At 60.9% G+C, this 45,574-nt stretch carries 37 protein-coding genes and 1 pseudogene; 16 read left to right on the top strand and 22 right to left on the bottom strand.

From position 1 onward, the window contains the following. Positions 1–263, top strand: a 263-nt coding sequence (locus GM909_RS24105) for an ATP-binding protein (protein ID WP_235912055.1), incomplete at its 5' end; no start/stop codon positions are given. Here the strand turns inward: GM909_RS24105 and GM909_RS24100 are convergent. The 3 genes from GM909_RS24100 to GM909_RS24090 all read right to left on the bottom strand — a co-directional run bounded on the left by GM909_RS24100 (position 254) and on the right by GM909_RS24090 (position 5,313). Further along, complete coding sequence (locus GM909_RS24100; protein WP_235912054.1) at positions 254–907, bottom strand: TetR/AcrR family transcriptional regulator; 654 nt, start codon at positions 905–907, stop codon at positions 254–256. The genes GM909_RS24105 and GM909_RS24100 overlap by 10 nt on opposite strands. A 186-nt stretch (positions 908–1,093) precedes the next feature. Beyond that, the gene (locus tag GM909_RS24095; protein ID WP_157020003.1) at positions 1,094–4,204 is read right to left on the bottom strand and encodes an efflux RND transporter permease subunit; all 3,111 of its coding nucleotides are present in this window, start codon (positions 4,202–4,204) and stop codon (positions 1,094–1,096) included. Next, complete coding sequence (locus GM909_RS24090; protein ID WP_235912056.1) at positions 4,204–5,313, bottom strand: efflux RND transporter periplasmic adaptor subunit; 1,110 nt, start codon at positions 5,311–5,313, stop codon at positions 4,204–4,206. Before GM909_RS24090 ends, GM909_RS24095 begins: the two co-directional genes overlap by 1 nt. 85 nt (positions 5,314–5,398) lie before the next feature. Here GM909_RS24090 and GM909_RS24085 point away from each other — a divergent pair, with 85 nt between their 5' ends. The 5 genes from GM909_RS24085 (at position 5,399) to GM909_RS24065 (ending at position 10,451) form a co-directional block, all read left to right on the top strand. After that, the gene (locus tag GM909_RS24085) at positions 5,399–5,977 is read left to right on the top strand and encodes a TetR/AcrR family transcriptional regulator (protein ID WP_157019999.1); all 579 of its coding nucleotides are present in this window, start codon (positions 5,399–5,401) and stop codon (positions 5,975–5,977) included. Between the two features lie 45 nt (positions 5,978–6,022). Beyond that, positions 6,023–7,327: a beta-ketoacyl-ACP synthase II gene (gene fabF, locus GM909_RS24080; protein ID WP_157019997.1), complete on the top strand. Its 1,305-nt coding sequence runs from the start codon at positions 6,023–6,025 to the stop codon at positions 7,325–7,327. Positions 7,328–7,393: 66 nt separating this feature from the next. Beyond that, positions 7,394–8,209 carry an oxidoreductase gene (locus tag GM909_RS24075; protein WP_157019995.1) on the top strand — a complete coding sequence of 272 codons (816 nt, stop codon included), beginning with the start codon at positions 7,394–7,396 and terminating at the stop codon, positions 8,207–8,209. Between the two features lie 438 nt (positions 8,210–8,647). Beyond that, positions 8,648–9,721 carry a protein kinase domain-containing protein gene (locus GM909_RS24070; protein WP_198174387.1) on the top strand — a complete coding sequence of 358 codons (1,074 nt, stop codon included), beginning with the start codon at positions 8,648–8,650 and terminating at the stop codon, positions 9,719–9,721. Positions 9,722–9,950: 229 nt separating this feature from the next. Then, positions 9,951–10,451 (top strand): hypothetical protein, encoded by a 501-nt coding sequence (locus GM909_RS24065; RefSeq protein WP_157019991.1) that lies wholly within the window; start codon positions 9,951–9,953, stop codon positions 10,449–10,451. A 68-nt stretch (positions 10,452–10,519) separates the two neighbouring features. Here GM909_RS24065 and GM909_RS24060 read toward each other — a convergent pair whose 3' ends face one another. The 6 genes from GM909_RS24060 to GM909_RS24035 all read right to left on the bottom strand — a co-directional run bounded on the left by GM909_RS24060 (position 10,520) and on the right by GM909_RS24035 (position 22,868). Further along, the gene (locus GM909_RS24060) at positions 10,520–13,135 is read right to left on the bottom strand and encodes a phospholipase D-like domain-containing protein (protein ID WP_157019989.1); all 2,616 of its coding nucleotides are present in this window, start codon (positions 13,133–13,135) and stop codon (positions 10,520–10,522) included. After that, positions 13,132–14,742: a hypothetical protein gene (locus GM909_RS24055; RefSeq protein WP_157019987.1), complete on the bottom strand. Its 1,611-nt coding sequence runs from the start codon at positions 14,740–14,742 to the stop codon at positions 13,132–13,134. The genes GM909_RS24060 and GM909_RS24055 overlap by 4 nt, the downstream gene beginning before the upstream one ends. A gap of 141 nt (positions 14,743–14,883) precedes the next feature. After that, positions 14,884–16,812 (bottom strand): hypothetical protein, encoded by a 1,929-nt coding sequence (locus GM909_RS24050; RefSeq protein ID WP_157019985.1) that lies wholly within the window; start codon positions 16,810–16,812, stop codon positions 14,884–14,886. Beyond that, a complete protein-coding gene (locus GM909_RS24045) occupies positions 16,799–21,037 on the bottom strand; it encodes an HTH domain-containing protein (protein WP_157019982.1) in 4,239 nt (1,412 codons plus the stop codon). The genes GM909_RS24050 and GM909_RS24045 overlap by 14 nt, the downstream gene beginning before the upstream one ends. Positions 21,038–21,237: 200 nt before the next feature. Continuing rightward, the gene (locus tag GM909_RS24040) at positions 21,238–22,155 is read right to left on the bottom strand and encodes a nucleotidyl transferase AbiEii/AbiGii toxin family protein (protein ID WP_157019980.1); all 918 of its coding nucleotides are present in this window, start codon (positions 22,153–22,155) and stop codon (positions 21,238–21,240) included. Positions 22,156–22,157: 2 nt separating this feature from the next. After that, complete coding sequence (locus tag GM909_RS24035; protein WP_157019978.1) at positions 22,158–22,868, bottom strand: type IV toxin-antitoxin system AbiEi family antitoxin domain-containing protein; 711 nt, start codon at positions 22,866–22,868, stop codon at positions 22,158–22,160. 689 nt (positions 22,869–23,557) lie between these two features. Between GM909_RS24035 and GM909_RS24030 the strand changes: the two genes are divergently transcribed. Genes GM909_RS24030 through GM909_RS24020 form a run of 3 tightly spaced genes read left to right on the top strand, consistent with a single transcriptional unit; the run spans position 23,558 to position 25,414 of the window. Further along, positions 23,558–23,809 carry a hypothetical protein gene (locus GM909_RS24030; protein WP_235912053.1) on the top strand — a complete coding sequence of 84 codons (252 nt, stop codon included), beginning with the start codon at positions 23,558–23,560 and terminating at the stop codon, positions 23,807–23,809. After that, positions 23,806–24,567 (top strand): ADP-ribosylglycohydrolase family protein, encoded by a 762-nt coding sequence (locus GM909_RS24025; RefSeq protein ID WP_157019976.1) that lies wholly within the window; start codon positions 23,806–23,808, stop codon positions 24,565–24,567. Before GM909_RS24030 ends, GM909_RS24025 begins: the two co-directional genes overlap by 4 nt. Next, the gene (locus tag GM909_RS24020; RefSeq protein ID WP_328600480.1) at positions 24,539–25,414 is read left to right on the top strand and encodes a dihydrodipicolinate synthase family protein; all 876 of its coding nucleotides are present in this window, start codon (positions 24,539–24,541) and stop codon (positions 25,412–25,414) included. The genes GM909_RS24025 and GM909_RS24020 overlap by 29 nt, the downstream gene beginning before the upstream one ends. A gap of 596 nt (positions 25,415–26,010) precedes the next feature. Here GM909_RS24020 and GM909_RS24010 read toward each other — a convergent pair. The 7 genes from GM909_RS24010 to GM909_RS23980 are packed head-to-tail and all read right to left on the bottom strand — an operon-like array spanning position 26,011 to position 32,676. Then, complete coding sequence (locus tag GM909_RS24010) at positions 26,011–26,841, bottom strand: 3-methyl-2-oxobutanoate hydroxymethyltransferase (RefSeq protein ID WP_157019972.1); 831 nt, start codon at positions 26,839–26,841, stop codon at positions 26,011–26,013. Between the two features lies 1 nt (position 26,842). After that, the gene (rbsD, locus tag GM909_RS24005) at positions 26,843–27,304 is read right to left on the bottom strand and encodes a D-ribose pyranase (protein ID WP_157019970.1); all 462 of its coding nucleotides are present in this window, start codon (positions 27,302–27,304) and stop codon (positions 26,843–26,845) included. Position 27,305: 1 nt separating this feature from the next. Continuing rightward, complete coding sequence (locus GM909_RS24000; protein WP_235912052.1) at positions 27,306–28,250, bottom strand: ribokinase; 945 nt, start codon at positions 28,248–28,250, stop codon at positions 27,306–27,308. An 11-nt stretch (positions 28,251–28,261) separates the two neighbouring features. Beyond that, positions 28,262–29,776, bottom strand: a complete 1,515-nt coding sequence (locus tag GM909_RS23995) for a sugar ABC transporter ATP-binding protein (protein ID WP_157019966.1) — start codon at positions 29,774–29,776, stop codon at positions 28,262–28,264. Positions 29,777–29,831: 55 nt separating this feature from the next. Then, positions 29,832–30,803 carry a sugar ABC transporter substrate-binding protein gene (locus GM909_RS23990; protein ID WP_157019964.1) on the bottom strand — a complete coding sequence of 324 codons (972 nt, stop codon included), beginning with the start codon at positions 30,801–30,803 and terminating at the stop codon, positions 29,832–29,834. Between the two features lie 40 nt (positions 30,804–30,843). Further along, on the bottom strand, positions 30,844–31,866 hold the full coding sequence (locus GM909_RS23985) for an ABC transporter permease (RefSeq protein ID WP_157019962.1): 1,023 nt from the start codon (positions 31,864–31,866) through the stop codon (positions 30,844–30,846). 45 nt (positions 31,867–31,911) lie between these two features. After that, positions 31,912–32,676 (bottom strand): phytanoyl-CoA dioxygenase family protein, encoded by a 765-nt coding sequence (locus GM909_RS23980; protein WP_157019960.1) that lies wholly within the window; start codon positions 32,674–32,676, stop codon positions 31,912–31,914. 193 nt (positions 32,677–32,869) lie between these two features. On the opposite strand from GM909_RS23980, the gene GM909_RS23975 reads away from it, so the two are divergent. Continuing rightward, complete coding sequence (locus GM909_RS23975) at positions 32,870–33,718, top strand: AraC family transcriptional regulator (RefSeq protein WP_157019958.1); 849 nt, start codon at positions 32,870–32,872, stop codon at positions 33,716–33,718. A 168-nt stretch (positions 33,719–33,886) separates the two neighbouring features. Continuing rightward, a pseudogene (locus tag GM909_RS23970) lies at positions 33,887–34,217 on the top strand (transposase); the annotation flags it as partial. 138 nt (positions 34,218–34,355) lie between these two features. Here GM909_RS23970 and GM909_RS26345 read toward each other — a convergent pair. Genes GM909_RS26345 through GM909_RS25950 form a run of 3 tightly spaced genes read right to left on the bottom strand, consistent with a single transcriptional unit; the run spans position 34,356 to position 38,138 of the window. Further along, positions 34,356–34,913 carry an autotransporter outer membrane beta-barrel domain-containing protein gene (locus GM909_RS26345; protein ID WP_268890793.1) on the bottom strand — a complete coding sequence of 186 codons (558 nt, stop codon included), beginning with the start codon at positions 34,911–34,913 and terminating at the stop codon, positions 34,356–34,358. Continuing rightward, positions 34,906–37,917 carry an autotransporter outer membrane beta-barrel domain-containing protein gene (locus GM909_RS26340; protein WP_268890792.1) on the bottom strand — a complete coding sequence of 1,004 codons (3,012 nt, stop codon included), beginning with the start codon at positions 37,915–37,917 and terminating at the stop codon, positions 34,906–34,908. The genes GM909_RS26345 and GM909_RS26340 overlap by 8 nt, the downstream gene beginning before the upstream one ends. Continuing rightward, the gene (locus GM909_RS25950; protein WP_210252590.1) at positions 37,914–38,138 is read right to left on the bottom strand and encodes a hypothetical protein; all 225 of its coding nucleotides are present in this window, start codon (positions 38,136–38,138) and stop codon (positions 37,914–37,916) included. The genes GM909_RS26340 and GM909_RS25950 overlap by 4 nt, the downstream gene beginning before the upstream one ends. 381 nt (positions 38,139–38,519) lie before the next feature. On the opposite strand from GM909_RS25950, the gene GM909_RS23955 reads away from it, so the two are divergent. Continuing rightward, the gene (locus GM909_RS23955; RefSeq protein WP_157019954.1) at positions 38,520–39,533 is read left to right on the top strand and encodes a helix-turn-helix domain-containing protein; all 1,014 of its coding nucleotides are present in this window, start codon (positions 38,520–38,522) and stop codon (positions 39,531–39,533) included. Positions 39,534–39,718: 185 nt separating this feature from the next. Here GM909_RS23955 and GM909_RS23950 read toward each other — a convergent pair whose 3' ends face one another. Continuing rightward, entirely contained in the window at positions 39,719–39,988 is a 270-nt protein-coding gene (locus tag GM909_RS23950; RefSeq protein WP_157019952.1) for a hypothetical protein, read from the bottom strand. A gap of 347 nt (positions 39,989–40,335) precedes the next feature. On the opposite strand from GM909_RS23950, the gene GM909_RS23945 reads away from it, so the two are divergent. Further along, positions 40,336–40,722, top strand: coding sequence for an ester cyclase (locus GM909_RS23945; protein ID WP_157019950.1), 387 nt, complete (start codon positions 40,336–40,338; stop codon positions 40,720–40,722). Between the two features lie 479 nt (positions 40,723–41,201). On the opposite strand, the gene GM909_RS23940 is transcribed toward GM909_RS23945, so the two are convergent. Beyond that, complete coding sequence (locus GM909_RS23940) at positions 41,202–42,095, bottom strand: LysR family transcriptional regulator (protein WP_157020007.1); 894 nt, start codon at positions 42,093–42,095, stop codon at positions 41,202–41,204. Positions 42,096–42,191: 96 nt separating this feature from the next. On the opposite strand from GM909_RS23940, the gene GM909_RS23935 reads away from it, so the two are divergent. From GM909_RS23935 to GM909_RS23925, 3 genes are read left to right on the top strand one after another with little or no spacing between them, the layout of a single operon-like run. Continuing rightward, positions 42,192–42,929, top strand: coding sequence for an SDR family oxidoreductase (locus tag GM909_RS23935; protein WP_157019948.1), 738 nt, complete (start codon positions 42,192–42,194; stop codon positions 42,927–42,929). Positions 42,930–42,958: 29 nt separating this feature from the next. Continuing rightward, on the top strand, positions 42,959–43,171 hold the full coding sequence (locus GM909_RS23930; RefSeq protein WP_157019946.1) for a tautomerase family protein: 213 nt from the start codon (positions 42,959–42,961) through the stop codon (positions 43,169–43,171). Positions 43,172–43,213: 42 nt separating this feature from the next. Then, on the top strand, positions 43,214–44,209 hold the full coding sequence (locus GM909_RS23925; RefSeq protein WP_157019944.1) for an MBL fold metallo-hydrolase: 996 nt from the start codon (positions 43,214–43,216) through the stop codon (positions 44,207–44,209). 395 nt (positions 44,210–44,604) lie between these two features. Here GM909_RS23925 and GM909_RS23920 read toward each other — a convergent pair whose 3' ends face one another. After that, on the bottom strand, positions 44,605–45,522 hold the full coding sequence (locus GM909_RS23920; protein WP_198174386.1) for a LysR substrate-binding domain-containing protein: 918 nt from the start codon (positions 45,520–45,522) through the stop codon (positions 44,605–44,607). Between the last annotated feature and the right edge of the window lie 52 nt (positions 45,523–45,574).

Genomic DNA, 45,574 nt, shown 5'->3' with positions numbered 1-45,574 from the left:
AACGACGGAGCGACTGGCGGCGTAAAACGAACCCGATCCACCTTAGCCAAGCCGCCAAACTGTCTCATCAGACGGGTCCACCTCTCTCGACCATCGTCACCAGCCAGGTGCCCGTCGACCATTGGTATGAGATCATCGGAAATCCCACCATCGCCGACGCCATTCTCGACCGCCTCGTGCATAACGCCTACCGCATCGAACTGACCGGCGACAGCATGCGAAAACGGCGCGCGCCCGAAAACCCAGAAACAGCTCAGGCTTGACCAGAAACGAAACTCGAACCAAACCTCAACAACGACCCAGGTGATCCAAAAAGGTGGCCGGTTTCAAATTGGAATTCCGGCCGGAATGAAATTGGAAAGGGTGGCCGGCGATTGTTCGGAATCACTGGCCGGTTTCGTCGGAATGCGCATTGAACGCAGTGCTCGATCAGAATCGGATGGAAGAACGGCATAAACGCGATCTTGACCGCCCGCGCCGCCTCGGCGGGATCTTCGGCCTCAAACTCACCCGCCTCGACGCCCTCACGGATGATCGCCTCGAAGATCGTCACCATGCGATCGAGATGCGCCTTGATGATCGTCCGGTTCTCCCGCATGGCAGCGACGATCATGTCGTGCAGCCGCTTTTCCTTGAGCAGTTTCGTCTTGTTGTGCTGGTGAACGGCGGTCAGGAGCCGGTCGAGTTTCTCCGAAGCCGGCGCGTTCGTGCATGCGATCGCAAAGGCGATGTCAGCGACCTCGTTTATCACTTTCTCGCAGATGGCCTCGTTGATCGCATCTCTGGAGGGAAAGAATCGGTAGACGTTCGCCCGGCTCATGCCGAGTTCGGAGGCGATGTCGACCATCGAGGTCTTATGGTAGCCGATGCGGCGAAAGTGCTCCTCCGCCACCTCCAGGATGCGCATGCGCACCTCGTCGGGATCAGTTCGCGTTCCGATTGGTTGATACATGGTGTCTCCAGAACGGATGAATTGGATCTGCCGGGCTCGCCTTCAACGATCATCTGCAAGTGGCAAGATCGTGCGGCCCTGTGCATGTTCAGGCAAAGCCAGCGGGCGGGAACTTGACCCGTCTCCTCCGACAACAGGCCGCTACTCGGCAGCCATTGCTACTTGCAGTTCCCGTTCCTCCGTCCAAGCCTCATGGATCTCATCCGCAGCCGGCGTGATCCGGAACCACGTGGCATAGAGCGCGGGAAGGAACAGCAGGATCAGCACCGTGCCGACCGCCGTGCCGCCGATCAGCGTATAGGCCATCGATCCCCAGAAGACGGAACTCGTGAGAGGGACGAAGGCCAGCACCGCAGCAAGTGCGGTCAGGATCACGGGCCTCGTGCGTTGCACCGTGGCCTCGATGACGGCGTGATAATCGTCCAGGCCGGCTGCTTGGTTCTCCTTGATCTGTTCGGTCAGGATCAGCGTATTGCGCATCAGGATGCCGGCCAGTCCTATCATACCCAGAATGGCGTTGAATCCGAAGGGCTGGTTGAAGGCGAGCAGCATCGGCACGACGCCCACAAGGCCGAGCGGTGCCGTCAGCATGACCATGGACATCGTCGAGAAGGATCGCACCTGCAGCATGATGACGATCAGCATGGCAGCTATCATGACCGGGAAGACTTTGGCCAGCGCGGTGTTGGCCTTTTCAGCCTCCTCGATTGATCCGCCCAGTTCGATGCGATAACCGGCCGGAAGAGATGCGATCAGCGGCTGAAGGGCCTTCATGATCTCCTTGGAAACCTCTGGGGGCTGAGTCGCTTCGTTGATGTCGGAGCGGATCGTGATGACGGGCAGGCGATCTCGACGCTTCAGGATCGGCTCTTCCATACGGATCTCCGAATGGCCGATCTGGTCGAGCGGAATCGAGCGGCCATCCCGGCTCATGAGCGAGAAATCCGCCAAACGTGTCGGATCCAACCGCTCGCCGCCTGCGCTGCGTGCCACGACGGGGACATTGCGGATATCCTCGCGAACCTGGGTAACGGGGATGCCGGTGAGCAGGAACTGCAGTTGCTGGGCCACTTCAGCCGGCGAGAGTCCGATAAGGCTCAGTCGATCCTGATCCGGGATGAAGCGGAGCACGGGCGTGCGGCTGCCCCAATCGCGGTTGGCCTGCCGCACATCCGGGACGCTTCGCATGATGTCGAGGGCGTCGTCGGAAATACTGTAGAGTTGCACGGGATCAGGCCCCATGACCCGAAACTCGACTGGAAATGGCGTGTAGGGGCCGAACACGAGCTGCGTGACGCGGACATAGGCCTCGGGCGCAAGCCCCTGGGACACCGCCTCCCGGAGCCGGTCCTTCAAGGCATCGCGCGCCTCCGCGTCCGGTGTCAGCACGACGATCTTGGCAAAGGCGGGGTCAGGCAGTTCCGGCGCCATTGCGAAGAAGAAGCGCGGAGCGCCCTGACCGACATAGCTCGTGACAATCTCGGCCTCGGGCTGATCGTCCAGCCAATCTTCGAGCTTCTCGACCGTGGCGGTCGTCGTCTCAATGCTGGTCCCTTCCGGCAGGCGAATCTCCACCAGCACTTCGGGGCGGTCGGATGTCGGGAAGAACTGCTGTTTGAGAGAACCCATGCCGACAACTGACAGCGCGAAGGCGATGCCGACGATACCGCAGGTCACGAATTTGTGGCGCACGGCAAAGGTGATGAGTCGCCGCAGGCGCCGATAGTTCGGTGTGCCGTAAATCGCGTGGTGACCGCCTTCGACCGGTTTGATCTCGGGCAGCATCTTCACGCCAAGATAGGGCGTGAAGATCACCGCGACAATCCAGGAGGCGATGAGGGCGAACCCCACGACCCAGAAGATGTTGCCGGCGTATTCGCCGGCCGTCGAGCGGGCGAAGCCCACCGGCAGGAACCCGGCGACCGTCACGATCGTTCCCGACAGCATCGGTGCGGCCGTATGGCTCCACGCATAGGCGGCCGCCTTGATACGGTCCATGCCCTCTTCCATCTTCACAACCATCACCTCGATGGCGATGATGGCGTCGTCCACGAGAAGACCGAGCGCCAGGATGAGGGCGCCCAGCGTGATGCGGTCGAAGAACCGACCGGTTTCCAGCATGATGAGGAACACAACGGCGAGCGTCAGAGGGACGGCGGCCGCCACGACGATGCCGACACGCCAACCCATGCTAATCAGGGCGATCAGCAGGACAACGCCAAGTGCCATCGCGAACTTCATCATGAATTCGTCGACCGCCGAGGTGATGTTGACGGCCTGGTCGCTCACCTTGTCGAGCGTCATCCCGAGCGGCAGTGTCTGTGCGATGGCCGCAGTCCTGTCCTCCAGCGCCTTGCCGAGCGCGAGACCGTCCCAGCCCTCTTGCATAACCGCCGCGAGCATGATGGTGGGCTCGCCCTGGCGTCGGATGAGGTAGGTGGGAGGATCCTCATAGCCGCGGCGGACATCGGCGATATCGGAGAGCTTCAACGTCCGCCCGGCAGTGACAATCGGCGTGTCGGCGATCGCCTGTACACCGTCATAAGCGCCGTCGATCCGGATGAAGACCCGCGGCCCCTGGGTGTCGATCGAGCCCGCCGGCGTAACGGTGTTCTGCCGCTGCAAGGCGGCAACGATGTCCTGTGCCGACACGCCGAGGGTAGTCAGCTTGGCATAGGAAAACTCGACGAATATCTGTTCGGGACGTTCACCTAGAATGTTGATCTTTTTGACGCCGGGTACATGCAGGAGGTTCTGGCGGATCACCTCGGCTTGCCTCGCCAGTTCACGCATCGGCATGCCTTTGGCCTGCAGCGCATAGAGGGCGAAGCTCACGTCTGAATATTCGTCGTTGACGAACGGGCCATAGACACCGGACGGCAGATTGCGGGCTTCATCCCCGAGCTTCTTGCGGGCCTGGTAGAATTCCTCCTGGACGACAGATGGCGGTGTGCTGTCCTTGAGCGTGACCGTCATATACGCATAACCTGGCCGTGTGGTTGTCTCCACCCGGTCGTACCAGGTCAGCTCCTGAAGCCGCTTCTCCAACGGTTCGGCGACGAGGTCCTGCATCTCGCGCGCCGTCGCGCCCGGCCAGGCCGTGGTGACCGTCAGGGTCTTGATGGTGAAGTTGGGGTCCTCCGCCCTTCCGAGCATGAGGAACGCATAGGCGCCGGCGGCGACCAGCAGGAGGATGAAGAACAGGGTGACGGCGCGTTCGCGAACGGCGATCGCGGAAAGATTGAGGTTCATCACTTACCCCTGCTTTCAGACGCAATCCTGACGCGAGCGCCCTCCTGTAGAAGATGGGCGCCGAGCGAAACGATCGGGTCGTTTGAGTTCAGTCCGGAGACCACGGCGGTTTCGCTGGTCACCCGAACAAGCTGGACGGGCTGAAACTGTACAGTGGAGGTGGCGCTGTCCAGGACCCAAACGCCGGTCTTCTCGCCGTCATCGAGCACGGCTCCCAGCGGCACCTGGACTTGCGGCTGGCGTGCCTGGCTTGCGAGCCGAATGGTTACCGTCGCGCCAAGCGGTGCTGCAGCGGCCTCTCCGTCGAGCACATAACGGGCCTCATAGGTACGGGTCTGGGCATCGGCGGAGTTCGACAATTGCCGCAGATGTGCTGTGTAAAGACGCCCATCGCGCCCATACACGCTGGCCTCGGCCACCGAGCCGATCGCCGGCCGGATCGTTTCGGGCAGCGCGACCACCGCTTCGCGGGGGCCGGCCTGGGCGATCCGGACCACCGTCTGGCCAGCGGAGACAACCTGCCCCGGCTCGCCAAGCGTTTCAACCACCGTTCCATCCGCGTCCGCCAACAGGACCGCGTAGGTCACCTCATTCTCGGCAACCCGTGCTTCGGCTTCGGCGGCGGCGAGTTGCGCCTCGGCTGTATCCAACGCAGCCTTGGCCTGCTCGTAGCGCTGTCGGGGAACCCATCCATCTTTGAGCAAACTGGCGTATCGCCGCTCATCCGGCTCCATCTGAGCGACTACTGCACGCGCTGCGGCAACTGCGTTGCGCTTCGCCGTGAGAGCGAGGCGAAGGTCGGTGTCGTCGATCCGCATCAGCGGCTGGCCGGCTTTGACCTCCTGGCCGACATCCACGAGCCGTTCCACGATCTTGCCCGGGACGCGAAAACCGAGATTACCCTCCACCCTCGCCCCTATGGTGCCCGTGAAGCCGCGTTCGGACCCGGCCACCGGCGCTGCCTTCGCTAATCTGACGATCGGCGGTTCCTGCCTCTGGTCGTTCACGGCAGAGGCTTCCTGCGTGGGAATGGCAAGTGTGGCGAATGCCGCCGCCCCTGACATCGCGATCAGGATGCCCCCCAGCACAATTGCGGGTCTCTTTTTCACGCTCATTGCCTCATGCCAAAATAGATTGCGTTCGCACTCTATATAGGTTATAGATTACGAATGCAATCTAAAAAGAGGATGGACGATGCGCGTGAGTCGCAAGCAGGCCGCAGAAAACCGCGAAACCGTAATCAATGTGGCAAGCCGCCTTTTTCGGGAGCGTGGCTTTGACGGCATCGGCCTTAAGGATCTCATGAAGGGCGCCGGGCTGACCCAAGGCGCTTTCTACAAGCAATTCGCATCAAAGGAGGATCTCGCGGCGCAAGCGTCCAGGCGGGCAATGGAGAGCGCCACCCACCGATGGTCGGCTGCGACCGCGGCACAGCCCGAGGATCCACTTGGCGCGGTGATCGCGTTCTACCTCAGTATGGACCATCGCGGAGAAAGGATGGACGGCTGTCCGATCGCAGCGCTCGGCTCGGACGCCGCCAGACAGGGCGACGATGTGAAGGCATCGTTCGAAGCCGGGATCAAGGAGTATCTCGAAATCCTCGGCCGTTTGATTGGCGAAACCGACGGCGAAGAGCTCAATGGCAAGGCCATGGCCGTTCTCTCGATGATGGTCGGCGCGATGGTGCTATCGCGCGTCGTCAACAACCCCGACCTCGCCCAGGCCTTTCTGGATGCAGCGACCAAACAAGTTCGCGAAGCCGTCGCCGCTTGAATGGCGGGCAGCGCTGGCGACGCATCCAAATTGATAGGAGAATAGATGCGACGGATTGTTGTTACAGGCGTGGGAGCGGTCACGCCCCTTGCTGCAGATGTCGAAGCGTCCTGGTCGCGCCTCCTGGCCGGTCGCTCGGGCATCCAGAGGCTTCCGGACGATGTGGTGGGAGACCTGCCGGCAAAGGTCGGTGGCGTGGTTCCCTCCCTGGAGGAAGACCCCGAAGCCGGCTTCGATCCGAGTACCGTCTTTGCGCCGAAAGACCAGCGCAAGGTAGACCGATTCATCCTCTTCGGGCTCGCGGCCGCACAAGAGGCACTCGACCAAGCGAAGTGGGCGCCCATCTCGGAAGCGGATCGCTTGCGCACGGCCACCATCATCGCTTCGGGCATCGGCGGATTCCCCGCCATCACCGAGGCGGTGCGCACGGTGGACACGCGCGGTGTCCGCCGCCTGTCACCTTTCACGGTGCCGTCCTTCCTGGTGAACCTCGCGGCGGGCCACATCTCGATCCGCTACGGTTTCAAGGGGCCGCTGGGCGCGCCGGTGACGGCGTGCGCGGCCGGCATCCAGGCGATCGGCGATGCGGCTCGTCTTATTCGCGCTAACGAGGCCGATATCGCCGTGTGCGGCGGAACAGAAGCATGCATGAATATCGTCAGCCTCGGTGGTTTTGCCGCAGCTCGTTCCCTTTCCACCGGCTTCAATGAGACACCGGCTCAGGCCTCGCGCCCTTTCGACATGTCGCGGGACGGCTTCGTCATGGGCGAAGGCGCCGGTGTCCTGGTCATCGAGGAACTGGGCCACGCGCTTGCGCGCGGTGCGAAACCGCTCGCCGAGCTCGTTGGCTACGGCACGACGGCGGATGCTCATCACGTCACCTCCGGTCCCGAGGACGGCGACGGGGCGCGCCGAGCCATGAAGATCGCGATTGCCCAAGCCGGCATTTCGCCGCGCGAGATCCGTCATGTCAATGCGCATGCGACCTCCACGCCAGTAGGCGACCTGGGCGAGATCGAAGCTATCAAGAGCGTGTTCGGACGCGATTTCGCGATAGCCGTGAGCGCAACGAAATCGGCGACCGGACACCTGCTCGGAGCCGCCGGCGGGCTTGGTGCCATCTTCGCAATCCTGGCGCTCAGGGACCAGGTGGCGCCGCCGACGCTCAATCTGAACGTGCCCGATCCGTCCGGCGGCGGGATCGACTTCGTCGCAAACCAGGCCCGGCCGATGGCGATGGACTACGCGATCTCCAATGGCTTCGGCTTCGGAGGAGTCAATGCCAGCGCGCTATTCCGACGTTGGTCGGACGAACGGGCCGGCGGGAGCGCCGGAGGCGCTCATGATTGACGCCCTTCGCTCCGACCTTTCGTGCTTCTCCCACGCCAATCCAACACAAAGAAAGAAGTGACTTCCATGAACAAGACCAATCCTGGCGTCGCACTGGTGACGGGGGCATCCTCCGGCATCGGGCGCGCGACGGCCAAAGCCTTGCAGAGCGCGGGCTTCCGCGTATTCGGAACCAGCCGTCGTGCAGCCGCCGAAAGCTCCGACGGCATTACCATGCTGGCCTGTGACGTGACGGATGATGAGTCCGTGGCGACGATGGTCGAGGAGGTGCTGGCCAAGGCCGGGCGCATAGACCTGCTCGTCAACAATGCCGGCATGGGTCTGCTTGGTGGCGCGGAAGAGTCCTCGATGGCCCAGGCTCAGGCGTTGTTCGACGTGAACGTCTTCGGCGTTTTCCGCGTGACCAACGCGGTGTTGCCGACAATGCGCCGTCAAGGGAAGGGCAGGATCGTCAATTTGAGCTCGGTGCAGGGGTTCATCCCAGCTCCCTATTTCGCGCTTTACTCGTCGACCAAGCATGCCGTTGAAGGCTATTCCGAATCGCTCGACCATGAACTGCGTCCGTTCGGAATTCGCGTAGCATTGGTCGAGCCGGCCTATACCCGCACGTCATTCGAGGAGAATCTCGCAAAACCGGATCAATTGCTCGATATCTATGACTCTGCGCGCGCTGGCATGACTGCAGCCGTGCGGAAAGCGATGGAAAAAGGCGATGCTCCCGAAGTCGTAGCCGAGACCGTCTTGAAAGCCGCGACCGCTTCGGTTCCAAGGAGGCGCTATGCGGCGGGAAAAATGGCGAGCCAGGTCAGTTTGCTGCGCCGTTTCGTCCCCGCATCCGCATTCGACAAGAGCCTGCGAAAGCAGCTCGGCCTGCCGATCTGAGATCTACATCAACGAGATGTTGTTTCGCCCGAGGCGACGGGAACTGACACTCTTGACGCTGTGTGAGGAAGGCGCACATCGAGGCGCAAAGCTGCCTCCCGGATATTGCAAGACGAGAATCTGCTTCACATTCGCAGCCTTCGTTAGGCAACTTGCCGGACGCGGAACAGCAGTAACACATTCAGCCCTAGGGGTGTCGTGGAGCCATACGGACAGCATACCTACGCCGCCAGAATCCGAGAGGACAATCGGAGCCTGTAGCGTATATCCGGTAGGTGTGGGGATCGACGGTAGCGGTCCCTAGACTCGATGCCCTATCGTTGCATCTCCTACGCTGGAGCACGCCAAATCGAGCCGCCGGCGTGCGCTTTGTTAGCGCGCTTGACCAATATTTGGCTGCCGAGGTGTTGTCTCAAAAAGTGCCTGAAGGAGGCCGATTTGTGTTCACTACTCGAGGGAGAACTGACCGAAGACGAGATTCAGCTCATTATTGAGGCCGCACTATCCAAGCACGGCCGTATCGCCAAGCGCGGTGGCGGGATGTGTGGTTCTGTCTATTTCTTCGACCAAGGCGAGAGTGTTCATCCCCGATGGGTGGTCGCCAAGGTACCTAGAATCCCACGTGGAGATCCGTTCGAGCGAAACCGACGTTTTCTGCGTGAAATTGAGATCCAGCATCGCACCTTCTATCATCGATTCGTATGCTGGCCGTTCGATTACCGAATGGTCCTTGACACTCCCGTGGCGCTCTATCGAGCTTGGGACGACGACCTCGCACAATGGATCCCACGTTCAGAGTTCTCGGCCGTAAGCCGGCTCGCCGTCCTGTTTTACCTGTGCTCGGCACTCCGCCACTGCCGAAGCCGAGGCGTCGAGTGCCACCAAGACTTGAAACCGCAGAACATCCTCATGCGGAATGTTGGTGATACTCTCCGGGAAGCTCCCGGTTCCGACGTTTTCAATTTTCCGCTGCTCGCTGACTTCGGCCTAGCTAACGCTGGGATAGAGTTTCAGAACGCCGAGGGTGCAAGGCCGTACATGGCGCCCGAGCAATGGATCGAGAAGATAGCTAACGGTTTGTCCGATGTGTTCGCGCTGGGAGTGATCATCTTCGAGGTCATGACTCTGGGATCGCACCCCTATGGCGGCAAAACGCGCGAGTGGTGGCCACACCCCATTGAAGGCGCATCCAAGAAGTGGCTGCGACCGGAAACTTGGGAGAAGTGGGCCAAGGCTGGCAATCCGATCGCTCCCGCGACATTCCTCGCCAACGGCGTCGAGGAGATCGCGCGCAGGTGCATGGCACCCGACCCCGCTGACCGGCCACCGTTGGACCTGATCCAAGCCGAGCTACTTACCGCCCTTGCCGCGCTCGATACCGAAGCTGGCAGCCAGGCCTCATTCCAAGCGTCCCATGCCGACAATCATCCTATTGATAGTGAGTGGCCATACCGCGACATGCAACTGGAAAGGCTACGCAGGTCAGTTTCGGATCTATCCACGGCACCGTGAGAAGCCCTAGCGTTTGTCAGCGGGTTTCGCTGCGGCCATCCGATAGGAGACATTCCCGACACAGCCCACATACAATGCTAGGCAGCTTTGCGCCCCCATTGACGGTCGCCAAGACGTGTTAGCCAACCCTCCATAAGCAGACACCGCCTGCGCCACACCTAGCTGTCGTCCAGCAGCGATAACATGGTTATCGTGCTACTCTTGAATCTAGCTACCTGGGGAGGGCTAGATGCACGATTACCGAGAGGCTCTCAGGGGATATGTGGATCAAGATGCAGTTCTATTTTTCTGCCTATTCTCACGCCTTGAATTCGCGTTGAAGAGGGGCGGATTTTTGAAAGGCCAGGTAGGCGGCAAGGCTGAACCGCACTGGGAGAGCTTCGCAAACGCATTGGGAAATGATCTGTTCATTGCGCTGGCCAAAGCCCCTCAGGCGAGCATCTTCTTCAGCCAGCAACCAAAGCGCCTAGTCGTTGCAGCCGCAAACGAGATCGAGTTCGTTAAGCCAGCCGACATCAAGAATCTCCAAATGCTGTTCGAAGCCGTCAAGTTGGTCCGCAACAATTTGTTTCACGGCGAGAAAGTCTATGTCAGCCAGCGCGATCGGGACCTAATGGGGCATCGGTATTCGTTCTCAACACCGCGATTAACGCCTGTACTAAAAACGATCAATGTAAGGCAGTGCCCATCGCCTTCATGTTTGCGGCGGTGGCGGGATACCCGTAGCTGATCGTTCAGCCAACTTGTTGACAAATCTTGGCGCTTGCCGGCCAATGACACAGAATGATCGGAAGGGAACTATACCGCCCGTTGGCCAGTTCCGCGGGCAATATGCTCCAGGTCCAGGAGCTTGATCGAGCTTGTAAGAACCTTCTTCTCGGCGGCCGGCGCACCGGCGGGTTCCAGCAGGATGGCCTTCTTGTCGTTAGCGGATGCTAACACAAAAGGCAGATCGCGCTCTCCCAACCACTGAACCAACTCACCGGGAACCGGCAACCTTCCCGTCGGTAAATCGACACTTCTTAACCCGTGTAGCAACCGCCCAAAGGCAATATGTTTTTCAGTCCAATCGAGGTCGACTGGAAGCGAGTCATCCCACACCGACAAACACGGATCTCGGTATTCAGCCCAAGGTTCTAGCTTCGAATAGGCCGCGGCGGAGAGCGCGACCGGAACCACATCTGCTCGGGCTTGTAGTCTCGAAATGTCAATCTTCTGGCCGGGAACGGAAGCACAGTCCGCTCCAATCTCTCGCGCAAACCACAGCAGAAGATTGTCGATCAACAGGCGCTCTTCGGCAGCTCTTGTGTTCGCGGCAGCTTCGAGCTTTTGCGCAATCCTTCCTGATCCGTAGAGCGCGCGAACTGCGATATCAAAAGCCTTTTTTAGTTGCTCCGTGCTCACGAGGCTCGTGGGTCGAATGCGCCCGCTGATCGGGCCATTGACCTGGGGCGGGTGCTTTCGCAGTTGCTGTAGCAGCGAAAGGACAACGACCATGCGCCCTAGCGCCCACGCCGGGGTGTGAGTGCCGGCCGCCGCCTCCTCTAACCTAGCCTCAAGGCGGTTGATCATGTGGCTCAGTCGCTTCCGGCAGGCGGTGACCAATCGCGGCCAGTCGACCTCTGCTATATCGGGATCAGCATCCAAGTTCTGCGCAAGTTGATCCGACGACGGCTCGTCCTGGGTATCTCCCTCATCCAGATCAGGCGCATCCCCGTCCTTCGAGGGCGCCGGGGTCGGCGCAGCGAGGGAACGAATTAGGGCTGAGATGATGTCCGCGATGAACCCATCATTCAGGCGAGGTCGTCGCGACGCGCCCTCTTGTGGTAAAGGCAGACTCACACCACGCGGGCCGAATGGCACCTCGGAATTCACCTCGTGCGCTCCGCCGGTCTCCTCTTTTTGTGGCCGACTTGATGCGGGCAATACCGGGTCCGGCTTGTCAAGGACATGTCTGTCAAGCAGATCCAGAAGCTCCGTGAACCCGGCCGTATTGTCGAGTGCGCCTAGGTGATCAAGAATCCGCAAACTCTCCCGTGGAAGGGATGCTGCTCGAAGCGCCTTCTCGTCGTTTAAAAGCACGAACGCCAGTATCCCGTCGCCGGCACTTAGGCGATGTATCCCTCCAACGAGCCGGGCATTGCGAAGTTCGATCGAGATACCATCCGCCGTGCTTGCAACCGTTGCAGAGATTTCCCCGCCATCCGGCGCCTGAAGGATCACCTCCGAACCTTCTGGAATTTGTAGACCAGCGATGAGGAGCCGATCATCAGCGAGTTTGCCAACTAGAACCGGCGGGTGCGACAAGTCGGAACTCTCTCGTTCTCGGTGCCGAAGTTCCCGACTACGAGCGGCGATTTCTTCGAGTGCCAGTTGTTCAACGGGAGCGGCTTCGGCGAGCTTCTCGAGACCTAGCGCATCAAATGCTGCCAATCCGCTCTCGCCAACCAGGCACAGGTTCGCTTCAATGTTCCAGATGCGTTGCGACAGCCAGCCAGCGCCGGTTGGATTTGCACTCCCAAGACTAACGATCAGGCCATCAGTGGTCTCAATGGCGAACGCCTTGCCGTGCACGAAGCCGATTTCCGCAGGTTCGGGCCAGAACCTTTCCATTGCCGCCGCGTCCACAAACTTGGTGGAAGGCGGAGCCAAATCGGGCTGCGGCAACACCGCCGTCTCTGGTTGAATACCAACCACGATCTCCTCAGGGGCGAGCGATTGGTGAATGGTACGAAGAAGAGAGAGATCCGAGTCGAAAAATGGGCCGACTAGCCACACGCGCTTCGCAACACCCGTAATCCGCTCTCGAATTTGATCCCAAAGTGAGGATTCGCTGCGCGACCCTAGGAAACTGATTTCCCGACTGGCCGGCTGGTCATTCTTTGGGAGCAAGGCATCCAAGCGCCCGCGGATCTCCGAGAGAAGTTTTGGATTAATCGCCTCCGAAGCTTGCAGCCAACTGGCTGCATAATCCACCGCGTCGCGTAAAACGTCGGATGGCGGAATGCGTCCAATTCCCCAGTAGGCAGTCAATTCTTCATTGTGCGAGTAACCCGCGTCGGTTGCGTTGTGACTCCCAATCGCAAGCAACGGCTGCTTTTCTGAAAGAAGTGCGATGATCTTGGGATGGAACGCCCCGACGTGGGAAATCGGGGCAAGGAGGTAGTCAACGCCTGCCCGTGCCGGTCGCCGAAGTGGGTCAGCCATTGCTTCGGAAAGCTGCCCTACATCGGCGAGAACGATGTTCAAGCGTGAGCCAGCGCGCTCAAAGGCGCGCAACAGAACTTCTTCATAAAACAAGCCGTTGAATGCGTAGGTTGTGACGATCGATACGTCCAGCTTCGCGCCGGACTTCGCCATGTCCTTGATGCTCTTGAGGAGTGGGAGCCTCTCCGCATCACCAGAACCACTCACGTCTCCATCTCCTCAAGGATTGAGAGGCCCAGCGGCGTAAGTCTTGGAAGATGACCTGCTTCCGATGTTGTAAGTCCGAGATCTCGCAATATTTGCAGCGCCTGCCGAAGCCGCGGCTGAGTTTCAACGATCCGTTCCATCTCGCGATGCACAAAGTAGCCGAGGTCGCTGGAACGGAACATCAGCGTGTCCTCGCCGGATTGTCCCATCTTGCGGATCGCGATCCGCTGATGCGTCACGAGTACCTCGGAGACGAGTGCTTCTAGCCACGCATCGGCATCCAGGCGTGCCCAGCATTTTTCCGCGAGGGACCGCAAACTATTCAAGTTCAAGGGATATCCGGACAGACTTCCGGGCGGCAGATCAAGCTCACGATAGCTGTCGCCCTCCTCTTCTTGGAGTCGCGATGCCAAACGAACGAGCAACTTGATCGCGCGCTTCACGGGCGGAGGGTTTGATGCGAGCAACTCACGCCAAAAGGCGAGTTCGTGGTCCGGGTGTGCGGCATCTACGAGGGCGGGCGCCTCGATCGTGTCATTTCGGAGGAGCGTTTCAAAACCGGCAGCTGGACGGTAAGCGAATGCGGGCGTTGAGACGAGCCACCGGGACAAGCCTTGGATATTCCCCAACGCCTTGGGATGCCCGTCTAGGGCGTCGAGTGCGTTCTTGAAGAGGGTTGACCAAGCTAAGCTGAGCATTTCGTTGCGAGCATAGAGCGCCCAGCCGCGGCGCACAGCCTCCAATTGTTCACTGAGCACCCACGGTTGGTCGCCAAGCATCCCCGAATAGCAGTTGGCCAGGAACTCCTTGACAGAGTCCTCGGCTGGTGCTCCGTCTCGATGAAGCAAGAACTGTAGGATGAGGGCAAATGTGGTGCGGCGGGCAACCCCACTGGCCGAATTGTCCCTCAGGAACAATGAGATTAGTGCCGTCTGTGCCGAATCTCGCCCATCAGCGTGTAGATTACACGGGCAGAAGGTCGCTAGATGATCAAGATCACTGGCAGTGACGGAGCCCGCTTCCACGGCAGCAAAGAACAGGTCTGCGTCTAGGCCGTCTCCGTATGCGTCCGCTAAAGGCGCGCCGGTTTCCAGCCAATACCCTACACCCGTCCGGATATCTCCCCGTAGGACGGTATACTGGTCACGCAGCGGCCCTAGATAATATTGCCCTAGACCGCCAAGCGGATTCTTGAAATAGCGCGACTTGTTGTCGTCGTTTCGATCTGCGTACTTGTAGAGACTTACCGTCCTTCCGTCTGCAAGCTGGTGAGCCACGGGTCCGAGCGTGAGGCGTCCGGGACACGCAGCGCTGTGACGCGTGATATCCTCCTGCGTCGAAATTGCGTGTCGCTCCGCGATCAATGTCATTAGGCAGTCCGCTACGCGAAGCTTCTCGCGAAATGCGGCGTCCGTCGCATCTAGATACCGAGCTTCAAATGCCCGGATGAACCATGGATAGAAACCGAAGTAGGCGGCCCGGTCGGTCACGTTCGTCACACCCGGCAGCAGCCGCGTGTAGATTGTCACGCAGGGCTGCTGAGTGCCCAGGTTGTCGAGGCCGATCTTCTTCTGCGGCCTCTCAATCCAGCCGACGGTCTGCTGCATGTTAAATCCCCCCACCTATACGCTGGAACGCGCCAGAGCGACATCATCCTTCTCCGCCGTAGATCGGCTTCGCTGCCTCCTGAAAGCAAACCGTGCCCGCAATCACGCTGGAGGGTCCGGGTAGCACCGTCATACCCTTTTCTAGCGAGATGCCGCCGCCAGCGCGGCTTCCGCTCGCCCCAATGTGGTCCAGAGTTCGGGCACTATGCTGCACAAACATCTGACGTGTGAGTGGAGTCGTGTCGCCTCGTCGCACGTCAGGACCGAATACGCGAGCTCGGTGGCCCACTCACCTACATACTCGCACCATTCGTCGAGCTCAGGGTGAGATGCGGCAGCAACCATGCCGATTCGAAACAGATTTTCAGCGGTGACGTCGATCGCCCCGGCTGCTTTCGTACGCCGTATGAGCACTCGCAGTTCCTGCGCCAGTTGAGGGCTGCGGGTCACCGCAGCCACCGAAGCTAGGCCGCTGAACACATGAAACAGGCTACCCTTTTCAGCACCCTGCTTGAGGTAATGCTTCGCGCGTTGCAGAGCCTTTACCGCCTGATCGGCAAATTTGGGATCCAGTTTGAATATCAGGGCCGAGTTGATGAGCTCGACGAAGGATTTCCAGTCAATCGATTCCTTGGAAAGTGCCTCGTCGATCGAGCTTGCCAATTCAGGCGGCAGGGGTGTTTCTGGCGTTATGCCGCCTTCTAGTGGGCCCGGGAAAAAGGGCATAGGAAAGTGCATTTGGCGCCTGATGCTGCCTTCTGCCTCTGAAAGCGTTAGCTCTTCAATGGCCCGCGAGGTTATCTTGTCCTTATGCCGTTGCGCGGCATTCGCGATTCTCCCAATAAACTCCGCTTTCAGTTGATCAGGCGAAATGAAGTCAGGCATCCATTTCGGTTCCAGGCGCAAGTCACACAGCGTTTGCAGGTAAAATTGTTGCCCCCTGCCAGAGTGGGCCCATTCGGTGAAGCTTCCAACGTCGATGGGAAATGACTGTATGCATCTCTCGATCAACGACGCCTGAGCTATCGTTGCCAAGCGACGCCAAAACGGAGGCTTGTCTGCTAAGATTTTTGCTCGAGACACTTCACCGTCAACTAGCACAGCCAAGGCTGACAGCAGACGGAATCGGCTGTTCGCGGCCTCCGCATCGTCGTCACGGATCTGCTCAATCATGCCAATTATGGCTGCTTCTAACTGCGGATGGCGGTCGAGAATCGATAACCCAAGCTCAATGGCACCGAGTTGTGACAGCCTGTCTCCTTTTTCCTCCAAGTCCTCGTATATCGTTTGAAGTTCGGTGGAACTGGCGCGATCTAGGTCAATTTTTGGTGGGACCGAAGAATGTGCGGAGAGAAGCAGCGCTAGCTTAACGCCCTCGATCGCGTTCCACGCTATCAGCTCGGCAATGTGTGCCGTTAGTTCGCTCTGAACGTAAGGATCCAGGGCCGTTTCCTGCGCACACTCGCCGGCCAATCGGTCGAAATACCGCGCCGAACGAGGTACCAGGGATTCGAAGCTGCTATGTCCTTCTTCCACTTCAGTCGAGATGCGCCGAGCAACGTGGACTGGGGTGTCTTTGACATCTTCATGCAGCTCATCAACTTGCTCATCATCTAAAGGGTCGGAGCTCAGCTTCTTTTTCCAATAAAAGCGAGCTGCAGCAGGAAGATTCAGGTCTGTCGCGACGCGCTCAAGGTTCGACAATCGCGCGTCGGCATCCTCTAGAAGCATCCAGAAATCTGGAAGTAATAAACTGCGCTCGTCCCGCGACAGCTTTGTTCTACCAAACTCTGCGTTGATCACTTCGACCCGCCAAATGTTCCCGACCTGATCCTTGATGTCTGGCCTCTCTTTTGGATCCTTCAGCACGGTGCGAATGCCGGAAAACAACGAGGATCTCGACACCGACACGCCGGTATCCCCAAACGAGACTTGGACATCAACTTGAAAGCCGTACCTGGAACGAAACCTCTCACGGGATAGAAGTGCACTCCTGATCGCAGGGGGATAGAAATCATCAAGAAGAGAAGCCACAGCGACACGCGTGACCACGTCGTCACCGTTCTTCATCTGAAGCATCCTTGCTGTTCATGTCGACCACGTGTGCAATCGCAGCCTCAGCTGATTGCAGAATCTCTTCGAATATCCCTGGGTCGTGATCCTTCAAGGGGTCCAGTACCGTCTTCTCAAGCCATCCCCAATACGCCGAGACGACATCCTTTGTGGCTTCCGGAGGAGACCGCAAAAGCGAAAGCACCAACGTGAAGCCGCCACTTCGGGCCAGCGCCTGACCTCCTTCGAAGCCTGAGCTCTGTGACCAGCCCCTCATATCCAAGAGCTCGAGCAACCAGTTCGAGCGCGCAGTGATATCCCCTACGTCGGCTCCATCCACCCACTGCGCCCGAAGGGTGCCAGCAATGCATTTCTGCAGCTCAGCAAGCCATGCGACCTCTTTTGGCAGGGCCAGTGCGGCCGACATCCGATTTTGAAGTATGATCTCCCGTATCGCTTTTAGGTCGGCAATCTCCTGTAGCTCTCCGTCGATGACGTCAGCGGCTAGTATGTATTCCTTCAGCTCATCACCTTCGAGGGCCATGAACGTGAAACCGGCTTTGCGAAGAGTCGTTCGATGATCGAGAAGCTCACCCGGCTTGATGGAACGTCTTTCGGCAAGGGCACCTAAGAGTTCCGCCGAAGTGACAATTGGCACAAGTGTGCCGCCTGCTTCGATGTTCTTGTGCTGATTGATAAAGCGATCGTCGACCACAACCGCGTCGGAAAGCGGGGCTACATCCAAAATGGACACTGTTGGATGAATGCGGAAATGGTCGATACCCTCCCGCTCCCCAACTGGTAGCGGACCGAGCCTAATTTTCCCCGAACCAATGCCTCGGGCCAAGCTCAACCGGAGATTCTCGACGATATCTTCCGCTTTCGTGGCTATGCTGTCGTACTTGAGAAGCGCACTTAGGTCTTGGCTCTCATCCTTGGATATAAATGCGTCAAAGCCTGCTGCCTTTAGCTTGGAGAGAGCGCCGACATGCTGCAGATAGTTGACCGCTAGGCTATCAAGATAGAGAACCGCGCCGTCTGAAATGTTTGGTTCATTGGGCCAGCGCTGCTCATTTTGCCTCAAGTACAGGCGAGCTTTCTCGAGCTGAGAAGCCGTTAGTTGCCCCTTCTGCCACAATTTCTCGATTACGTTCATGCAACTGCATAGATGATCGGAATAGGCAGCTAAATCCGCAGTCTCCTCCATCAATGACCCGGTCTTGTGAACGGGGTATGATCGAACAACCAGGCGTTGCCCGCCTGACGCGTTCGCATCGCCCTTGGCCGCAGCAAGGAGCGAAGCTAATTCCAAGCCAACCTCAGCCGACAGATCAGCATCAACCGTTTCCGTAGGGACAAAACGTTGAAGTTGTTCATCTTGCAGGAGAGCGCGAAGTTCCGTGGCTGCGCGGATCCGACTGGGTTGGTGGAACTGAATGCGTTGCTTCTCCTCGAAAAGCCAGCCGAGCGTGGTATGCGGTATTGCCAATTCTTCAAAGGATTCAATAACCGCGTCTGTAATGCCGAGGATGCCCATTGTCAGCAGGGACGTGGCATCAAGGGCAATCCTTCGCGCTTTCGGCACGTCTCTGGGGGTGGCGCCACTGTAGGCGAAAACGTGCGCTCGCCTTCGAGGATCGGGTTCCAGCATGTTTGAAAGGGCCGGGATCAAGAACAGATCACAAAGCGTCCGATTGATGGAGGCCGCAGCTCCAAAAATCGGAACCTCGCCCCTCTTTAGCGCCTTCCAGGTGTCCTCCTCTCGCTTGTTCCACGCTGGATTACGATCAAGAAGATCACTTAAGGACATTCGCTGAATCGGGTCAGCTTCATCAGATTTTTCCACTGCCGTTCTAAACCACGCCCCAACCTCCTCGTCTTCTTCCCAACCGCCGTTCGTCGCGATTCCGAATGCAGTAAGCAGTATTCGAGGATCGTCTTGTGCCTCTGACACGGCCCACCGGGTAAGCTCTCTTGTTCGGGGCGAATGGACGGTCTGAGCCAACTGAGCGGCCCTGATCAGCTCTTGTGCGGTCCTTTTCTCCCGGTTGGCCCACTCAGCTTCCACATGTGTTGCGAGCGTTTCCCAGTCTCCTGAGGCGATCGCCAGATGCACCGCCATCTCGCGATAGTCCGCGCGATCCTTCTCGGCTCTAAGCTCTGCCAGGACCTCGGCCGCGGATATCAGATCGCCGTTTTGGAACAGGCTCACGCACCAAAGAGACTTTAGAAACTCGGACTGTCTTATAAATTCGGGATGATCGCTAAGCAGCGCATGAATCTCCGGCTCCCGCCCAAGCTCATTTAATGCCCGTGCCAGCCTCTTAGCAGAATCGACCGAAGGCACCGCGTCCAGAAGAAGACGCGAATAGTGCACCATCTGCTCCCAACTACCTCGCTCCTCGAGAAGATTAATAAGGTTAGTAAGGCTGTTTAGAGATGGAGCACTTTCGTACTCGGCTATTCGTACTGCGATTGGATCCGATCCTCTTGCCTCCGAAACCATTCGTTCAAGCGACAAACGGAAACGCTCATCAACGCCATCGCGCGACAACTCTTCCAAGCGCGCTTCTGCCAACGACACCTGTCCCGAGCGGCTCAACATCTCGATTTCAAGTCGCGCCAATGAAGTCGCATCAAGATGCTTAGCCAGTTGGTCGCGATGCTGCGAAAGGTACTCGGCGACATCGGCTTCACTCGATAGCTTGAAAGCCAGAGCAAACCGCGCCAACGCCGCATCGCTCGATTTTCCCCCTGTGAGTGCCGTTTGTCGGTCGATTTCCTTTGTGGCCTCATCGACATCGACAGGCAGGCCAAATCGAATCGCAAAGTTCAGGCGCCTAAGGGAATGTCGACGATCAGAGATGCTCTTGCGAAGCTCTTCTAGAGCAGGTTCGCGGCTCTGAGGGTCACGTAGCCGGAGCCAAAGTGCATAGTCCGCCGCGATATCAGCTGCCGACTTGAGGCCGAGGCCTTCCGCGGCGGCGGCGCAATATTCAAAGTGTTCACTTGCCTTGCGGTAGTGGTTAAGCATTTCCGAGGTCGTAATCAGCGGAAAGCTTTCCACCTCGAAAGGTATTTGTTGAATGACGAGGCGTCGAAACTCCTCCGGCACTCCCTGGACGAGATGAGCCATCGCCGCCATAAAAAGTAGCGCCGGAGTGTCGCGGTAATCCTCGCCACTGAATGACTCGACCGTCACGAGGGCGGTGTGCCATTCTTCGGCCTCAAGGCACTTGGCTAAGAATTGAAACTTGCCATCGGGATCGAGATCCGCTGGCGAATAACCGACTTGGGAAAGCCACCGTAGGGCTTCAACGGCCTTTCGCTCTTTGTTCGCGATGAAGAAGGCAGCTGACTTGGCTGCTGGTAGGTCAAACTCGGTGAGTTTGCTGAGCGCCGCCGCCTGATCGCCCTGTGCCGCGATCAAAAAAGCGTCGACAATTCCAAGTATCACATCGGGTGTACCGTAGCCCTTTGCGACAGACAGCAATTCCTCAGCACGCGCCGTCCGACCGAACACGAGCAGCCGGGCACACCAGCACAGGGCAGACGCTCGTTCTGAAGGTGAACCCGATTGGAGATCGCCCTCTAGGATACGGCTCGCAAGGCTCTCGGCGGCCTCAAAATTGTCAAAGCCCCCAAAAAACCGAGCTTTGCGCAACCGATCTCGCTCTGACCGTATCTCGCGGTCAATGATCCCACCCGATGTCGTTGAGGCAGCGATCTTGGACGTTTGTTCCGAGAGGGCCTCGATTCTCTTTTCGATCTGCCCAAGTTGTGTGTAGCTAAAATGCTTCCGAATTAGATCTTCATGTCGAGTTAATCGACGAGTGATCTCTGACCACCAATACACATGAACGCTGAAAAATCCGCTTTGTTCGTGTTTCTCGGTAATCGAATGGACATGGTCCTGTATGGCAACATCGTTCTCAGCGGTGGTGGTGAAAATCAGTTCAGTTAGCTTTGGCCGAAATTTTAGCGCCTTCGCAACTTCCCGATCAATCTCGCTCACTGTCAGCTTTTTCGGTGGCCATTTCGCCTTTCCTTTGCACTGGACGCCAGCATGCCCGGCGCCATTTGGACGACCGTAGATATCTATACCATTCTGGCGCTGACCTTGGCGGCCGTACCGCTCTGTGTTCGGATATCGCCATTCGCGCTCGAACAGATCAGCGCACATCTCCTCGAACGCGTCCCAACTTTTTGGGGCAAGCAATTGGCTATCGGCAACGGACGACACGAAGAAGCACCTGTTATGACTCGGATATAGTTCGATTGTAGCGACGACGGACGAATCTTAGGATTGTTGAATTACAATACACGATGCGAATGGTCGCGATCTCGTTGAAACTCTCAAGACCTTCGGCGAGCTTTGTCCTGGGCATACCCGTCTTCCTCATCGACGGTGCGGTGATATTCGCGTGTCCGGCGTGTATGTCCTCACAGCACCAATTTCTTTTCCAATCTTGCCAGCAGGTCAGCGTGTTTGCGCGGGTTGGACTGCTTCAGCTTGCGAATGTTCTCAAGCTTCCATCTCACGGCGGGCATGTGCTGCAGTGAGGGAAACGGCAGGAGGCTCCAGTCGGGTTCTCCAGCTTTCAGGCCGATGAGAAAATCCCGCTCCGTGCGTGTCAGGCTTTTTGGCAACTCCTCGAACAGCCAGATGCGGGTCTCCCGAAGTGCTTCCAGGCCAACTTCATCCCGCGTCATGCCGACAAAGTCATTGCGATAGGTGGCCTCGAGCGGTTGCGGGTTCGGCGTCAGGATTTCGTTGATAGGGCGATTGTGAGCAGCGACATAGGCGACGAATGTCTGGCGTATGTCGGTGGTCAGCCCCTCGTTCCGCCGTAGCAGCAGGCAATCGAACCAGTCGCGCGGGTGCTGCCGATCCATCGCGGCGACAAGTTTGCTGCCATAGAGTTCCGCAGGGGCCAAGATCGGCAGCCTGAGGGTGCGCTTGAATTCATCCGCCGCCGATGCGCAGAGTTCGGCCGAGCGCACGGGCAGCAGCGTACCACGGCCGACCGGGTTGACCTCAACCTTGACCTCGGAAAGACCCCGGCGCACAAAGAGCTTGATATCGCCAGTGCCGGTCGATGCTTGCCGCCTGACGGCAAGGCCGCGGCGCTCCAACTCGGTCGCTGCCCGATCCAGTTCTTGGGATATGGCGCTGAGGGCTTCCTCGCGCGGTCGATCGCCATGAATGTAGACCACGTCGATATCGACCGAGAGCCGGGGCATGTCGCGGTGAAAAAGATTGATGGCTGTGCCGCCCTTCATGGCGAAATCCCCACCCCGAAAAATGAGCGGCGCGGCATCGAGCAGAAGCTGCACGGTCTCGAAATAGCGTTTATCCACGGTCAAGTCCTGATCGTGCCGGTTGCGTCGCGCCGTACATAGGGCGTGGCCGATCCGGTGTGGATCCGGGTCATGTCGAGTTCCTCGATGATGGGGAGGGAGACCTGTTTGGCGAGGTTCAGGAAAAGCCGCACCGCCTTGACGCTGCGACAGTTTTCCAGAAGCGGTTGCATCAGCGTCGCGCGCAGGCCGAACAGGCTTTCGACGAGGTGGGCGGCCTCTTCCAGCGTTTGATGTTGCGGAACCCCCCACAGCATTTCCAGCACGGCGCGTTCGGGTTCGGCAACCCGCAGACTTGCCATGTCGCGCCATGGCGCAACGCCCTGGACATGATCGTCAAAAAGGTGACGCCGCCGTACTGTGAGGGGAAAATGCGCCTGCATCCATTCAGGCAGGCGGAACGGGCTTTGCGCGAAAAGTTCGGTATCGGGGCGATGGGCAAGATTGTGCTGGTAGCCGTGCCAGGCGAGCGCTGTTTTGCCGCCGATATGGAAAGTGCCCGGCAGGGCCGCCAGGGAAAGGAGCAGTTCCGGTTCATCTCCGGCGCGCAGGAACCATCCGTGCCCCAGCCTGATGAGCCAACCCGCCTGAACGTAATGATAAGCCAGTTGCGCGGACACGCCCTGCTCGGCAAGCCAGGCCGCTGTCAGCGGCTGGCCCGGCCGGGCATGCGTCAGCACTTGTTTCAAAAGGCCGTACTTTTCTAAAGTCATGCTATATATTTGGGCTGAAGTGCGGCACTGTCAAGATAGTCGGTTTCAAAAATAGTCCAATTTATAAAGTGAGGCTTTATAATTCCTCTCTCGATGGGAACAATGAAGCCGTCCCTCCCCCGGCGAGCAGGTCAGCGAAAGTGCGCTTTAGAAAGTTGGCTTCCAGCTTTACGCAGTAAGCATACCTACGCCGCTAGAAGCCGTGAGAACAATCGGAGCCTGTAGCGTATTTCCGGTAGTTGTGGGGATCGGCGGTAGCGGTCCTCCGCTACCACCGCGCTTCAATAACTTGTTGATTTTTCAACAAAAAATTTCAGACGCATGTTGCAAGCTAATCCTACGAAGGCCTAAGCCGTTGATTTTCTTTGGGATAGACGTCGGGGGTTCAATGCAGGCCGCTACCAAAATGCACTCTTAGCCGGAGCCGCGATCCCGCCTTACGCAGCGATCCCCACCGTGCAAGTCAGCCAAGCTTCAGAAGGCCGAAACGCGGTAGCCTTGCGAAGGGAACACTAATCCTGTCTGGATGAGGAGCAGGAATTGTTCCGTGACAACCGCAAAGCTGTTGGATCGAGCACAATCGCTGGCAATGTGCACACTTTCCGCCCATGGTCAGGATCCATAGGAGAACAGCCATTATCTCCGTGAAGCAGACCAGCCACTTAGAGCCACTCGAGTTCGAAGTCTCCGTGAGCGATTCCAACGGCCAAACCCGTCATCACGTCACAATGTCGAAGGTGGACTGCGGACGTCTCGTCGGAAAATCCTGCCCGCCGGAGCGTGGCATTGAGGCCGCATTCCTGTTCCTGCTCGACCGGGAGCCGAAGGAGGCGATTCTTCCTTACTTCGACGTCCGCGTGATCGCGCTTTACTTTCCCAATTTCGAGGCCGAACTTCCGCGGTACATCGCCAGCGTATCAACTGCGGGAATGGAACCATGATCGGCGCCATCGCGGGCGACATTATCGGCTCACGCTTCGAGGGACATCCTGCGCCGCCGTCGAATTTCGACCTGTTTCACTCCGACTGCTGCTTTACCGACGACACGGTGTGCACGCTTGCCGTTGCGGAGGCGATGCTGTCGAACCAGCCCTTCGAACTGGTGCTCAGAAGCTTCGTGCGCAGATATCCGGACGCCGGCTATGGCGGCATGTTCCTGCGATGGGCCTTCGATGACGAAGCCGGCCCCTATGGCAGTTGGGGCAATGGGGCACCGATGCGCGTCTCCGCCGTCGGCTGGCTGGCGCGCGACGAAACCGAGGTGCTGCGCCTCGCCGCGCGGCAATCGGCCGTCAGTCACGATCATCCCGACGCCATTCAGGCAGCCCAGGCTGTGGCATTGGCGATCCACCTCTTGCGCGCGGGCGCCGGCCTTGATGGTGTGCAAACGCGAATCGAGAAGGAGTTCGGTTACGACCTGTCCGGCCCGGAGGTGCTCAAACGACGTGGATTCGACGTGAGTGCGACCGGAACCGTGCCACCTGCCCTCGCCGCCGCCTTCCAGTCGACAAGTCTGGAGAATGCGATCCGCATCGCCGTCGGCATCGGCGGAGACACCGATACACTTGCCTGCTTAGCCGGTGCGGTCGCCGAGGCGGTCCATGGTGTGCCATCCGAGGTCACCCGGGAGACGCGCGCCCGCCTGCCTGTAGACCTGCTACAGGCTCTCGATCGTTTCAAGGCCGCAGCTGGTACCTGATCGAAGACAGCCTCTCGCATATGGTGACGGGTCGGATGCGCTGTTCGCCGTATGCCAGTCGAGCGAAATGCAGAGACTGACGCTCGGTGAACGGGTTTCGCTGGCGCGCAGCACGGTGCGGTTCGCGGGCGGACGTGTGCCAGTCATCGCATCCGGGCACATATCCGATGCGCCGGAAGACCAGATCGCGGAGCTTGCCGCCATGGCCGAGACCGGCATCGACGCGCTGGTTCTGGTGACGAACCGTCTCGATCCGCGAAACGAGGGCATTGAGGCCTTCCGGCCAGCGCTCGAGGCTATTCTCAAGCGCCTTCCGTCCGAGCTGCCGCTTGGGCTCTATGAATGCCCGGCGCCCTATCGTCGCCTGCTCACCGATGACGAGATGAAGCTGTGCCGCGACACCGGCCGTTTCGTGGTGCTGAAGGATGTGAGCTGCGACCTGGAAACGGTGCGGCGGCGCGCCCGGATGACGGCCGGGACGCCGTTCGCCATCGTCAACGCCAACGCGGCCATCGCCTTTCATGCCATGCGTGCGGGCTCGCGCGGCTTCGGTGGGGTCTTCACCAATTTCCACCCCGATCTTTATGAATGGCTCTACGCAAACAGGCAGGAAGACAGCCCGCTGATCCGCGACCTCGCTGTATTCCTGGCGCTGGCGGCAATGGCCGAAGGCATGGGCTACCCCAAGCTGGCCAAGCTCTATCACCAGCGTCTCGGCACGTTCGAATGCGCACGTTCGCGCGTGACAGACTACGACCCGTTCGAGCGGCACTGGGCCTCGGCCGACCTGCTCGACCATATCCATGCCGGCACCGTACGTTTTCGCGCGCTGATCGCCGGCACCTGATCCAAGCCGCAACTCGTCCGTATGGGGCGCGAAACGGGCGGCGCAGCATACACGCCGGCAGCTCGGCAAGCACGTCTGGTTCACCGCTAACAACAATGCTGCCTTCGAGCCCGCGCGAACGTCCCACGACTCAATTTCACGCGACCCGGCGGTGGTCGACGCGCTCATCGACGATCCGCTGTGCGGCTTCGTGCCATCGGCGGGATCGCAGAATTCGCTGCTCAACTCCGTTCCCCGCCTGGCGAGCATGGAGGAGATGCGCCGTATCCGGCCCGATCTTCCGGTCCTGCGGTTTACCGGCGATCGCGACCCGGTCAACGGCTTCCTGAGCTTAGTTCACCCCGCTCGCCGAACGGTACTGCGCCGCCGGTCTCGGCAGCGTCGCCACCCGCGTTTACGCCGACGCACGCCACCAAGTGCTGCATGAGACGAACCGCGCCGAGGTCACCGGCGATTTCCTCCACTAGCTCGACTTGAGGCCGTATCACGCCGCCGGCCCAAGCTTCTCTCCGCGCATGCCCCAGCGCGTGGGCCACGCGCGCCGCTTCTCCGGCTAAGAACGAGATGACCTTGAACTGAAACGCCGGCCGTCTGTCCTATTCGGATGTCTCATCAAGAAGCCCGCGAAAGCGGGCGAGTTCAACCTCCTCGATGCGCGCTGTCTCGTCCAAGGCCGGATAGGACCCCGAGGCGACATCGGCCCGAAAGCCTGAAAGAGCCTTGAGGCGCTCATCGCGGATCGCCTCGTTAAGCTTTGCGAGATCGCCCCAGGCGCGCGCGTGGCGTGGCGTGCGTTCCGTCTCGCCGCAAATATCCGAGGTGAACAGGAAGATCACGTCCGCAGCGGCACCCGAGCCGAGCGAAATGGTGACCAGCGAGGTCCTTCGGTTGATCTCCGCCATCACCGCGGCCGGCACGAGTTCGCATTCCACAGCGAACGCGCCGGCATCCTCAAGGCGCCGAAACCGGTCCCAGAGCTCCAGCGCCTCCGCACCGGTCTTGCCGACGGCCCTCACGCCGCCCGTCCAGGTGGATTTGCGGGGAACGAAGCCGAGATGGCCCACGACCGGTAGCTGCTCGTCGGAAAGCAGCTGCACCGTGCTCCATCCGCGCCCTGTGATGACGGCATCCGCCCCGGCGGTAACGGCGGCGAAGGCGGTGCGCAGCACCTCGTCCGCGGTGATCGCTTCGGAGAACCCGAGCGCAGCGGTTACGAAGACCTTTCGCGACCCTTCGCGCACCTGCGCAACGTTAGTGGCCCGGCAGATCACCATCTCCACGCCGGCTGCCTCCGCTGCCGCCGCCTCCTCCGCCGTATCAACCGTCACCTGGGCCGCGTGCCGGCCGCTCCCTTTGAGCGCCCGCAGGCCGGCGACGGTCTGGATGCGGTCGACCTCGCGCCCGCCGAAGTCGAAGATGCGCGGCATCTCACCGCCTCATCTTCTCGGCATAATAGTCGGGCGCCACGACGCCGGGCTTGGAAAACCAGGCTGGCACGTCGACACCAGAATAAAGCAGGATGTTGCCCCACGGATCGAAGGCGCCGGTGCGCACGATGACCTTGGCCTTGGCCGCCATTTCGGAGAGGATCGTCTCATGCGCGATCGGCTCAAATTCCGCACCGGAGAAAAGGCGCTCCACCTTCTCAAGAAGCGGCTTGTTGTGGACGGGCAGCGTGTCGGCATAGCAGACGCGCTCCGCGATGAAATTGGCGGAGACCGGCTCGAGCACTGTCTGAAGGTCGGGTGTATCGGGGACGATGGCGAGGTCGATCCGCCAAGCGCTCGACGGGATTGGGAATCCTGCATCGCAGACGATCATCAGGTCGCCATGGCCCATGGAGGCGATGGCGTGGGCGAGTTCGGCGTTGAGCAATCGGTTCCGGTTCACGTCAGTCTCTCCATGTGGTTTTCATCGCCTCGGCATAGGTCTCATCGGCTTGCGCCCGCGCTGGCAGGCCCGGTATGACGCCGAGCTGCGTGCAGGCAAGTCCGCCGCAGACCACGCCGAAGCGAACCGCACCGACGATGTCGCGACCTTCCGCCAGCGCCACCGCAAAACCGGAATTGAAGGCATCGCCCGCGCCGGTGGTGTCCGTCACCTGCACGGGCACGGCAGGCACCATCAGGTCCAACTCGTCAGTAAGGATCAGCGCGCCGCTGCGCCCGAGTGTGACGACGACATTGCGTACGCCGCGCCGGCGCAACTCCTCGGCAAGTTCGCGCGAGGAGCGGGCATCGTCCGCAGGCAGGCCGAGCAGAATGCGCAACTCGCTCTCGTTGGGCGTCAGATAATCGACGGAGGCGAAGATCTCGTCGGGAAGCTGCCGCGCCGGCGCGGGGTTGAGGATCGTCCTTGCCCCGTGTTTGCGGCCAAGCTCCATCGCCCGGGCGGCGGCGGAAACGGGAATTTCGAGCACGGTCATAACGACGTCGCTGCCGGCGATGCGATCCTCGGCCTCGTCCACGGCAGCCGCGTCCATTAGTTCATTGGCACCCATGTCGAGAATGATGAAGTTCTCGCCCCTGTCGTTGAGGATGATGAAACCGACGCCGGTCGCCCGTTCCTGCTGCGCTCGGACCAGCGTCATGTCGACGCCTTCGGCCTCGTAGAGGTCGGTGGCGATGCCGGCGAGCTTATCGGTCCCGATCATGGCAAGAAGGGAGGAATCGGCACCAAGCCGCGTCGTAGCGACGGACTGGTTGGAGCCCTTGCCGCCCGGACCCATGTCGAAATCGGTCCCCAGCATCGTCTCGCCGAAGATCGGCAGCTTCGGCGCACGCATGGTCAGGCCGACCGCGAAACTGCCGACGACGGTGATCCTGGGCTTTCTCATCGACACCTCGCTCATGACGCCATCGCCATCTCCAGGATGGCTTCCTCGTTGATGCCCGATCCGGTGAGCTCGCCCGAAAGCCGGCCACCGCGCAGCACCAGAACGCGTTCGGCATTCAGGATCAGTTCGGGAACCTCCGACGATATCATAACCACCGCGACGCCTTCGCCGGCGATGCCGCGCAGGATCGAATAGATCTCCGCCTTGGCGCCGACATCGACGCCACGCGTCGGTTCGTGCAGTATCAGCACCCTCGGATTTGTGACCAGGCTGCGCCCGAGGATGATCTTCTGCTGGTTGCCGCCCGAAAGCGTGGCGAGCCTCTGTCCCAGGTGGGAAATACGCGCGTCGAGCCGCGCGACCTGGGCGCGTGCCGCATGCCGCACCGCCCCGCGCCGCAAGAAACCGGCGAGGGAGAAGCGCGGCAGCGACGCCGACACGACATTCTCGGCGACGCTCATCGTCAAAAGCCCGCCGGCGCCGCGCCGGTCCGCGGGCACGAAGGTCATGCCGCAACGGATCGCAGCGAGAGGATTGGCCTGACGCAGTTCCACCCCGTTGATCACGACCCGCCCGCGCCGCTCGCAAAGGCCGAACAGCGCCTCGCCGAGGCCGTCCTTGCCGGAATCCGGCAGCCCGCCGATGCCGACGATCTCGCCCGCGCGAACGCTGAAGTCGAGCCCGTCGAGCCCTGGTGCGACGAGGCCCTCGACCGCCAGCACCGTGTCGGTGTCATCCGAGTGCGCTTCCACTTGCAGCGCCCACGGCGTGGTCGTGCCGAGGTCTCGGCCCACCATGGCGTGGATCAGCCGGCCTTCCGAAACGCCCTCATTGTCGATGGTCTCGATGGTCCGCCCGTCCCGCATCACCGTAATGCGGTCCGCAAGATCGAGAACCTCGCTCAAATGGTGCGAGACATAGACCACGCCCACGCCTTCGCCACGCAACTGCCGGACGATATCGAACAGCTTCTCGCTCTCCTGCTTGGAAAGCGCGGAGTTCGGTTCATCGAGGATCAGCAGCCGGGCCTCCTGACGGATCGCGCGCGCGATCTCCACGAGCTGCATTTCCGCGACCGAAAGCCTGCCCACCGTCATATCCGGATCGAGCCCACCCATGCCAAGCCGGGCCAGCGCTTTGCGGACCTGCTGCCGCATGTCTTCCCGCGGCACGAGCGAGAGAGCAGGACGCGCCGCAACATCCGACATCATGATGTTCTCAGCGATCGTAAGGGTCGGGCACAGCGAAAGCTCCTGATACACGACGCTGATGCCACAGGCGCGACTGACGAGCGGCGAGGCGATCACCGCCGCGGCACCGTCGATGCGGATCTCGCCGCCATCGGGCTGAAGGTCGCCGGCGAGGATGTTCATCAGGGTGGACTTGCCGGCGCCGTTCTCGCCGACGACGGCATGCACCTCGCCTGGCCGGAACGCCGCCGATATGCGGTCGAGCGCCAACACACCGGGAAACCGCTTGGTCATCCCGCATATCTCGACGATCGCTGTATCGCTCGTTTCGGTCATGCTGCTGGCGCTGGCGGAGGCCGGCGTGAGGCCGAACCCCCGCAGGCTTGGCGCTTCAGTTATCGGTCACCTCGGCGATGTTCTCTTTGGTGTATATGCCGACGCCAGTGTCGAGATTGGCGATGGTCTCGCCGTTCAGGAAATCGACGATCAGGTTGACGGCCTCGAAGCCCTGGCGTTCGGGCGCCTGGTCGATGGCGGCCTGAACGTTACCGCTTTCGACCAGACCGACCGTCTGGTCGAGCAGGTCGAAGCCCACCACCTTCACGCGGTCGGCGGCGCTGTTGCGCTCCACCCAGGTGCCGGCGGCGGGCGTCGAGCAGCATTCGAGCGACAGGATGCCGTCGATGTCTGGATTGGCGAGCATGGCATTCTCGATCGCCGAATAGATCTCCTGCGGATCGGTGCCGGTGTTGAGCGTCTGCACCACCTCGATGCCGTCTTCAGCCTCGAGCGCCTCGCGAGCGCCGCTCTCGCGGTCGATGGACCACTGCGCGGCCGCGTCGATGGTGGTGATCATCACCTTGCCCTGGCCGCCCAGCACCTTCGCCATCAGCTTGCCGGCTTCGCGTCCGGATTGGATCAGGTCCTGCCCGGCAAAAGCAAGCCGCTTGCTGTCGGGATTGTCGGTGTTGAACGTCACGACGGGGATGCCGGCGTCAAGCACCCGGTCGATCAGCGGAGCGAGCGCGTCCGTGGACACCGACGAGATCGCCAGCCCGTCCATCCTGCCCATCAGGGTCTCGATCTCGCTGATCTGGCCGTCCGCATCCGCGCCCACCGGCCCGATGAACTGCGCGTTCACCGTGTCGTCCGCAGAGGCCCGTTCCACGCCGGCCTTCATGAAGGGCGCGAATTCGTTGGAGACGTCGTGATAGGAGACATAGATATCGAGCGGCTGCCCGGCTTCCACCTTGGCCTTGATGCGCTCGGCCAGCGCGAAATCGGCAAGCCTGGATTTGGCATTGGCCGCGAGCGGCCACAGGCCGACTACCGCTGCCATTAGAATTACATGTCTGGCTTTCATGGATAATCCTCCCATTGATTGTTGTCGAAACCGATCACGGTCAGCCACTCCTGCGCATCGACCATTTGTCTATTCCGACCGCAATGATGATGACGAGCCCAATCATCAGCTCCTGTACAAAGGGCGAGACGCCCATGAGCACGAGCCCGTTGCGCATCACGCCGATGATCAGCACGCCCAGAATGGTGCCAAGGATCGTGCCCTCGCCGCCGGCCAGCGAGGCGCCACCGACAATGGTGGCGGCAATCACGTCGAGTTCTAGCCCCAGTCCGGTGCGGCCAGCCTGGCCGCTCGGCAGGAAGGCGAGGCTGAGAATGCCTGCGAAGGCCGCGAGCAGACCCATCACCACGAAGGCCCAGATCTTGACCCAGTTGACCGAGATGCCAGAAACGCGCGCCGCCTTGGCGCTGCCGCCGACGGCGAAAGTGCGAAAGCCGAAGCTCGTATAAGACAGCACGACCCAGGCGATTGCCGCGATCACGGCGAAAAAGACAAGCTGCATCGGCACAATACCGAACAGATACCCCTGCCCCATGAAGGAGAAGGCCTGCAGCACGCCGGCATCCGCGCCGTTACGCAGATTGACTGTCACCGGCTGGCCCCCAGTCAGGATCAGCGCGACCCCGCGCACGATGCTGAGCATGCCCAAAGTGGCGATCAGCGACGGCAGGCGTCCATAGGTGGATAACACGCCGTTGACGAAGCCGATGGCCGCGCCCGTGAAAAGCCCAAGGGCGAGCGCCGGCAGGAGCGCCCAACCTGCGACGATCAGCATGCCCGTTGCAAGCCCGGACAGCGCATAGGTGGATCCCACGGAAAGGTCCACCTCGCCGGAGATCAGCACGAAGGTCATACCCACGGCCATGATGCCGAGCAAGGAGACCTGGCGGCCGATATTGAGCAGGTTGAGGGATGTAAGAAAGCTGTCGGTGGCCAATGACAGGAATATGCACAGTACGGCCAGCGCGATGAATACGCCGGTCTCTCGCGCCCGCAGCAAACTGGCCAGCGAAAAACGGTCCATGGCTGCGCCACGCGCGCCAGCACCGACAAGGTCGGTCATTCCTCCTCCCAGCCTGGGCCCGCAGGCCCGGTCATGTTTTGTCCGTCAGGAAGCCTTGCGGAACGAGCCCGCCGGCACCTTCTTCAGTTCCTCGTAATTCCCATAGTCTCGCACCCTCTTGAACGGCGCATTCTCGACCGCATTGTACGAGCAGATATAGCCCCAGCGGTATGTGTCCGACCGGTTGGCATCCGAGCGGTGCAGCAGGTTGCCGTCGAACACCAGCGCGTCGCCCGCTTCCATTTCCACATAGATGTGTTCGTAACGCTTCAGCGCCGCCTCCAGATGCTCCTGCTCGACATTGGTCTGGTCGTTCTCGCGAATGTGGTTGAGACGACCAAGCTTGTGCGACCCCTTGAGCACCTGCAGGCAACCATTCTCGCGCGTCGCCCGGTCTAGGGCGACATAGATGCTCATCATCTCCGGCGCCAGACAGCCGTAGTTGTACCAGTAGCCGAAATCCTGATGCCACTCCCAAGCTCCGCCCTCGTTAGGCTGCTTCATGGTCATCTTGTGGCTGTAGAGATAGACCGGCTTGCCGATGGCGTCCCCGGCAAGCTCCACCATCCGCTCGTCCCGTGCGAGAAGGCCGTACTGGTCGTCCTCCGCCCTGGTCCACATCTTCAGGAGCGTGGTCTTGCCTTCCTTGTCGCCCTTGGCCATCACAGCGCCGGCGCCGGTCTCCTCCTCGAGCTGCTTGCGTGCACGATCGCGGAAACCCGCGACTTCCTCTGCGCTCAGAAGACCCTTGCGGATGATGTATCCATCGCGCACATAAAGGTTCTCTTCTTCCCTGGTCAGCCCGTGCATTTGGCGTCCTCCCTGCATGTGCGGTCGGCATCGCCCCTGTCGGGGATCGGCATCCGAACCGCTGCTCCTCGCCGCCCTTCCTAGGGCCGGGAGGCCGATTCGTCGAACGCATCGGCCTGCATGCACGAACTCTATTCGCGCGGCTGAATTGCTGGAATAGACAAAGAGAACGCATTGTTTGTATAAAACGCGCATGCAACAGAAGACGGCATTTCTGGAAAGCCTGCACTATGTTCCCGCGCCCGGCTGGAGCAGCACAGCCTTCAGTGTCCTGCGCGCCGGCAAGGTGGCGGCCGCCCCCGACTATTGCATCGCGCGCACCGCCCATCCGGGGCAGGACATCCTCTTCTGCCTGTCGGGCGCGGGTACCGTCGAGACGCTGGGCGACCGCATCGAGGTGAAGCCCGGTCATTTGGTGTGGATCGCCAACGAGGCGCCGCATATGCATGCTGCAAACGGGCACGATCCTTGGACGCTGCTATGGTTCCGCCTCGACGGGCCGAACCCGGCCAGGCTGCGCGAAAAGCTCTTCGGAGAGGACCCATCGCACACGCGCTTTGCGGAGAACGCAAACCCGGCGCCCTGGTTCGAGCGGCTCTTTGTTGCGATGCGCAGCCGCGATGTCGGTCTGGACCTTCGTCTCAATCATCTGGTCGCCGAGTTCCTGACCATCCTCGACCGCAATCTGGCCGGCCGCGCGAGAGAGGAACTGCCTCCGCCACTTGCCGCCCTGGTCGGCGCCATGCGCGCAAATCTGCGCCTTGGCTGGAGCGCGGCGGAGATCTCCGCAGTCACAGGCCTCGGCCAGTCGCAGACGCGCCGCCTGTTCCGCCGGCACCTGCGTACGAGCCCGCGGCAATGGCTGATCCGGGAACGGCTGACGCAGGCGCAGGCGATGCTCGTGCAGACAAGCGCGCCGCTTGCCGAAATCGCGGAGTTATGCGGCTTCTGCGATGTCTATCACCTGAGCAGAGACTTCAAGCGCTCCGTCGGTGCCGCTCCGTCGTCCTGGCGCAGAAACGAGCTTGGCAGCGCGAAATGATTTACTCGGAATCGGACCTTATATTCCGACTTTGCAGCCTTGCTCGACTTCGGATCGCGAAGCATCTTGGCGGCCGGTGACGTTGGTCTGCCTCCGCTAGACTAAATGCCCTCGAATTGGGTTAGAGTTTTCCGCGCCATTTCCTGGCTGGGAGAGGGAGCGGAAGCGATGAAGCGATCGCGTTTTTCGGACGAGCACATCATCGACATTTTGAAGCAGCATCAGGCCGGGCTTTCGGCGACGGAGCTGTGCCACAAATACGGGATCAGCGACGCGACCTTCTACACCTGGCGCAAGAGGTATGGCGGCATAGAAGTGTCGGAAGTCAAGCGGCTGAAGGCGCTGGAGGAGGAGAATGCGCGCCTGAAAAAGCTTCTGGCAGAGTCGATGACAGATGTGTCGACACTGCGCGAGCAAAAAACTTCTGACGCCCGGTTCGAGGAGACAGGCCGTGGACTGGGCCATTGAAGAGAGGGGATATTCCCAACGCCGTGCCTGTGACCGCCTTGCGGACTTTCGCGACATTCGCGCTAGCGACCGGCAGCGACGCGTTCAGCCGACCCCTGTCGTAGGAATTCTCGAATCGAATGGCCGCTTCACGCTCGCGAAGCGGTGATTCCGATCTGAGCATCCGGGCTCAGAATTTCACGCTGACCTTGGCATCAAAGCCATGCTCCTGGGCGTCGCTTGCGATCTGGCCGGAGTAGGAGACCCCGAGCGTGGCGTTGTCGGCGATGCCAAGATCGAGCCCGGCCGCGATGACGGCCGCGTCCTCGGCGATCGGTGCCCCCGCTACGGTGAAGGCTTCACCGCCGGCAAAGGCCTGCGTGGCAAGCGGCACCGTGTCGCCGAAGGCATGCCGCCAGCCGAGCGTGCCGTGCGCCGTAGCGCGCATGCCGGCGAGATCGAAGTCCGTGGCAGCATGGAGGCCGAGCGTCGTGAAGGTCGTGTCCGTGGTCTGGCCGTTTGCGCTCAGCGCCGCCGCGCCGCCGTCTTCCGTGTACCCATCGGTGTGCAGGCTGACATGGGCCAGGCCGATGAAGGGTTCGAAGGTCGCTGCGGCCGTATCGAAGCGGTAGCCGGCCTCGCCAAAGGCCTGGAAGGAGCCGGCGTCATAGCTGGCGGAGAGCCTGTCGGCAAAGCCGGGGAAGGCCACCGAGCGGTTCGTCTCGATATCGTGCCATGTATTAGGCAAGCCCGCCCGACAGGCGCATCGCGTCCCACTGCCCGCCGCCGTAAAGCCCGAGATGATAATTGTCGCTCGAGCCGGACGACGCCCGGTCGTCGGCATGGAAGGAGGAATGGCCGTAGCCGGCGATGAGGCCGAGCCGGATATTCGCTGTGAGCGCGCCGTCGATGCCGGTCAGGAAGCCGCCGGTGGAACGGTCAAGCTTGGCCGCATTGCCGTCGCCATCCGTCTCGCCCCAGGCGCCATAGACCTGCCCCCAGGCGACGGGGCCGATGCTTGCCGGGCTCGCCGGGCGCGGGTCGCCCGGCCCGTAGGCCATCAATGGCATGGCGGCGGTGGGAACGTTTGAGAAGGCGGCGCGGATACGGTCATTAACGGCATCGCGCAGGAACCGGCTGTCCGCGATCAGCCCGCTCTTGATGCTGGCGTGAACCTCGCCGGAAAGGGCATCGAAGGCAGCCGGCGGTTCGCCCGCGGGTAGGACGATGATGGCGTCGAACAAGTTGTTGCCCTTGCCCAGGCTTTCGGTGCCGTTTGCGGCGGCGGCCTGGTTCGGCGTCTCGGCCGCGTCGCTAAACCGTATCGGCTCGGGCTGCGGTTCAGGCTCTGGCTCCGGCTGAGGTTCTGGTTCGGGCTCTGGCTCGACCGTCTTGCGTACCAGGGTCAGACGCACTTCATTCGTGTCGTGTTCCAGTTCCGGTTCCAGAAAGGCGTAATTGGCCTCGACATCGTCAAAACTGTCGACGATCCCGTTATCCGCCGAGAGGATCGTATAGGTGGTGCCGTAGTCGAGGTCGGACTGATAGGCATCGACCGCCACCGTGCCGGCCAGCGTCGCGGTGCGGGTCACCGCGATCCTGTCAGCAACGCCGTTCGCCTCGTCGACCTCGACCGCGTAGACGGAGCCAGGAGCGAAGGTGAGATCGCCATCGACCGTCAGCGTACCGACGGAATTGCCCGGCGCGAGGGTGCCGCCATCTTCCATGGTTGTGGTGCCGACCGTGCCAGAGCCGCCCAGCGTGCCGCCTTCCAGCACCTCGACGGTGCCGCCGAGCGCACCATTGCCGGCTGCAGCGCCCACCAGCAGCGTGCCGCCGGACACCGTCGTATCCCCCGAAAAGCTGGAGTTATTGCCGGTCAACGTCGTGATGCCGGCATAGTGGTTGATTGCACCGTCGCCTTCGTTCCTGCTGACGAGCGGCACGACGAATTGGTAGTTCGTGTTTGTGTGATTGAAATCGAGACTAGCAACATCGCTCTCGAAGGAAACCTCTGGTGCATCGAGCACGCCCGCCGTAATGGCATCTGCCGGGTTGTTCGATGCCGAGCCGATCGCCAGGCGCGCCGAGCCGGTGCTATTTTGAAGGCCCATATTCACACGACCGGAGATGCTGAGCGTACCGTCATCGGCCAAGGTAACAAGACCGACCGAACCATCACCATATGAAGCAACGTAAAGTTCGCCAACACTTGCGGTCGAGCCTGCACCGCTTACGGAAAATACGCCCATGCCCTGAGTGCTGTAACCACCTCCGCCGACGAAGATAGTGCGAGCGAAAGCGTGCCCGTTTCCTGTGACAGACAGGCTCCCTTCGCCATCTCTTCCGACACTTAACATGAAATCGGCATTCAGGCTCGATCCGTTGCCGGAAACGGCGACGCTGCCCTGCGAGTCTGCAAAGTGGCCTATGGTAACCCAGTTGGCAGCGGAAACCTTTCCGCCATTGGTGATGACGAGCGAGGTATCGTCACCGACGGCCTCGCCGATATAATTCCTGCCGCTCAGCACGTAATTCGGTTGATCGAGTGTGCCGCCGTCAACCCGCAAAGTGCCCTCCCGTACGGTGAAAAGGTCGATTGTGCCTTCTCCCGTCAGCGTCCAGGTGCTCGTGCCCGTCTTCTCGAAGAATTCGAAGCCGCGAAACTGGGCGCTATCGCCCATCCCGCCGAGATCGAAAGTGGCGTCATCCGCGCCACCCAGCGCGAATGTGTCGCTGGCGCCATTGGCCACAACATTGCCGGTGAAGGAGTAGCCGTCGCGCAGTTCCAGCCGGTTGGTGCCGCCGGTGAAGGTGATAGCGTTCGCCTGACCGGAATAGCTGGTTCCACCGGCGATCAGGCCGCTATTGATGACCGATAGGTCAGCGCCAATAATTCCGGCAGTGCCTTCACCTTGGGCGGGTTCATTGGGCACAAAACCGGCCGCTCCTCCGCTCCCGGTGCCGCCAGCGGCACCGGGCGCTCCACCGAGCGCCCCGCCACCATTCCCCCCTTGAATGGTCCCGGCATTGTCAACGACACCACCGCCTGAAAGCCGCAACCCCGCACCGCCACCAGCGCCGGCTCCAACCCCCTCGCCGCCCTCTATTGCGGCAGTATCGTCGACCGTGACGGTCACCGCGCTGTCGCTGACGATGCCGTCACCGCCAGAACCGGATTCGTTTCCACCGTTCCCGCCGGTGATCGATCCAGAGCCACCAAGGTGCAATTCAAGTGTGGCGCCGTTCGTCACCACGACGCCCGCGCCACCGCCGCCGCCGCCGCGGTAGCCGTCACCAATGCCGCCGCGGCCGCCGGCGATCGTTCCATCTACCGAGAGTATGGGCGCTGCATTTGCCCCGGTGACAAACAGACCGGCCCCGCCACCGCCACCGCCGACGCCACTGCTGGAGATATCTCCTCCCGCGCCACCATCGCCACCTCGCCAGAGCGTCCCGGCGCCAAGGACATACTCAGTGTTTCCGGAACCGTCGCCGATTATGGCGGCATCACCGCCCGCGCCACCACCACCAGCGTCACCGTTAGAGGCACCACCATCGCCACCCGCGCCGCCGTCGCCACCTCGCCAGAGCGTCCCGGCGCCAAGGACATACTCAGTGTTTCCGGAACCGTCGCCGATTATGGCGGCATCACCGCCCGCGCCACCACCACCAGCGTCACCGTTAGAGGCACCACCATCGCCACCCGCGCCGCCGTCGCCACCAAGCATGTCGTTCACGTTGCCGGTCACTGGAGATCCACCATGCGCCCCACCGCCGCCGCCACCACCGCCGCCATCGCCGCCGCCATCGAGGCTATCGACGCCCACATCGCCGTCACCGCCCGGCGCGGCACCGCCATCGCCACCTGAACCGCCACCAGGACCCTCGCCGTCCGCGCCGGCCTGCCCAGGAGAACCGCCCGCGCCACCTTGAAAGCCGTAATCTGGTCCGCCGCCTCCGCCTGTGGCATGGCCCAGGCTTTGCGCTTGAAGCGGCAGTGACGAGCCCAGCATCAGAGCCAGCGCCGTCCCGGCCAGCAGAAGGTGCCTGCGCCGCTTTGCACAATTGCCGTGGTTGACCGATCCCCGCCCCATATTGCCCTCTCATAATCAAAACACGCGCAGCACGGGCAGCCCCGGTTCCTGCCGGACGCTGCCCGTGTTGCGATTCAAATTTGAGGAGAAGCTAACACAACAATCTCGCACCAATATTTGGTTGAGTCGGATTTTTGGATTTTTTTGCCCTTCAGGAGAAAAATTTCTTCCTTTGAGCTTCCCAGGCCGCCTATCGTGCCGCGCGCTGGCCACCGAATGGCCGGCGGATAAGGCAACGAATCATCGAGGGGGGCGATTTGGTTCGCTATCACGAACTGGTTTTCCAGCCCGACATGCTGACGGCAAAGCGCGACGACGGCACGATCCTTCGCCTGACCCGGCAGGAGCGGGCCTTGCTGTTGCGCTTCGTGCGCCAGCCGCAGGAACTTGTCACCCGTGCGCAATTGCTCGAAGCGCTCGGCGACGAGACCGGCACGCTGTCGGAGCGCAATGTCGATTACCTCGTCAACCGGCTGCGCAAGCGCCTCGGCGACAGCGCGCGCTCCGCCCGCTTCATCGTCACCCAGTATGGCGAGGGCTATGTCTGGGCCGCCGAGCCGGTCGACACAATGCCGCTCTCGGCCTTCCTGCTCATCGGTCCCGTCTTCGGGCTGGGCGATGACCAAAGTGCTCTCAATGGCCTTCCGCACCGGCTCGCCTCGGCCCTGAAGGCGGCGACCGGCGGAAAGAAGACCATTCTCTACCGGCCGGGCTGGCGCTTCGACCTGCAAGGTACCGACGATCTCGCCTTCACACTCGATGTCAGCGCGCACACGGATGCGGAGCATCTGCATCTGCATCTGGCGCTGGTGCTGCGCGAGGGGCGTTCGCGCCAGATCATCGAGAGCTTGCGTCGGACATGGCCGCGGGGGCGCGACCCGAACCACGTCGACGAACTGGCACAGGCGCTCACCGACGCCTTGTGGCGTCATGAAGCGCTGCCCGACGACACGGTAACAGAACCAGCCGACCGTCCCACCCATCTGCGCATGCACGACGCGGCCGTGATGCTCACCGACGATACGGTGAGTTGGCGGGAGAATGCGGCCCGCCTGAAACAGGCGCATCAGGCAGACAAGGCCGATCCAAGGCACTCGGTCATGCTGGCGCTCAACCATTATGCAAGGCTGCTCCAGAGCCTCGGCGAGATACAGACCGCACCGCTCGGTGACGATGACTGGCAGCCGCTCGAATCGGAAATCGAGGAGCTTGCCTTAAGAGCATTGCCCGACGTGCACGACAAGCCGCATTTGCTTCTGGCGATCGCCTAGCTCTTGCGCTTCATCGACCGGGGCTATCTCGCCCTTGCCGAACGGCTGACCGAAGAAGCCTTCTTGAACAGCACCGCCTTTGCGGCGGTCTTCTCCATGAAGGCGCAGATCGCCGCCAGCAAGGGGGCGAGATCGACGAGGCCGCCAGCTTCTATGACAACGCCATCGAACTGGCCGAGCCGAGCTCACAATTCCATATCTATCTTCTCATCCTCAAGGCAGTCGCCATGATGGCCGGCGATAAGCGTGGCGCGGTCGACCATCTCGCCGCTGAGTTGCACAACCTCGTTCCGGGAGGGCAGGCAACCTTCGGCCTGTTTCTTGTCTCGCCCAAAGCCAAAAACCTCGTCCCGCCCCTGGAGCACGCATTGGCCGCGATGCCGCCCGAACTCGGGCGGCATTTGTCCACCTATCTGTTCCGCGTTTCGGCCCGGCAGTTCCGGCGCCGAATCCATCACGCAACGTTCTCAACGGCCTGGTGGTCCACCTCCAGCGCCATCACGGACACGCCGCGATCGCCCCGGAGATCGCAAGACGCTTCCCCGAGCTGCTGGCAAAGCACGGCTAGCAGGCAATATCGGAAAGGCTCCCGAAGAGCGGTCGTCCGGCGCCCCTCTGATAGCGTCGTGTTCCCACACAGCTTGGCCCCACCAGTGGGAATACAAGGAAGGGCAGGGGTGGGCTCAACCGAGCCCTCCGCCATGCGGTTCGCGATTGGCGATCTTGCGGACAAAGCGGACGTAGTGTTGCGGTGCAGGACTGACTTGCTAGAGTGCCAAAACATCATTGACGAGATAAATGCATGACCAGGGATGAAATCGCGGCAATCTATCACGCGTATATAGAATGCCTAAACAGGCAGGACTGGGACAGCCTCCATCGCCATGTTGGCAATGACGTCCACTACAATGGAAAAAGGATTGGATTGAAGGGGTACCGAAGCATGCTCGAAGAGGATTTTCGAGCGATACCAGACCTTTCTTTCAACGTTGAACTTCTTGTCTGCGAGCCCCCGCAAGTTGCCAGCCGGCTAAGGTTCGATTGCACGCCGGTTGGCATTCTTTTCGATGTACCGGTTAACGGCAAGCGCGTGAAGTTCGATGAGAATGTATTCTACGAGATCGCTGATGGCAGGATTCAGAATGTCTGGTCGGTGATCGACAAGGCCGCCATCGCCGCCCAGATCTGAGCCCCCACGGGGCGAGGTGGCTCAAGACACCCGTCCGCGGTGCGCCTCTCGATCGGCGGTCCTGCGGACTGAGCGGTCGTCGCCAACCCGATTGCCGAATGACCTGTTCGGGGGGCCGGGAACGAACTGGCACCTTTGGTGCGACCTCAGCGGAAAAACAGCCTTTCCGTAAACGACACCGGACATATCAAGTTGGAGGGCTGTTGTCCGTTAGCGGACGTTACGGCCCTCCAGATAATTCCGTGCTCCTTACGCTCAGGCGGATGCCAGGCTGGCCACCTGGTACAGCCGCAAGCCGTCGGCCAGCGACGTTTTCCCAACGTAACCCCATTCGCGCCTCGCTGCGTTGCGCGCGGGGTGAGGTAGAGGTCACAAGCCGGGCGTCGCGCCCGCATTGAGCGTCGTTCGGTTGGGGCAGAGCATCACGACTGGCAGCGGGCGCGGACGCCCGAGCCAGAGGCACAGGCAAGTACATCAAACTACAAATCCGCCGCATCAAAGACCGCCACCACCCAATCAAGGAAAACCCGCACACGTGGCGATAGCTGGCGGTTCTGCGGATAGTAGGCAGCAAGCGGCAGAGGCGGCGGCGGCTGGGCTGGCAGGACCTCGACAAGGGCGCCGCGCGCCAGATCCTCCCGGAAGCGATAGCGGGGCGCCTGAATCAGCCCGTAGCCCATCCGTGCGAGATGATGCGCCGTCTCCGCTTCGTTGGCGGTCACGCGGCAGGGAAGCGTCACCTCCCTGATCTCCTCGCCGGTCTGGAACTCCATCGGCATCACACGGCCCGTGCGTGACGACACAAAGCCGATCATCTGGTGTCGGTCGAGATCATCGATCGAAGCGGGCATCCCGTGATGCTCGATATATTGCGGGCTGGCGCAGGTCTGCTCCGGAATATCGGGGAGCCTGCGCATGATCAGGCCGCTGTCATCCGGTTCACCCGCCCGGATGACGCAATCCACCCCCTCGCGCACCAGATCGACCAGCCTGTCGCCCTGGCCGATCTGCAACCTGATCTGTGGGTATGCTTCCAGGAAGTCCGGCAGGCGCGGCAGCAGGAAAGCTCGCGTCAGTGCGCCGTGCGCATCGATGCGGAGCACCCCCGCGGGTTCACCGCCCCGCAAGGCGCCCTCCGCTTCGTCGATATCGGCGAGGATCGACAGGCACCTCCGGTAATAGGCTTCGCCATCCGGCGTGGGCGCCACATGCCGGGTGGTGCGTTCCAACAGCCGGCTGCCGAGATCGCGCTCGAGCCGTCGGATCGCTTCGGTTGCCGTCGAACGCGGAATGCCAAGATCGGCCGCCGCCGCCGTGAAGCTGCGGCGGTCGATGACCCGCACGAAAAGACGCATTGCATCGAGACGATCCATGATTGTTCGAATTAGTCGAATTTTGTTGCCCGCAAAAGGGCGATTATCCCGCCTCCAAGTCTCCTTACCTTCTTGCCGAGCAACGAAGGTCAAGAAATGAGGCTGAAAGACAAAACCGCAATCGTGACCGGCGCCGGCAAGGGCATCGGCGCGGCAATCGCACGACGGCTTGCCCAAGAGGGTTGTGCTGTCGCGGTGAACTATGCGCGCGATGAAGCTGCTGCCCGTCAGGTCGTGCAGGACATCGAGCAGGCGGGCGGGAAGGCGGTTGCGGTGCAGGCTGACGTGGGCGATCCGGCCAGCATGCGCACGCTGTTCAATGCCGCTGAAGCCGCGTTCGGCCCGGTCGATCTACTGGTCAACAACGCAGGCATGATGCGGCTCTCACCCGTAGCCGACGCTACGGACGCGGATTTCGACGACCACTGTGCCATCAATCTTGGCGGCACGTTCCGCGGTATGCGCGAAGGCGCCAAGCGGCTGCGCGATGGCGGGCGGATCATCAGCGTGTCCTCAAGCGTGGTGGGCTTCTACCAGCCCGGTTATGGATTGTATGCCGCGACGAAAGCAGGGATCGAGGCGCTGACGCACGTGCTTGCCAAGGAGTTGGGACCGCGCGGCATCACCGTCAACGGGATCGCGCCCGGCCCGGTCGAAACTGATTTCTTCATGCGCGGCAAGTCTGAGGAACTGGTTGCCAGCATCACCCGGATGATTCCGCTCGGCCGCCTCGGCCGTCCCGATGACATCGCCAACGCCGTCGTTTTCCTGGCCGGGCCGGAAAGCCGCTGGATCAACGGTCAAACCATCCGCGCCAATGGCGGCGCGGTCTAATCGCAACCCTCAAACCCAAGGAACACACTATGCCTTTCGCGAACTATAAACTGCCCCAAGCCTCGCTTTCGACGGCGCAGAAGGAAGACCTGATCCACAAAACGACCGAACTGATGGTCGGCTATTTCGGCGAGATCGTGCGCCCGACCACGATGGTCCTGATCGAGGAAGTGCCCGATGGCGGATACGGACGTGCGGACGAAGTCTTCGTCATGCCGGAAGAGTACCGGGCAAAGGACTGACGCCGTTTTGATAGATAGCTGCTGAACACAGGGAGACATGTGATGGAGACTGGCAAGGCAGCATACACAGACAGACGCGATTTGCTGAAGCTGACGGTCTTGGCTGGACTGGCGGGAATGGTTCCGATCCGCGCAAGCGCCCAAGAGCAGGACATCTTGCAGCCGCCCGCGCGGCCCCTGCCAACCGTCGATACGCGTTTTCCAGCGGAGATGGCGCCAGGTGTCTTTCTTGTGCCCGACAAGCGCATCCCGCTCGTTCCGAGTATCGGGATCATCGTCGGCACGGAAAGCGTGTTGGTGATTGATTGCGGTCTTGGTATCGAGAGCGCCGAGAACGTCCTGCGCCTGGCGCGAGAACTCGCACCGGGACGCCGGATCATCCTGACGGTAACTCACGCCCATCCGGAACACGGCTTCGGTGCCCAAGTGTTCGGGAGCGACGCACGCATCTACTACAACAGCGCGCAACGGGACTATTTGCAGCGCTCGGGTCAGACCTTGTTGGACGGCTTCAGAGCCGGCATTCTGCCGGAAGGGCAGAAGCATTTGCTGGACGGGATCAAACTGACGCCACCGCATGAGACATACGACACCGCGGAGACCGTGATCGATCTCGGTGGTCGTGAAGTCCGGTTTCGGACTTGGGGCACCGCCCATTCTCCGGGGGATCAGATCCTCTTCCTGCCCCAGGAGCGCATCCTGTTCGCGGGAGACCTTCTCGAAGAGCGGATGTTTCCCATCGTCCCGTTCTTCCCGCCTATGATCGGTGCCGGCGACATTGACGTTGCAAAGTGGGAAACCGCTCTCAACGATATGATGCGGTTGCAGCCGCGCCTCATTGTCCCGGGGCACGGAAATCTCGGCGGCGCCGAGCTTCCTGAGGCCGTGCTTGGCTATTTCCAAATAGTGCGTGGAATGCTCGCCAAATCCGGTCCCCAGACCGCCAATCTTCCGTCGCTCCTTCGCGCGCGTTATGCAACGTGGGAGAATCCGGAGTTTATTTCGCCAGCACTCCGATACTTTCAGCAGAGAGCCTAATCAGCAACTGCTGTAACAGGGAATGGCGTCTCGCCAATGCAGATAGCGCTGGCATGGCTCTCGCCCCGCTCGCCCAGCATCTTGTCGAACCGGGCACCCCGAGCACCGTACAGTTCCGTGAGAGCCTGGCCGCGGCCGGCCTTCACTGCCGCGGGATATGCTATCGCGGATCGGCGAAGCGATTCAGCAGGAGGTGGGTTAGGCGAAGGACCTATACGGGTTCACCTGCGGAATGAATGACCGCTATCAGGCGGCGATACCCAGAATTCAAACTTCCGAAATCGGGCGCGCAGCGGTCGTTCCTGAGGCATGGCGTAAACGACTGGACCGGCTCCAAAGCAGACCGTCTCACTTTCCACGCATCTGGCGGACCAACTCGCCCGGCGGCGCGGCAACTAGAAAGATCTCGGTGCGGCCAGCCGATTGAGTCGCGACTTCGTTGTCTCGCTTTCCGAAAAAAGCCAATTGCGGAAGCGTCCGACCTGCGGTCGTGCCATGGCGGCATCACGAATCCTGATGCGGTACGGGCTGGTCGCGAGCACATGGTCACAGATGGGGAAAGGCAAACTCAGCCTCCCTGCCTCGACATCGTCGAGAACAAGGGACAGACCGCAGATAAGAAGCCCCGCGTTCGACCTCACGAGCGCGTCGCGCATATGCGCGTAGCGCACCCCTCGCTCGGGTGCAGCCCGGTCGTATCCGAACGTTTCGGCCCATTCCCGCCAACTCGGCGTATGGGGCTGAAAAGGACGCGACTGTATATGGAGCAACGGGAACCCTTCCAGGCCCGCGGCAGCGGAGTGACGCCACAATTTCGTCCGGTCTTCGAGCGCACCGATGGGCAGGTACTTTGGAGACGCCACACTGGAAGGCTGATTGAAAGCACCTTCAAGCCGGGCCTGGTTTTCGGGGGAGCACACGGGCAGGAAGCGTTCGGTAAAAAGAGGCTCGCCATCGGCAGCATGACCTTCCGTGTCGCGGTCGATTATGCAGTCCGCTGCCCCCAAACGCATCGGGACATCGCCTTCCCCGTTCACGTTGAAGGATATGTTGGGATGTTTTCGGCGAAAGAACTCGAGACGCGGAAGAAGCCACAGATCCGCCCAGTCGGGATCGGCAACGACATGGATCTCTGCGGCCCGCTGGAAATCCAGCTTGTCGGTGGCTTTGTCGAGCGCCGCGAAACCCGCTCGCAAACCGTCGAGTGCAGCACCGAGCGCAGGTGTCGGCTGCAGTCCCGATCGCCCCCTGACAAGCAGGTCGGTCTCCAGATATTCCTCTAGCAGGTTGCTGAAAAACTCCAACAATGGCACGGGAATTGTGATTCACTCGGCTGGGAGCGATGGAGTGATTTGCGATGCGCGG

The organism is Mesorhizobium xinjiangense (assembly GCF_009749525.1).
GTDB classification, from domain to species: Bacteria; Pseudomonadota; Alphaproteobacteria; order Rhizobiales; family Rhizobiaceae; genus Mangrovimarina; species Mangrovimarina xinjiangensis.
This window is presented reverse-complemented; position numbering and strand designations above follow the sequence as displayed.

Excerpts from the sequence above, each read along its gene's own strand:
- GM909_RS24100 (WP_235912054.1), bottom strand. The coding sequence starts at position 907 with ATGCGCATCCTGGAGGTGGCGGAGGAGCACTTTCGCCGCATCGGCTAC.
- GM909_RS24095 (WP_157020003.1), bottom strand. The coding sequence starts at position 4,204 with ATGAACCTCAATCTTTCCGCGATCGCCGTTCGCGAACGCGCCGTCACC.
- GM909_RS24085 (WP_157019999.1), top strand. The coding sequence starts at position 5,399 with ATGCGCGTGAGTCGCAAGCAGGCCGCAGAAAACCGCGAAACCGTAATC.
- fabF (WP_157019997.1), top strand. The coding sequence starts at position 6,023 with ATGCGACGGATTGTTGTTACAGGCGTGGGAGCGGTCACGCCCCTTGCT.
- GM909_RS24075 (WP_157019995.1), top strand. The coding sequence starts at position 7,394 with ATGAACAAGACCAATCCTGGCGTCGCACTGGTGACGGGGGCATCCTCC.
- GM909_RS24065 (WP_157019991.1), top strand. The coding sequence starts at position 9,951 with ATGCACGATTACCGAGAGGCTCTCAGGGGATATGTGGATCAAGATGCA.
- GM909_RS24055 (WP_157019987.1), bottom strand. The coding sequence starts at position 14,742 with ATGCAGCAGACCGTCGGCTGGATTGAGAGGCCGCAGAAGAAGATCGGC.
- GM909_RS24050 (WP_157019985.1), bottom strand. The coding sequence starts at position 16,812 with ATGAAGAACGGTGACGACGTGGTCACGCGTGTCGCTGTGGCTTCTCTT.
- GM909_RS24035 (WP_157019978.1), bottom strand. The coding sequence starts at position 22,868 with ATGACTTTAGAAAAGTACGGCCTTTTGAAACAAGTGCTGACGCATGCC.
- GM909_RS24025 (WP_157019976.1), top strand. The coding sequence starts at position 23,806 with ATGATCGGCGCCATCGCGGGCGACATTATCGGCTCACGCTTCGAGGGA.
- GM909_RS24010 (WP_157019972.1), bottom strand. The coding sequence starts at position 26,841 with ATGCCGCGCATCTTCGACTTCGGCGGGCGCGAGGTCGACCGCATCCAG.
- GM909_RS24000 (WP_235912052.1), bottom strand. The coding sequence starts at position 28,250 with ATGAGAAAGCCCAGGATCACCGTCGTCGGCAGTTTCGCGGTCGGCCTG.
- GM909_RS23995 (WP_157019966.1), bottom strand. The coding sequence starts at position 29,776 with ATGACCGAAACGAGCGATACAGCGATCGTCGAGATATGCGGGATGACC.
- GM909_RS23990 (WP_157019964.1), bottom strand. The coding sequence starts at position 30,803 with ATGAAAGCCAGACATGTAATTCTAATGGCAGCGGTAGTCGGCCTGTGG.
- GM909_RS23985 (WP_157019962.1), bottom strand. The coding sequence starts at position 31,866 with ATGACCGACCTTGTCGGTGCTGGCGCGCGTGGCGCAGCCATGGACCGT.
- GM909_RS23980 (WP_157019960.1), bottom strand. The coding sequence starts at position 32,676 with ATGCACGGGCTGACCAGGGAAGAAGAGAACCTTTATGTGCGCGATGGA.
- GM909_RS23975 (WP_157019958.1), top strand. The coding sequence starts at position 32,870 with ATGCAACAGAAGACGGCATTTCTGGAAAGCCTGCACTATGTTCCCGCG.
- GM909_RS25950 (WP_210252590.1), bottom strand. The coding sequence starts at position 38,138 with ATGCCACAGGCGGAGGCGGCGGACCAGATTACGGCTTTCAAGGTGGCG.
- GM909_RS23950 (WP_157019952.1), bottom strand. The coding sequence starts at position 39,988 with ATGGATTCGGCGCCGGAACTGCCGGGCCGAAACGCGGAACAGATAGGT.
- GM909_RS23945 (WP_157019950.1), top strand. The coding sequence starts at position 40,336 with ATGACCAGGGATGAAATCGCGGCAATCTATCACGCGTATATAGAATGC.
- GM909_RS23940 (WP_157020007.1), bottom strand. The coding sequence starts at position 42,095 with ATGGATCGTCTCGATGCAATGCGTCTTTTCGTGCGGGTCATCGACCGC.
- GM909_RS23935 (WP_157019948.1), top strand. The coding sequence starts at position 42,192 with ATGAGGCTGAAAGACAAAACCGCAATCGTGACCGGCGCCGGCAAGGGC.
- GM909_RS23930 (WP_157019946.1), top strand. The coding sequence starts at position 42,959 with ATGCCTTTCGCGAACTATAAACTGCCCCAAGCCTCGCTTTCGACGGCG.
- GM909_RS23925 (WP_157019944.1), top strand. The coding sequence starts at position 43,214 with ATGGAGACTGGCAAGGCAGCATACACAGACAGACGCGATTTGCTGAAG.